This window comes from Phaeodactylibacter sp. (genome assembly GCF_040219495.1).
Classification (GTDB): domain Bacteria; phylum Bacteroidota; class Bacteroidia; order Chitinophagales; family Saprospiraceae; genus Phaeodactylibacter.
In genome coordinates, this window is record NZ_JAVJSK010000154.1 from 1 (window position 1) to 55,827 (window position 55,827).

The window sequence follows — 55,827 nt, forward strand, 5'->3', positions numbered from 1 at the left end:
TAACCTGCCATGCTTGGTATTTACAGAAAACCTGGGGCGCAAAGCACAAAATGCCGCTGCGTTTTTACGCATGGTATCTTATCGTCATACTAACCCAAAATGTGTTTTCGGTCAGCCTGTAAGGCTAAACTCCGGTTTTCGTGCCTCGTCTAACCAAAAAATTGTTAGTTTTCGACTAGAAGACAAAAGTCCCAACACGCTCTAAGTGTGCGAATCAGGCAGGGGCACAAAATCACCCTACCTGAGCCAGCTTCAGCGTCATACCCAAATGCTCGCCCCTTGAAAATCAACATTTGGAAATATTTTGACCATTTTGCTAGAGCATATTTCCGGAATAATTCGTATGTTGCGCCTTAGTATTAGATACAAAGTAGCTCAAAATAGAAATACCTGTCCTCTAATGACAGCGGTTATTCCCGCTGTGGTTTGGGCTTTACCTCAATTATCGCGAGTATTGGAATGAGTACCTCATTGAGGCTCATTTGTCATGCACCTTGGTAGGGCAACTGCCCCCTAAGAGCATGTTTGGAGTGGTTTCGTTATGAAAATCAAGGATTTATGGTTCTGGCAAAGTCACTAAATTTGAGTTTAGCGGGCTAAATGAAAAATTAGTGAGGAAGTCAGAGCTTGCCCCGCATTTCTGCGGGGTTCATAAAGCGTTGATTTGTAATAGCAACATGCTCTAAACCTCTTTAGAGTGGTTTTGTTAGGTTGCGCGGCTCAATCACGGGGCTTTACCTGCAAGGTGTAGCCTGACGGGTTGTATGTTCTTAATTTACAAACATGAGCAACCGCTGAACCTATTTTCCTGTCTATGCATTTTCTGACTTAAGCCTATGACAAAAACGGCATAGGCTACTATCAACTTTCTATCAATAAAACTTTGAGAAATTATGAAATCAATTTTTACAAGCATTGCACTCTTCCTTTTTTCAATGCCACTCCTGACCGCGCAGAACAACGTCACTGTTGATGCTAACGCCCCTTGGATTGCTTTTATGAATGTGTTTTTCCTGGATGGCAATTATGATTTTGGCAATGCCTGGGGAATCCCTGACGTAAAAACGGTCTTGGACACGGATGCCAATACTATAATTTTGCAGCCCAATTTCAATACCTATGCCGATAATCCGAATGATCCAAACTGGGTCAATCAGACCACGGGAGAAGGCAACAAAGTCATGGAAGCTTCTTCTTTCATAGAGCCGGGTGCGACCTTCAATGGTAATGATCTTACTTTTTCGGGCACGGTGCAGTCTTACACCTTAGATGAAGGCTACGAAGTTAAGTACTTCATTAAAGCCCTTGATCCTGACAATGGCTTCGCAAACGCCCTGGGAGATGCCTTTATTTTAGACCTCCCCGAGAGTGGTCCGTTTTCAGTGACGGTAACGGCAGACCAACTCCCTGCCGGCCTGCTTATTCAGTACGGCTTTAGTGTTACCGGCAGAAATGCCAACCCTGCTAATGAAGCGGCACTTGGAAGTGTGGTCATAGGAGCACAAATGGTATCAGTAAATGACCTGAATACCCTGCAGGCTCCGGTTAGTGTTTACCCCAACCCTACTGATGACATGTTATTCATCAAGACCGACGCTCAGGTAGAGTCCTTTGAGATTACAACTCTTTTGGGACAGACTGTACTAAACGGTAATGCGGATAACCGGGTAGATGTATCAAGCTTAACAACAGGCACCTACTTCATTACCATCCACGCAGTGGAAGGTAGCAAGGTGCTGAAGTTCATCAAGAACTAATCAAAGCTTTCCCTTAGAGCTTGTTTGGAGCGGTTTCGTCATGAAAATCAAGGATTTATGGTTCTGGCGAAGTCACTAAATTTGAGTTTAGCGGGCTAAACGAAAATTTAGTGAGGAAGTCAGAGCTTGCCCCGCATTTCTGCGGGGTTCATAAAGCGTTGATTTGCAACAGGAACGAGCTCCAAACATGTTCTTAGCAATCTGCGATTAAGAGCACATTGCTCGGCACACAAAAATGCCGTTTCCGATTTCCTTCGGAAGCGGCGTTTTTATTTGCCTATACTCCGGGCAATATCAGATATTCCTTTTAGAGCGTGTATTAGGGCCAAAATAATTCTCCTCTTTTGTCAAAGATTGAGCAATCAATCGTTATTACCCGCGCTGCAAAAACCAAAGAATCTTTTGTTCGTTTTCTCAGCATCAGTGCAGCTCGCCTGACCTGTCTCATGGGTTTTGCTAACCTCAAATGGCTGTAAGCCTGAAAGTTGTGCAAACCCATAAGCTTAACAGTTGAAAAGCGTGCCACCTTATTTCGAACCAGTCGCGATAGTGTGGCTCTTAAAAAAACCGAAACACCTTTTAATGGAATTTATTAAACAAACCCTGGCATGAAAAATTTCTTTCTATTCCTCGCAATGTCATTCTCCCTGACATTATCTGCACAAACCACTTACAATGCACCTGAATTCGGAGACTTGGAAATCAATGATTGTAATGGCATTCTCTACGACTCCGGTGGCCCCAATGCGCCTTACACCGATGATAATGAAGCCTACATTTACATCAATGGAACCTCCGGTGAGGCGCTGTCCCTTACTTTTACTCAATTTGATGTAGAGGATCACTTTGACTTTCTTACCATCTACGATGGCCCTTCGACGAACAGCCCTTTGGTGGGCACCTATACCGGTTTGAATCTACCCAACAACGGTAACCCTATATTGCTTTCGGGCACCAGCTGCCTGCTGGTATTCACCAGTGATTTCACCATTACCGGCGCAGGGTTTGCTATGAATTTCGACTGCATCGACTTTACGGAGCCTCCTGTGGCAGCGGCGGCCTTCCCTGCCCTGAGTTGTACAGGCACCGTCGCCTTTGCGGATGCCTCTACCTTTTTCCCGACCAGTTGGACATGGGACTTTGGGGATGGCAACACCTCCACCGAGCAGAACCCCATCCATACTTACGATGAGCCCGGCACCTATGATGTGCAGCTGGAGGTTTGTAATGAAAACGGCTGCGATACCTTCTCTGCCAGTCAGGCGATCACCTTTGACCCGGAAAGCTTTGCCTGCACCAATGGTATCAATATGCCCAACCACGGACTGGAAACTACTACGCTTTGTAATGGCGTTTTGTACGACGATGGCGGCCCCGATGGCAACTACACCGAAGGCAGCAGCGGGCAGTTCCTGATTGCACCTCCGGGAGCAACGAGCATAACAGTTACCTTTACGGCCTTTGACCTGGGCACTGCAGCTACCAATAATGATCAGTTGTCTTTGTTTGCAGTGAATAACGGCACCTACACGCCCCTTGCTACCTACTTAGGCGACAACCTGCCCAACAACGGGCAGCCCATTACTTTTCAGACCCAGGCGCTGGCGCTGTTCTTTTTTGCCGATCACCAAGGTAACTTCCCGGGATTTGAAATGATCTGGGAAGCCAATGGCATTGCCAATCCGCCTGTGGCTTCCTTTACAGCGGATGCCACAGATGTACCGTTTGGCACAGCCATTCAGTTTACCGACAGCAGTACCGAAAACCCCGGTGCCTGGTCCTGGGATTTTGGAGATGGTAATACCTCGAACGAGCAAAACCCCAGCTACACTTACACCGAAGCGGGTACCTACAGCGTCGTCCTAACCGTAACCAACTGCAACGGCTCCGACACAAGCGTGCCCCTGGAAATCACTGTACAGGAGCCGCCCGCCCTGACCTTTGACCCGGATAGCTTCCTCATTGAGTTGGAGGCGGGCAGCAGTACCACCGAAATGCTCAACCTCTGTAATGTGGGGCAAGGTGACTTGGTTGCCGCATTGAGCAGTCAGAGTGAGGACAACCAAACGGGCTACGTCTTGGATTTTACCACCTCTGCGACGGGGGGAGGATTCAGCTGGCAGCTATTTGATGAAAATAACGTCGTGGTCGCCGAAAACAGCCAGACCTACGCGGCTAATTCCACCTACAGCGAAACCATCAGTGGTCTAGATGCTGGTGTTTTTTATTATTTCGGGATTACGGGAGTACCCGAAGACGTGATCGCTTTCCAATCATTTACGCTTAGCGATTTGGGAACGGGTACTGTTTGGTTCTCTGGTTTTATAGAGTTTGTCCCCGACCAATTGTACTACTTCCCCTCGCTTACTACAGGTACTGGTGGTAGTCCGGAATGGCTGTCACTTGGCGAAATCAGCAATCCGCTCGCGGCAACTGCCTGCGAAGAGGTAATGATCACCTTCGATGCGACGGAACTGACGGAAGGCACCTACGAAGGTTCGATTACTATTACGACCAATGATCCTAATAACCCTACCGTAACGATCCCGGTGACGCTGATTGTAAACGGGACGCCGGAGCTGAGCATTTCCACCAATGACCTCGACTTCGGGGAAGTACAAATAGGTGCTACTGCTACCCTTAGCTTTTCTTTAGAGAATACAGGTACCGCCCCCACTGAAGTAAGTGGGTTAGAGGCTACCCTGGCTGGCTTTGAAGTAGAGAGCCCTGGCAGTCTTACCCTGGCCCCGTTTGCGGCACAAACCATTAGCGTTTCCTTCACCCCAGGCGATCTGGGGGCATTCGCCGAAACCCTGACACTCGTCAATAACGCTGGTGATGACCTTTTGGTCAACCTTACGGGTACGGGTATTGCCGCACCCAGCCTCACGGTTAATCCGACGGAGTTTATCGTTGAACTCATCGAGGGGCAGGATACCATCCTGACAGTGGATGTTGGCAATATTGGGGAAGCACCGCTTGATTTCACGGTGAATTCGCTCTCCAACAGCACTGGTTTTGTCTTCAATTTCACGACCGACGACTGGGGCGAGGAGTTCTCCTGGGATCTGCTCAACAGCAACAACACAGTCGTGCAAAGCTCACAGGGGACCACTTACCAATCGAATACCGACTATAGCATCGAGCTTTTGGGGCTATCGACAGATGAGGCCTACACACTGCAGTTGTTTGATAGCTGGGGGGATGGTGCCCTGCCCAATTATACGGTGGTGGATGTATCATCCGGTACGGTTGTGGCTGAAGGGGCCTTTGTTGGCAATATTTTCGAGGATGCGGTTGCGCTTGGCAGCCCCGGTGAGACGGCATTTGCCGACATTTCGCCGGCAAACGGCACGGTGGGCCTCAACGACAGCACCCCGCTTCTGATCAACCTGGACGCTACCGGCTTGGCGACCGGTGTCTACAATCTGGTTTATGAGCTGGAGACCAATGACCCATTGCAGCCGCTGGTTCCCATAAATGTGACGCTCTTTGTCATTGCCCCGGTGATTGCGGGGGTGGAAGCCCCTGATTTTATCTGTGGCACCCTACCTGTTCAATTCACGGACGTCAGTACAAATGTGCCCACTAGCTGGAACTGGGACTTTGGTGACGGCACCACTTCCACTGAGCAAAACCCGGTGCACACCTATAGCGAAAGCGGTACCTACACCATTACCCTCGAAGCCTGCAATGTACTCGGCTGTGATGTGATAAACCTGCCTAATTTCCTTGAAGTAGACCTCGACTGCTACACCCAAAACATCCCACAGCATGGGAATGAAGTGGTCACCGTTTGCTCCGGCAACCTCTACGACTCAGGCGGCCCCAATGCACCTTATCTGGAAGGCAGCTTTGGCAGTGTAACCATTGCTCCGCCGGGAGCCACCTCGGTCAGTATTACCTTTAGCGAATTCAACTATCAGGAACATGCCGATTTTGTTTCTGTATATGATGGGCCACTCAACGGAGGGACTCTTCTGGGTACCTTTTCCGGCAATGAGCTGGCAGGCCAAACCCTGACCGCTGCGTCCGGCGTGCTTACGGTACAGGAACACACCGATCATTTTGTCAACCTAAGTGGTTTTTCAGCTACTTTCTCTTGCTCAGCGGCTCCACCTCAGCGGCCCAAGCCTCAGTTTTCCATTGCAGACACTCTTCTTTGTGCCAATGAGCCGGTGGTGTTTATTGATGAGAGCCTTCAGTTCCCCACTTCCTGGTTCTGGGAGTTTGGTGATGGCGGCACTTCCAACGAACAAAACCCTATCTACTTCTACCCTGCAGGAGGTACTTATACGGTGACCCTCACCGCCTGCAACGCTGAAGGCTGCAACACTATCGTTCAGAACATCACCCTTACGGTAGACCCCGACTGTATTATCGAAAACATGCCCGTGAATGGACAGCAGGTCATCACCGGTTGTTTCGGAAGCCTGTACGACTCTGGCGGAGCAGATGGCAACTATGTAAACGACAATACCAGTGTGACGACCATCTACAGCCCGGTCGGGCCGATTACCCTCGAATTTGAATCCTTCAATTTTGAGAATGATTTTGACGGGGTGGCGATTTTTGATGGTGCTACTTTAGAGGCGCCTATTTTAGATTTCTTCACCGGCAATGAAATACCAGCGCCCATTACCTCTACAGGTTCCGTGATCACCATAGTTGAGATTAGCGACTTCATCAACAATGAAAGCGGCTTTCAGATCAACTACAGTTGCCAGGGCAGCTTAAACCTGTCGGGTTCCCGGATTACAGTGGCTAATGCAGAAATGTGTGACGGTATTCGCTCGTTTGGGGTCAATACCAATACCGATGTAAATAGCTGGAGCTGGGACTTTGGAGATGGGCACACCTCTACAGCGGCCAATCCGGAACATACGCTGGACCATAATGGCATCCACAACATCGAGGTGACAATTTGTAATGACGAGGGCTGCGAAACACTGGAGACCATGATCTACTCCAACAAGCTCACACCAGAAATATCGGCACCAGATACAGTAGCGATGGGCCAGGAAGTGCACCTACATGGGCTTACTGAAGAAGCTACCCATTGGTCCTGGGATTTCGGGAATGGCGAAACCGCCGATCACGCTACGCCGGTAACCACTTACACCACAGCTGGCTGGCACGATATTCATGTGCACCTGATCAATATGGATGTACATGAGACTTGTGATGCCAACCATACCCATTCCATTTATGTAGATGAAAATCTGACCAACACCAGAAATGCCACGGTACAAGATTTCACGGTATTCCCTAACCCTACCACCGGGCAGCTCAATATTCGTGGCCTGGAGGCGCTGGGAGATGGCTATGAAATCCGTATCCACTCTGCAATCGGGCAATTGGTGAAAGCGCAGCCTTTAACACCGGCGCTATCCATAGCGGAGCTTCCTTCCGGCATCTATGTCCTGGAAGTCGTCAGCGGTCAGGAAGTGATTGGCCGGCAGAAGGTGATCAAGGAATAAAAGGGAAGAGATCAAAACAGGCTTGAGAAGAGACAGCATCCTTGTTGGATGCTGTCTTTTTTTAGCTCCTCTTTTAAAGCTCTTACCAGTACCTCCCTGATGACAATCAGCATAAATGGCGAGGCGATTGTGGCTCACCCCTATACGCTCTATTCATTGAACAAATCCAAATATGCTTTAAAGGCGTACATTTTGGCCCGCCTGCCATGCGGCAGCTGGACAAGTATACCTGCTTCTTCCAGGTCCGATATCAGCTTATAAGCACTTACTTTTGACTTGCCGATAATCTCTGCAATTTGGTCTGCATCGGTGACAGGACGTTTAAAGAGCTGCTCCAGGACCTGCTTCGCGCCCTTCGAACGCCCTCCCAGGCTCTCGAGGCGTTCGTCCATTGCTCTTTGCAACCGAAGGATGCCATCGAAGGTTTTTATACCACGCTTGGCAGTTTCGATCACACCGGTCAGGAAAAACTTGTACCACTGATTGATGTCATTGTGTGTCCGGACCCGTGTGAGGTTATCGTAGTACAACAAGCGATGCCGTTCGAAGAAGTCTGACAGGTATAGGATAGGTTTATGTAATATCCCCTTACTTACAAGATAAAGCGTAATCAACAGGCGGCCAACTCTGCCATTCCCATCGAGAAACGGATGAATCGTTTCGAACTGATAGTGAATGAGTGCAATTTTAATAAGATCAGGGATCGGAGCTAGTTCATCATTGGCAAACTTTTCAAGATCACTCATTAGTTCAGGAATGTAAGTATGGGGAGGTGGCACGAAGGTGGCATCATCCAAGGTTGCCCCACCAATCCAGTTTTGACTGGTACGAAAGGTACCGGGCATTTTTTTACTTCCTCTGACACCTTGCATAAGCGTTCTGTGGACCTCTCTTATTAATCGGCTGGAAAAAGGCAGCTCTTGAAGCAAGTCGACCGCAAGATTCATCGCCTTTATGTAATTTTGAACTTCTTCCCAGTCATCTTTAAGACCGGGAGAAACATCCGATTTTTTCATAAAAGCCTCCTCAATGTTCGTTTGCGTGCCCTCTATGCGCGAAGACTGAGTGGCTTCCTTGGCAATGTGCATGCTTATGTAAAGGTCAATATCAACATAAGCTGAATACATGTCCAGTCTGCCGAGGTGGCGGTCAGCTTTACTCAGCAGCTGTATCACCTCCATATCTGCTATCTCCCAATTTGTGAATATAGGCTTGGGGATGAAGGCTTTGTAGTACCCCTGATTGACATAGTGCCCTGCTTGGAAATCTTTCATGTAGCTTAAAACGTCAAACTCTTTAATTAAGTTTCCAGGCCAAAAACTTAACTCGACAAGATTTCAGTTAATAAAAATGCCCTAAAGCTTAACTTAACGAGGGTTTAATTAAGGAAAATACCTCAAAACTTAACTAAAGTCCTTTTTAGTTAAGCTCTGGGCGGGCAGCTCTCTCCTGCCTATACCGCTCGAGACAGGAAAGACACCCCAGTCAGTTCCTCCGAAGCCACCCACAGAGCAGACCAGTCGGCCGGCTGCCCAATGGAAGGAGGAAGGTCGACGAGTTTGGGCGGGCCAGCGATTTCCCCCCACTTGCCGGGACCGTAGTAATGATCGGGCTCTACGGTCTCTCCGACAGCAGCGTAGAGTTGAGGGCGGGCATTTTGATCGGGGGTGGGCAGCAGAGGCAGGAGTACCTTTTCGGCGATGAACTGGAACACGGCGTTGCTCTCCACATTGCGCCCCAGATTAGTGGAAGCACCGCCCGGATGGGCTGCCACGGCGATGGTCTGACCTTCCGGAAGGCGGCGGTTGAGCTCCAGGGTGAACATCAGGTTCGCCAGCTTGCTTTGCCCGTAGGCTTTCCAGGGCTGATAGTTGCTTGGATCCTTGAAAGAAGAGATATCCATCTGACCATTACGGGCCGCCAAACTAGAGACATTGACGATGCGGCTGCCAGGAGTGTCTAGCAAAACTGGTAGCAGGTGGCCCGTCAGCGCAAAATGCCCCAGGTGGTTAACACCAATTTGCTTTTCAAAGCCATCCTCAGTAGTGCCGTAGGGCGTGGCCATGATGCCGGCATTATTCATTAGGACATCCAGCTGCTCGTATTTTGCTTTGAAGTTTTCGGCGAAAGCCTGTACCGACGCTAGGCTGCCCAGGTCCAGCACCATGAGGCGGGCAGGTGTAGTTTGTACTGCTTCCACCTCCTTCAGGGCGGCAGTGCCCCGCTCTTCCGACCGGCAGCCCAGAATAACTTCTGCACCATTTTGAGCCAGGGCTTTAGCAGAAGCCAGACCCAGGCCACTGTTGGCTCCGGTAATGATGATGACTTTGCCTTTAAGGCTGGGTATGTCGTCGGGTGTCCAGTTCTTTTTCATAGCTTAAGATTTACTGCTTAAAGCGCCGTATCAGATTTTTGTTGACTGGTACGGGTAATTAATTGCTCCGCCAGTAGTCTTCCCGTTTTTATTCGTATTTTTTCGTTCAAAAAATGCCACCCTGCCTTAACTGCCAGCAGCCGGTTATAGAAACCGGGCACTTTTGCCACCACTGTGGTGCCAGAATTGTCCGGAGAAGACTAACCCTTTGGGGGTTTTTCGCCCAGCTCAGCCAAACGGTTTTCAATACAGATTCTAGTATATGGCGAACACTAGCGCACCTGTGCTATGTGCCGGGAAGGGTGTGCCGGAGCTACATTGAAGGCGTCCGGAAGCGCTACCTCAGGCCGATGGCTTATCTGTTTTTTGTTGCCAGCCTTTATGGTGTGATGATCCTACTGTCAGATGGAGAAGTCCGCTATTTCCATGAGGATTTTGCGCTGGGATTTACCTCCTACAACGAAGCCTCCGAACTGTCAGAAGAAGAGCGGACCCGGCAACTACGGCCTCTGGCACTAACGTTCATCCTACTATCCATCCCGATTTTGTCCCTCATCAGCCGCCTGATCTACCGGCGGGCGGGATTCAATTTTGCAGAGCATCTGGTCATCTATGCCTACTACATGGGGCAATTGTTACTACTCAATTTGATGTTTTACCTGGTCATATTGCTCTTCCCACTCCTTGAAGGCAGCAGCATTTTCAATAATATATTCGGCCTGTTTTTCCTGGGCTATGCCTGGGTATTGCAAATACAGACTTTCCAGTTGCAGGGCGTATGGAAAGGGCTTAGCCCGCTGTTTTTCGTTTTGATCATGGTTTTCGTTACAGGCCTTATGTACGGGCTGAGCGCTGAGTTTCTAATCGAACAAGGTATAGAAGTACAGTAGTTTATAGTCATTTCAAACGAGCAAGGTCAAGCCCCCCGGGTACCATCTGGCAACTCTTCGGTTTTTTTGCGGATTTGGTTATCAGCAGAAGTGCTCCTCCAAACATGCTCTTAGATTATGATCACTTATGATGCTAACCCTATACAACTTTCACCACAAACATCACCCCTCCACCGGGCGGATCAGCCCCTCCTGAACGGTAGATGCCACTAGCACGCCTTCCTGATTAAAAATGCTCCCCCGCGTGAAGCCCCGCGCATTAGAACCGCTCGGGCTGTCGATGGCATAGAGCAGCCACTCATCGGCACGGAAAGGGCGATGGAACCACATCGCATGGTCGAGGCTCGCCATCTGAATCTTGGTTTTAGCTATCTGATCACCGTGGGGCAAAAGCGCGGTAGTGAGCAGGTTGTAATCGGAGGCATAGGCCAGTACCGCCTGATGAGCCGTGACCTGATCAGGCATAGCCCCTTTCGACTTCATCCACACGTGGCGGATAGGCTGCTGCTTGCCGCTCAGCATCGGGTGCACCCGTTCCACCGGGCGAAACTCTATCGGGTGGGCAATTTCAAGGAATTTGCGGATACCCTCCGGCAGGCGGTCGCCCATCTGCTCCAGCAAATCATCCCAGTTCATCAGCGCGTCCGGTGGTTGAACATTGGGCATACTGATCTGATGGTCGAACCCTTCCTGCTGCTTTTGGAAGGAAGCCGACATATTGAAGATCGCGCGCCCCTTCTGTATGGCTTTGACACGGCGGGTGGTAAAGCTCCCTCCATCCCGGATGCGGTCCACTTCAAAGATAATTGGCTGGGCTACATCACCGGGCAGGATGAAGTACGCGTGCAGGGAGTGCACAAAGCGGTCTTCCGGTACGGTACGCATGGCCGACTGTAGGGCCTGCGCGAGTACCTGCCCGCCAAACACCCGCTTGCTGCCGATACTGGCACTTTGGCCACGAAAGATATGCTCTTCGATAGGTTCCAGGTCGAGTAGTTGGAGGAGGGCTTGGATGTCTTTCATAGAGTGGTTCCTTTTTTGCAAAGATAAAAGGCTAATCTTTTTTGTCCTTACTTATGCTTCGCATAGCACTTCAAATTCTTCCCCCGGATAATTCCCCACCTAGGAAAAAAGCTCTATTTTACCTCGGACAACAAACTGCAGACACCACTGACCATGGGAAAAAGGACGCCAAAGCGCCAAACCAAAAGCCAGCCTGCCGCTGCCCTGAAAGGGTATCCGGCCTGGTTTACCAATCCAAAACTCCACCTTTGGGGCTTGTTTGCCCTGAGCTTTTTGCTGTATGCCAATACCCTTGGGCACGATTATGCCCTGGACGATGCTATCGTTATTTACGATAATATGTTCGTCAAGGAGGGCATCAGCGGCATACCGGGCATACTGAGCAAAGATACTTTCTTTGGCTTCTTCAAGGAGGAAGGCAAAGCGGCGCTAGTGGCAGGTGGTCGCTACCGGCCGCTATCGCTAATCCTCTTTGCGATTGAGGTGCAGTTTTTTGGCGAGAACCCTCTCATCGGGCACCTGTTCAACGGGCTCTACTACGGCGCGACTACTGTGCTGTTGTATTTGGTGCTCCTGCAGCTGTTCCGCCCGCAGCAGGCTCAGGTGAAGGCTTATTTTATAGCCATTGCCGGCAGTTTACTGTTTGCCGCCCACCCCATACATACCGAGGTGGTGGCGAATGTCAAAGGCCGGGACGAGATCCTCACGCTCCTGGGTAGCCTGGTCGCACTCTACCTGTCGTTGCGGGCTTTTCAAGACAAAAAACCGCTCTACAACCTACTGGCAGGGCTAGCGTTTTTCCTGGCACTGATGGCCAAGGAGAATGCCATTATGTTCCTGTTCGTTGCCCCCCTGGCGTACTACTTTTTCACTTCGGCGAAGACTGGCAACATCGTTAAACAAGCATTGCCCTTTGCGCTTGCCGCCGGGGCATTTCTTGCCATCCGCTTTTCCGTGCTGGGCTTTGGGCTGAGCGATCCGCCCATGGAGATGATGAACAATCCTTTTGTGAAGGTACAGGGCAATGGCTATGTGGCTTTCACCGCGCAGGAGCGCTTCGCTACCGTGATGTACTCCCTTGGCAGGTACCTGCAGCTGTTGTTTGTGCCGGTCACGCTCACCCACGATTATTACCCCCGGGCCATCGGTGTGATGACCTTCTCAGACTGGAGAGCGGTACTCAGCCTCGTGCTCTACCTGGCGCTGGGCGCTTATGCTGTATGGCGGCTGCCCAAACGCGACCCGATGAGCTTCGCCATCCTCTTTTACCTGATTACGCTGGCCATCGTCTCCAACCTGTTTTTCCCGGTAGGTACGCATATGGCGGAGCGCCTGTTGTTCATGCCTTCGGTGGGCTTCAGTCTGGCACTGGCGCTGCTGGGCTACCGTTGGGCCGTGCGGGGTGCGCCTGCCGGCAAAATCCCTGCCTACCGCCGGTTCAAGCCGGTACTTGGAGTGGTGGTGGCCCTTGCTTTGCTATTCAGCGTAAGGACTATCGTACGCAACCCGGCATGGGCGGACAACTACACCTTATTCACTACTGATATTGAGCACTCTCCCAATAGCGCCAAACTCCGGAATGCAGTAGGGGGCGAACTCGTCACACAATCCGTAAAGCCGGAAAATGCCACCCGAAAAGAAGCGATGCTGCGCGAAGCTATCGGCCATCTGGAAGAGGCGGTGCGCATCCATCCGAACTACAAAAATGCGTACCTCCTCATGGCCAATGCCTACAATTATCTGCAGGCCTATGACCAATCGATTGCGGCTTACCAAAACGCCCTGTCCATTGACCCCAACTACCAGGATGCCCGCCGCAACCTGGGCATCACCTACAAAGATGCCGGCAAATACTACGGTGAGCAGCTGGGGCAGGTAGACAAAGCCATCAGTTACCTGAATAAAGCCTACGAAATCATGCCAGAGGAGTACGAAGTCATCCGCCTGTTGGGCGTGGCGTACGGCATACGGGGCAACACCCCCAAAGCCATTGAATACTTCACAAAAGCGACCGAAGTAGCCCCCCAAAACCCTAGTGCCTGGTTTGACCTGGGCACCGCCTATTACAACGCCGGCAATCAACAGCTCGGGCAGCAATACCGGAACAAAGCACTTGAACTTGACCCCAGCTTCCTCGAAAAAATGCAGTCAAATAATTAATACAATGACCCGACAACTGACCTTATTCTGCCTGCTTTTGCTAGCTGGCCAGTTCCATGCACAAACCAACCCGGCTAGTGCCTGGGCCGACTCTGTCTACAACAATATGACCGAAACCGAGCGGCTGGGGCAGCTCTTTATGATACGCGCTCACTCCGACCTGGGGCCAGAGCACATACAATCCGTGGAAGCCCAAATCAAAAAATACAAAGTCGGGGGCTTGTGCTTCTTTCAGGGCACACCGGAACGGCAGGTGGAGCTCATCAATCAGTACCAGAAGATCGCCTCCCCAGTACCCTTAATGATTGCTATAGACGGCGAATGGGGCCTGGGCATGCGTATGAAATCCAGCACTATCAGCTTCCCCCGGCAGCTTACGTTGGGAGCCATTCAGGACAACAGCCTCATTTATCAGATGGGTACTGAAATTGCCCGGCAAATGAAACTCGCCGGAATCAATGTCAATTTCGCACCGGTAGCCGACGTCAACAACAACGCCGCCAACCCCGTGATCAACAACCGCTCCTTTGGAGAAGACAGGATGAATGTGGCAGCCAAAAGCTGGCGCTATGCACAGGGCATGGAGGACCATGGGGTCATGGCCTGCGCCAAACACTTTCCCGGGCACGGAGATACAGATGTGGACTCCCACTACGACCTCCCGGTCATCCGGCATGATTTCAGCCGGCTGGACAGCATCGAGCTCTTCCCTTTCCGCCAACTGGCGAAGCAGGGTATCGGCAGCATGATGGTCGCCCATCTGAATGTGCCCGCTCTGGACGAACGTAAAAACCGACCTACCACCCTCTCCTACAATACCATTACCAACCTGCTGATCGAAGGGCTGGAGTACGACGGGCTGATCTTCACCGATGCCCTGGAAATGAAGGGGGTGACCAAGCACTTTGAAAGCGGGGAAGTGGAAGCCGAAGCTCTTGTGGCAGGCAACGATATACTTCTGCTGCCGGAAGATATGGGCGCGGCTTTCCGGGAAATCCGCAACTACATTGAGTCCGGAAAGCTGAGCTGGGAAACGCTGGAGCCCCGGGTAAAAAAAGTGCTGCGCGCCAAATACAAATTAGGCCTGCGGAAGTTCGAGCCCCTGCGCACCGACAGCCTGCGGGAACGCCTGAACACTGACGATGCCTTGTTGCTCAAGCGCAAGCTGCTTGCCAATGCGATGACCCTGGTCCGCAACCCGAATGACCTGATCCCCTTCCGGCAACTGGAGGGCATCAAAATGGCGAGCCTGAGCATCAATGCCAGTAAAGCCACCCCGTTTCAAGACCGGCTGCAGGAGTACAAAAGGATGCCCGCTCTGCAATGCGGTCAGTCGCCATCAGAGCGCGAGCAAGACCGGATTATCGCTGAGTTGAGTAAGGCGGATGTGGCCATCGTCGGCCTGCACGGTATGAGCAGCAGTGCCTCCAAAAGCTTTGGTATTTCCGTAGCAGCCCGAAAAATGCTGCAGCAATTGCAGCAAAAGACCAAAGTCGTACTCGTTGTCTTCGGCAATCCCTACAGCCTCAAGTTTTTTGATGAGCAGGAATGGGTGCTGGAAGCCTACGAAGACAGCCCAATGATGCAAGACCTGGCTGCTGAAGCTCTATTCGGCGCACAGGCCATTAAAGGGCGGCTGCCCATTACAGCTTCGCCCAAAAGCCAGTTTGGCGATGGTGTCATTACGGGCAGACTGGCACGTTTTGGGTTTGCGCCCCCGGAAGCTGTAGGTATGGATGCTGCCACCCTCGCCAAAATTGACGGGATTGCCAACGATGCTATCGAAGCAGGCGCCACACCGGGCTGTGTCATTCTCGTCGCTAAAGACCAGCAAATCATCTACAAAAAAGCATTCGGCCACCACACGTACTCAGAAGCGCAGCCTGTACATCCGGACGACCTCTACGACCTTGCTTCGGTCACAAAAGTAGCCGCTTCCACCCTGGCCGTCATGTGGCTGCAGGAACATGGGCAAATCCACCTGGACACGCCCATAGTCCGCTACCTGCCGGAATTGGAAGGCACCAACAAAGCCCCCCTTTGCCTAAGAGATATCATGGCGCACCGGGCGGGGCTCAAAGACTGGATTCCTTTCTACAAACAAACCCTGGTACACACCCGTAAGCGGCTCCTGCACAGCAAAGACTATTACCGCAAAAGCCCTGCTCCCGGATACGAGGTAGAGGTAGCGCCGGACCTGTACCTGCGTGATGATTTCAGTACAGCGCTCTTCCAGCAAATCTACGATTCAGAAGTACAGGAAAACCCTGGGTATAAATACAGTGATTTGGGGTTTTACCTAATCGCTAGAATAGTAGACCGCCTCACCGGTATGCCGATGAATGAATTCACTCGCCGCCTGTTCTATAAGCCAATGGGGCTGCAGACGGCGACCTACCGCCCTCTCGAATATTTTGTACCGATGGATATTGCGCCTACAGAGATTGACAATTACTTCCGTAAGCAAGCGCTGAGGGGCTATGTGCATGACATGGGGGCTGCGATGCTGGGCGGGGTCAGTGGGCATGCCGGGCTTTTTTCCAACGCTCAGGACCTTGGCGCAATCATGCAGATGCTGCTCAATGGCGGGCTTTACAGCGATCAGCAACTCCTGGAGCCTGCAACCATACAGGCTTTTACCCAACGGCATCCGGAGTCTACCCGGCGGGGTATTGGTTTTGACATGCGGCAACTCGACCCCAGCAAATGGATCAACCTACCTGCTGATGCCTCTGATGCCGCTTTCGGCCATACCGGATTCACCGGCACCTGTGCGTGGGCTGACCCTGAAGAAAACCTGGTATTCGTCTTCCTATCCAACCGTAGCTTCCCCGATATGAACAACTACCGGCTCAATAAAATGCGGGTGCGGCACCGGATCCTCAGCACCGTTTACGAAGCCATTGAGCAGTACCAATACGTTACTGATGCAAGCCCGAGACCTGCATCAGGCATAGTGTTGCGGTAGAGCAGCAGCACTACCCTACCGCGACATATCTTACTGCCTAATCAAACGGCGGACAAGAGCCTGTTTGCCATTACTCACTCTGACCAGGTAGAGCCCACCGGGCTGAGCGGAGAGGTCTAAGGGCAAGCGCACGGCAGCGCCACTCAACTGTACCGATTGTGCATACAGCAGCTGTCCCTGAGCGGATATCACTTCCACCTGATAGGTGCCTGCCGTGGCTTCGCTAATCTGTAACGTAGCCTCCTCCTTCGCCGGGTTGGGAAAGACCTGTACTTCTGCATTGAGCACTGACGGGCCGGCTGTGCTGCTCGTCATATCCTCCGTAAGGACAACCGGAGTATCCAGGGAAGCCACGCCATCACCAGAAGAACCACCCGCACTATTCGAAGCCAACACAGAGCTGTAGAACCGCACATCACCGGTACCCGCTTCCGGAGCGATCCACTCCACTTCGAAGGCGCTGTTTGGGCTGCGCTGACTGTGCTCGGGGTACTCCCGTCCGTTGACGATTGTAATCTGAGTACCGGAAGGCGGGTTCTGAAAATCCCCTCCCTGTGCGTTATTTTCGCCGGTCAGGGCCACAGCTTGAAAGCCGAAGGCTGCGGGGTTTCCGGAAAAGCCAGCGGAAACGCGCATGGTGTAGACTTCGCCCGGGGTATAGGCCGCAACGGCTTCCCCGTCTTTCAGCACCTGCAGCTCTATGGTAGGCGAGAAATTATTGCCCCCGTGGCAAGCCCCGCAGGTCGCACTGCTCAACGGTGAACCGGTCCGGTCCTGCCCTTGTGCAGCGCCTGCGCCGGAGCTGTTGTTTAGAAACAGGAATGCGCCGCCGGCCAGCGCAAAAAGAGTGTAGAGTAACCTTAACTTCATCTTTGTTGGTTTTGAGTCTAACAGATGCAAGTTAAGACAGGGGTAGTTCAAAAAGGTTTAGAGTTGCATTTGCTTCGAGCGTGTTATTCGTTGTAGAGGTCGGGTTGACGACGGTAGCCATAGCTTTGTTCGGGATTTTTGCCCAGGGTGCCGATGAAAAAGCTATCGATTTCCTCAAAATCAAGCGTTGGGTTGCCCGTAGGGTAAAAGGGGGCACTAATGGTGATCCGTTTATTCGCCCAGTCAAAGCGGGCCATGATGATGGGCACTTTGGCGCCAAGCGCGATGTAATAAAAGCCGGTTTTTAGTTTTTCCACCCGCCGCCGCGTCCCTTCAGGAGCAATACAAATGGCGAATGTTTCTTTTTGGTTGAAGAGATCAGTTACGGCATCCACGTAGCCTGTACTCCGGCTCCGGTCTACCGGATAACCGCCAAGCCAGCGAAACAGGCAGCCGAGCGGCGAGCGGAACAGGCTTGCCTTGCCTACATACCGGATGTCTAAACCCAAAGCTGCCCGTGCTAACAGGCCTACCGGGAAGTCCCAGTTGGAAGTATGCGGAACGGCGATAAGCAAATACTTGGCTGGCAGGGCCTCATACTCGGTGATGATGCGCCAGCCCAGGCAGCGCAGCAGAGTTTTACTGATATACCTTCCCATGTTTTTTAGTCGCTGTTGCAGCAACTAAAATAATCAAATTTGGAAAATGCAACTTCCCCGCTTTGCTTTGCGTAAGAAGAACGGGGCTAAGAATGACTTGCGCTGGCTGAAACTGACCTTTTGACTATCGCAATGCTACGAAATAGACGTGAAGCGAAATTTTCAGAGAAGTTTGAAGATAAAAACAATGCCAACGGCAACACTTGGCAAAAAAACGTAATTTGCAGCCATTCCACCCGGAACCGATTAGCGTTTATGAATATAGGTTTTGTATAGGCAATGGATCAAGACTTTTCGCCAGATTAAAGAGCGCCCGGAACCTCGACTTCAGAAAGGGAGCCCTTTAATTCCCTTTCTTCGTGTAACTACGAAGGTGAGGACGTGATACAAAGCTGGCGAAAAAGATGATTCAGGGACATACAAAATTGGTGTTCATAAACGCTATTAAACACACGAACACCTTGAAGCGACTGATATCAACTTTTTTTTTCCTGGGCCTGACGTTGTGCCTAACTGCTCAGGAGCCTGCAGCCCCTCCCCCGGCGGAGCTCATCCTGTCCGTACCTGCCGGATTTTACCCACATGTGGTCACCGTGGATATCCAATGCCCCGGGGGGCAAGTTTACTTTACGCTTGATGGCACCGAGCCGACACCACAGTCCGAGCCGTACCAAAAACCGGTCACCATTCGGGAGACCACCGTGCTCAGGTTGCTCGCCACTTATCAGGATGAGCGGGCGGACCTGCGGGAAGGTCACACCTACTTCATTGGAGAACCGGAAACGGATTTTGCGGTGATCTCTATTGGCATTAACCCCACAACGCTTTTCCACCCTTTTCACGGGCTATTCATGCTGGGCGCGAATGCCGTAGATACGCTTTGGAAAAAGCCCGGTGCTAACTTTTGGAGCAAACGGGAGGTAACCTGCAACCTGGAGATTTTCGAAAGCGACGGGCAGTGTGTTTACCGCAGCCCTTCCGGCTTCCGGCTGTTTGGAGGTATGAGCCGGCTGTTCCCACAGAAATCCATTGCCCTGGTGGCACGCGATGAGTACGGAGAGCACCGTATCGACCATGAGATTTTTGGAAAGCCCGGCAAAAAAAAGTTTAAGTTCCTGGTCTTGCGCAATTCGGGTAGCGATTTTGGCAAAAGCCATTTTCGGGATGCCTTGATGACCAGTCTGGTGGAAGACTGGGACCTGGAGACACAGGACAACCGGCCTGCTCATGTCTACATCAACGGGCGATATTGGGGCATCTACAACATCCGGGAAAAAATCAACCGCTATTTTATTGACAGCCACTTTGAGGAAGTTGAAAACGACAGCGTAGACATCATGGAGCACCGCTATACGGTGAAAAAAGGCAGTGTCCGCCACTACCGTTCTCTGTTGCGCTACCTGGAACGCCACGATCTCAGCGAGCCGGAGCATTTTGGGCATGTCGCTGCTCAGATGGAAATAGACAACTTCCTGGACTACCAAATTGCCCAGATTTACTTTGACAATCAGGATGCAGGCGGCAATATCCGGTACTGGCGCCCACAGACGGAGCGCGGCCGTTGGCGGTGGATCCTTTACGATACCGACTGGGGTTTTGGTTTGCACGAGCCCAGTGCCTATGAACACAACAGCCTGGCTTTCCATACCGCCCCCAATGGCCCTGCCTGGCCCAATCCGCCCTGGAGCACCTTCATTTTGCGCAAGCTGCTGGAAAATGAGGACTGCCGCCGCCGTTTCGTCAACCGGTTTGCCGACCGCCTGAATACGTCCTTCCAACCCAAGCAGGTACTGGATAAAATCAACGTATTCCATGAGCGGCTGAAACCGGAAATACCAAGGCACCTGGAGCGCTGGAAACTCAGCCGGACCGACTGGAACTTTCATGTCAATGTGATGCGGACGTTTGCTCAGGAGCGGTCCCGGTTTGTCCGTATGCACCTGATGGAGCAATTCCAAACCGGCGCACAGCGACAGCTCACGATCGGGAGCACTAAAGGCGGCCAGGTCATCCTGAACGACAACCTGACGCTTACATCGGATACCCTTCAAGGTACCTACTTTGAGCGCTATCCGATAACGATGCGGGTCGTGGCGCACCATGGGTACCGGTTTTCGCATTGGGCAGGCGCACTGCAAGGAGAAGACCGCCGGGAACTCACCTTGCCGCTAACCCAGGAACATACGGAGCTCTATGCGGTCTTTGAGCCCTATCTGCACCCATTGGAAAGCAAACTGGTAATCAATGAAATTTCGCCTAAGAGCGGTGATGCCGGCGACTGGCTCGAGCTGTACAATGGCTCCGATGAGCGCCTCAACCTGGCCAAGTGGACGTTGAGCGACCTTAAGCACAACACCTTTACCTTTCCTGCCGTCACCATAGAGCCTAATGACTATCTGGTGATCGCGGAGGACTCTGCCAGCTTCCGGGCCAAGCACCCGAAAGCTTATAATGTGATAGGCGGCATGAATTTCGGATTAAACAAACGGCAGGAGTCGATTGCACTGTACTCCATCCTGGGGGCTATGGTCGATAGCATCAGCTACGAGGCACCACCCGTCGATTCTGCATTTGTGCTGAGCCTGCTCCTGCCCGACCTCAATAACGCAGACCCTCAGAACTGGGCTTTCCGCCCGGGCACCGGCACACCAAACGGAGCCAACCCTTACTACGTGGAAAGCAGGGTACGCGCCCAACAAACCCGGTGGATGCAGATTGGGCTGGCCAGTGGAGTATTAATCTTAAGCTTGTTGTTGCTGATCTTAAGACAACGAAAAACCCTCTAAAGCCACCATAGCAGCAGGAGCCCGATAAGCTTGCGCAAGGCGTTAAGGCCCGCCGAAGCTACATTCCGAACCGACTGATAGTTGATGCCCATCACCTCAGCAATGGTTTGGTAATCCATACCCTGGAAGTATTTGAGGTAGAGCACCTCCCGCTGCCGTTTACTAAGCTTATCCATAGCTTTCTGAAGCTGAGCACTCCGCAATTCCTGATTTTCCTCCCGGATCATCTCCATATCAATTGCGGTCACCGTTTTTTCCTCCATAATGCTTTCATCCAGCTCGCCGGTGATGCGGCGCAAGCGGGCATGCCGGCGGATGAGGTCCCGCCGCAACGCAACAAACAGGTAACGGCGAATGGAATCCGTAGGCCCTATCCCATCCCGACGGCGCCACAGCCCGATAAAGAGATCCTGTATCACGTCCTCTACTAACGCCTCATCATCAATAATGCGGCGGCCGTAGCGGAACAAATCCGCTACCTCCTGACGGTAGATGGTCTCCAATGCTGACTTGTTGCCCCTGCGCAGGGCATCCCAAAGCTGGATATCGCTCATGTGGGCTGTTATTTCTGCCTTAAAGATAGGTCTTAGACTGCAGAAGTTGAAGGAGGATTAATGTCGTAGTATAAATCCTTCACGCACAGGCCTAAATCCAACGAACGTTATTAGAGTATGTTTGGAGTAAACAATAGTTAGTTTTCGACTAGAAGACAAAAGTCCCACACGCTCTTAGTTTGCAATAGGAGCAAGCTCCAAACATGCTCTAAGATTAGCGCTAGTCGCACTAGCTGTGGCGGCAGCTCCATGAATTTGCGATTTGCAAACCCTGTAGGCTTTTCGGAATAATGGTACAAATGAACAGTTTTAACAATTATCGACTATTTTCGTTAACTGAAACATCAACGCTTCTTATCATGATCCGAATCGCTACTCACTACTGCTTTGGGCTGTTGCTGCTATCCGCCCTGCTTCCTTCCTGTCAGCCGGCTACCGCTTCTGAGCCAATCAAGGGTAATGCTCTTAACCTGGAGGAGATCACCATTCCCGAACTGCAATCAAAATATGAAGCCAGTGCTCTTTCCGCAGCAACGGTCGTACAGTACTACCTGGATCGTATTGCAGCCATCGACCAGTCTGGGCCCGGCCTGAAGTCCGTACTTACGGTCAATCCGGAGGCGCTGGACATCGCCCGGGGGCTGGATGAAGAACGAGCCAACAGTCAGGTACGTGGCCCCCTGCACGGCATTCCGGTACTCCTCAAAGACAATATCGATACGGGCGACCAAATGCCGACCACTGCAGGCAGCCGGGCGCTAGCGGGCTCCATTGCACCGGATGATGCAACAGTCGTGGCTAAACTACGGGAGGCGGGTGCCATCATTCTGGGCAAGACCAACCTGAGCGAGTGGGCCAACTTTCGGAGCACCCATTCCAGCAGTGGCTGGAGCGGCCTGGGCGGTCAAACCCACAACCCCTACCAGCTGGATTGCAACCCCTGCGGATCTAGCTCGGGTTCCGGCGTAGCAGTTGCGGCCAACCTGTGCATGCTGGCCCTGGGTACAGAGACCAACGGCTCCATCGTTTGCCCTTCTTCCGCCAATGGGATTGTGGGCATTAAGCCTACGGTCGGGCTGCTGAGCCGCGATGGTATCATCCCCATTTCCTTTACACAGGATACCCCCGGACCTATGGCTCGCACAGTAACCGATGCGGCTATTGCGCTGGGTATGATGACGGGCGTAGACGAAACGGATGCCAAAACAAGCGCCAGTGAAGGGTATTTCAAAACCGACTACACGCCCTACCTCGACAGTACAGCCCTGCAGGGCAAGCGGATTGGCTACTACACCGCCCCCAAAGGCACCCACTATAAAGTGGACACCCTGATGGAAAGCGCCATGCAGACCCTGCGCGCAAGGGGAGCCGAAGTGATAGAGATTGAGGACCGCCTGCCTCGTGAGACCGGCAGCCTGAGCTATCAGGTGATGCTGTATGAGTTTAAAGACGGGCTGAATCAGTATTTTGCCAGCCTTGGTGCGGACGCACCGGTAAAAAACATTGAAGACCTGATTGCCTTCAATAAAGCGGATGAGGTGGAACTAAGGCATTTTCATCAGGACATCCTGGAGCAAGCCGCTAAAATGGGTCCGCTGGAAACCGACGACTACCGGAGTACGGTATCAGAAATGCAGCGCCTGGCCCGAGCCGAAGGCATTGACAAAATTATGGCGAAATACGAATTGGATGCCCTCATCGCCCCCACCGGTGCCCCGGCCTGGAAAACCGATCATGTTAATGGCGACCACTACACCTTGGGCAGTTCATCTCCGGCAGCATGGGCAGGCTACCCCAATATCAGCGTACCCATGGGCTTTATCGAAGGACTGCCGGTAGGCTTGTCTTTTTATGGGAGCGCATGGAGCGAACCGGTGCTGATCGGGCTGGCGTATGATTTTGAGCAGGCGCGGGGGGCGCGGGGGGCGCCGGAGTTGTAGTATTTTGAGCTACTTTTATCCCACACTATCCTCACTAAAACGATCCGAGATGCGAAACTCGCTGCTACTGCCTTTGTTGCTGGCCCTAATCCCATTAGCGAAGTTGTCTGCCCAACAGCCGCAGGCCCTTACCGCTCCCTTCGAACTGGACAGCAATACCACTGCGACCTACCAACAAACGATTGCATTTTACGAGACGCTAAGCCTGGCTTATCCACAGCTGCACCTGCAGGCACATGGGCACACTGACGCAGGCTTCCCCCTGCATACGGCCGTGCTCGCCACCGGCGGAGCCTGGCAACCGGAAGCGGCAAAAGCGCAGGGCAAAACGATCATCTTTATCAATAATGCCATTCATCCCGGAGAGCCCTGCGGTGTGGATGCCACGATGCTGCTCCTCCGCAACTGGCTGCAAAGCCCGGAGAAAATGGCGCTGCTCGACCGCCTTGTGGTGGTGGCTATCCCGTTTTACAATATCGGTGGAGGGCTCAACCGCGGGCCGCACAGCCGCGCTAATCAGGACGGGCCCGAGGCACATGGCTTCCGGGGCAATGCCCGCAACCTCGACCTCAACCGGGACTTCATCAAAGCCGATTCCCGCAATGCGCAGACGTTTAATCAAATTTTCGCTGACTGGCAGCCGGACCTGTTCGTTGATAATCATACGTCAAATGGGGCCGACTATCAATATACCATCACCCTCATTCCCTCCCAAAGCGACAAGCTCGATCCCCACCTGTCTGATTACCTGGACAACCGCCTGCTCCCCCGCCTTTACGACGACATGGAAGCCGATGGGTGGGAAATGACGCCCTACGTTTACGCCCGCAGTACACCGGATGAGGGCATTGCGGCTTTTCTCGACCTGCCCCGCTATTCTACCGGCTATGCGGCATTGCACAATACCATCGGATTCATGCCCGAGACGCATATGCTGAAGCCCTTCAAAGACCGGGTACAAAGCACGTACACGTTTATGGACAACCTGCTACAGGCCGCCTGGGACGACCATGAAGCCATTCAGGAAGCCCGGAGCAAAGCCCGAAAGCATACAGCCCAAAAAGACACCTTTGCCCTGAACTGGGAACTCGATATGGAGCGTCAGGTACCTCAAATCTTCAAAGGCTATACGGCCAAATACAAGCCAAGCGAAGTCTCCGGGCTGCAACGGCTCTACTACGACCGGGAGGCGCCCTACACCAGGGAAATTCCCTACTTTAAGTTTTACAATACCACGGTAGCCGTCCAAAAGCCCATCGCCTATATCATTCCGCAGGCTTATCAGGAGGTTATCGAACGGTTGCGGTGGAATAATGTCACGCTGCACCGCCTTACGGAAGACCAAACGCTGAGGGTGGAACAATACCGCATCGAAGATTACAAAGACCGCGCTGCCTACGAAGGGCACTACCTCCACTACGGCACAACCGTAACCACCGAAGACCGCCAACAGCGCTACCAAAAAGGCGACCTTATGGTCCTGACCAATCAGCCCCTCAACCGGTACATTTTGGAAACCCTGGAACCTCAGGCGCCGGACGCCTTCTTCTCCTGGAACTTTTTCGACGGCATACTGATGCAGAAAGAGTATTTCTCAGCCTACGTATTTGAAGATAAGGCAGCCGCTATGCTGGCAGCAGATCCCGAACTAAAGGCAGCGCTTGAAGCCAAAAGGGCGGAAGACCCGGAGTTTGCAAAGTCAGCCCGGGCTCAGCTCAACTTCATTTACGAGCGATCCCCGCACTATGAGCCTACCTACCGGCTTTATCCCGTGGGCCGGCTGATGGATCTGCAGGATATTCGCTTCCAACCCGAAACGAAGTAGGCCATGCTGTTGCTTTTCATCGGTGGCTATTTGCTGATGACCCTCGGTATAGGCTGGTGGGCTTCCCGCCGGGTGCACTCCACAAAAGACTTTGTTATTGCCGGGCGTAATCTACCTATGGTGGTGGCAGCTTCCGCTCTTTTTGCGACCTGGTTTGGTTCAGAGACCATTATGGGCGCCAGCTCAGAATTCGTGGAGCATGGGCTGATTGGGGTAATCGAAGACCCTTTTGGTGCCGCGCTTTGCCTGGTGCTTGTAGGGGCGTTTTTTGCCCGCCCGCTGTACAAACTGAACATCATCACCTTCAATGATTTCTTCCGTATCCGCTTCAGCCGGCAGGCTGAGGTTATCTCCGCCCTGTTCATGATCCCCTCCTACTTCGGGTGGATTGCGGCGCAGCTCGTGGCTATGGCGATCATTCTTAATACTATAGCCGGGCTCACCCTGCTGCAGGGCATCCTGCTCTGTGCGCTGATCGTGGTCTTTTACACTTACATCGGCGGGATGTGGGCGGTTTCCATCACAGATTTTTTACAGACCATCATGATCATCATTGGGCTGCTGATCATTGCGTGGCAATTGTCTGAGCAGGTGGGAGGCGTACAAAAGGTGGCCGCTTCGGTACCGGAGGGCTTTTTCCGGTTTTGGCCGGAGGGCGACTTCCACAGCATCGTGCACTATATCGCGGCCTGGATCACGATCGGGCTGGGGTCTATCCCGCAGCAGGATGTCTTTCAGCGAGTCATGTCGGCACGGTCGGCAAAAACGGCGGTAACGGCCTCCTATCTTTCGGGCTTCATGTACCTGACCATTGGGTCAATTCCACTCTTCATCGGCCTTTGCGGCAAAATGCTCTACCCTGAGCTGCAAATGGTGGACGACACGCAGATGGTCCTGCCCTTTATGGTGCTGGAACACAGTAGCATGTGGGTGCAAATCCTCTTTTTCGGAGCGTTGCTGTCGGCAATCCTCAGTACGACCTCCGGCGCTATGCTTGCCCCGGCTACCGTCATTGGGGAAAACCTGGTACGCCCCTACTTTCCCGACATGTCCGATCAGCGGTTGCTGTTGGTGATGCGGCTGTCTGTGGTAGGGGTTGCCATTTGTTCTGCACTCCTTGCCGCAAGCACTCAAAATATCTACGAGCTCGTTGGGCAGTCTTCCGCCCTCAGCCTCGTGAGCCTGTTTGTGCCACTAACGGCAGGGCTGTACTGGAAGCGCGCTTCGAACATTGGCGCCCTTGCGGCCATTATCATCGGTATGGCGGTCTGGCTAATTTGTGAATGGCAGTCCACTGCAATCCCAAGCCTGATCTACGGCGGGCTGAGCAGTTTGCTGGGCATGCTGTTGGGCAGTTGGCTATGGCCAAACAATCCGAAAAAAGTACTATCCAATGAAAACACGATTTAACATCCTGATTTTAAGCCTGCTCCTGTGGGGGTGCGCCACCAAGCCTTCGGGCACCTTTTCCACCACGACCAAGCCGATGGCACCGGACTACAGTCAGGCAGACACCTGGGCGGCCCTGCCTACCAAAACCGATCCTGCCGACCGGGCACCTGACGGGCTGGAAGATCAACAGAATAGTGCAGCCGCCGATGTGTTTTTCCTCCATCCCACCACCTACACCGGTAAGCGGGGCGACCGGCTCTGGAACGGGCCGGTTGGGAAAGCCGATTTGCAGGAGCGTACCCTCGAAGGGCCTATCTTATTCCAGGCGAGCGCCTTCAATGCCGCGGGCAAGGTGTATGCGCCATTTTACCGGCAGGCGCACCTCGAAGCTTACTTCACCAAAGATACCACAAGCGCCAAACAGGCGTTTGACCTGGCGTATAGCGATATCCGGCGGGCATTTGAATACTACCTGGAGCACTACAATGACGGGCGGCCGATCATCATCGCTGCTCATAGTCAGGGGACTACCCATGCCAAACAATTGCTGCGGGAGTTTTTTGATGGAAAGCCGCTGCAATCACAACTCGTAGCCGCTTACATCATTGGTATTCCGGTACGCCAAACAGATTTTGAAAATATACCGCCCTGCACCGACAACCTTGACACCGGCTGCTATGTTTCCTGGCGAACCTTCCGGCGGGGTACCAAAAAGAAGCCTGAACTGGCTGTCATTGTGACCAACCCCCTGCTTTGGGATACCACCAAGGCTTTTGCGCCCCGCACGCTCAATGATGGTGCTGTCCTGACTCCCTTCGAGAAGGTACGCCCCAATAACGTCAGTGCGGAAGTACGCGGGCCCGTACTGTGGAGTAGCAAACCTCAGTTTCCGGGCAGCTTCCTCATGCTGCGCCGCAATTATCATGTAGGCGACCTTAATTTATTTTATGTGGATATCCGGAATAATGCGGTGCAGCGGGTGGAGCGGTTTAGGGAGTGAGATGGTAGAACAAGGTTAATAGTTCCAAGGATCACTTTTTACCGCCAGCGCTCAAACAGCGTCACCACGCCAAACATCAGCAGGAAGCCATAGACGGAATCATCCAGTGGGACAGAAGTGATACGGATGCCCAGGTATTCTTCCGGATTGTAAATGACTACCGGCTGCTCAGTATAGCCACCAGTCAGCACGCCATTCACAATCAAAAACGGGATAAGGGCAACCAGGTAGGACAGGTAGAAACGGCTGCGGTAGGTGCCGTCCAGAAAGAGCCAGTGGTAGAGGATAAAGCCGCCGGTGAGCAGAAAAGTAGTCGTGGTGTACAAATGCCCCCAGTACAGCAGCCCTGTGAGCAGGAAACCGAAGCCCATAAGTGGCGTCAACCAGGGTTCTGCGCGCGCGAGCAGGTCTTTTTTGAGGTAAAAATTCAGGCATTCATAGATGAATACACAGGCGAAAGGCACTGTAAAGAAAAACAGCCACTCTTCCACAGGCAGGTGGAAGAGGCGGATATTTGCAAAGTAGCGCTCATTGAAATTCCAAACGCCCTGAGCGGTAAAGAATACATCCCAGGCAATAAACAGCCCACCGAAAATCAATATGGCAGGCAAGAGCGGCTTCCATTTTCGGTAGTAGTGGACGTTTTTGTCAAAACTCAACAGAAATACCGGAATAAAAGTGAAGAGGTGGAGGTAAAAGTAAGCCCACTTCGTTTCCAGCCAGGGCAGGCGGGTAACTTCCGGCACCTCCATCAGGTAATTGCCCGGCAATACGGAGTCAGTCGCCCACTGCCAGCCCACGAGCAGCAGTGGCACTAATGCAACCACGGCTTGTAAAAAAGGGCGTATTCGAGCTTTGACCCGGGCCGGCTGTGAAACAACGGAGTCCATAGGCTATAGTAAATTCAGGCTGTTGCGCAGCGCGGAGCTAAACAGCAGCACTGCCTTGCGGCGGTTCGGGACCCTAATCCGCTCTTGGGTAACCCGGTCAGCCGGAGCAGAACGGATTTTCTTAAACAGATTGGTGTAGTAGATGTAAGCCAGGTATACGCCAAAGCGTGCACCTTCCGGTAATTGCACAATACCTTTATAGGCATCATCAAAATCCTTCTTGATGTCAGCCTCTATCTCCAGCTTGTCTGCCTGACAAAACTGCGTATAGTCTACCCCGGGAAAATAAACCCGCCCACGCTCGTCGAAGTCGCTTTTCATATCGCGCAGGAAGTTGATCTTTTGGAAAGCGGAGCCCAAGCTGCAAGCCGGTGCCTTGAGGCGCTCGTATTGTTCGTCATCGCCCTCCACGAATACGCGCAGGCACATCAGCCCTACGACTTCCGCCGAACCATAAATATACTTTTTGTACAGGCTATCGTGGTAGCGGTCGAAGTGCAGGTCCATCTCCATGCTGTCGAGGAAAGCATCAATGAGCTCCCGCTCAATCTGATACTGATGAACGGTTTCCTGAAAAGCGTGCAGCACCGGATTGAGGCTGATGCCCTCGTCAATTGCCCGGTAGGTATCCTCCCGAAAACGGTCGAGCAGTGCCTTCTTGGGGTAATCATGGAAGGTATCCACGATCTCATCCGCGAAGCGCACAAAGCCGTAGACAGCATAGATAGGTGGCCGGAAGCGTTTGTCGAAAACGCGGATCCCCATGGAAAAGGAGGTGCTGTAGCGGTTTGTGATGTGCTTGCTGCACTCTCGGCAAACGTTGTTATACAATTCCATCATAATGTTATCAGTTTTGCAGCGGATTTTGCGCCAGGTCAACTGAACGCTCTGTTTGCCAGCAGAAATGCGCAAAGCCTGCGCAAAAACCTGACGCCGCTAGGGTTTCACAGCTTTATAAATCTCATTGGCGACCACGCTGCCTGAAATCAGGGAAGGTGGCACGCCAGGGCCCGGCGTCGTCAACTGACCGGTATAATAAAGGTTGCTTACCTTTTTGCTTTTGAGTTTTGGCTTAAGAAAGGCGGTCTGCAACAGCGTATTCGCCAAACCATAAGCATTGCCTTTGTAGGCGTGATAATCTTTTTCGAAGTCCCGGTGGGCAAAAGCCCGCTTGTAGACAATATGCTTACGAACTTCCTGCCCGGTCAGATCTTCCAGGCGGTCCATTACGATGTTAAAATATTCCTCCCGTTTCTCGTCGGTATCCTCCAGGTTGGGCGCCAGAGGGATCAGGACAAACAAGTTTTCTTTACCCGCAGGGGCTACACTTGGGTCTGTTACCGATGGGGCGCACACATAAAACAGCGGATCGCTCGGCCATTGCGGCTGATCGTAGATTTCTACTGCGTGTTTCTTGAAGTCTGCATCGAAGAAGAGGTTGTGGTGGTGCAAGCCTTCGATCTTTTTATCAATCCCCAGGTAGAACAACAAAGAAGAAGGCGCCATCGTGCGCTTATCCCAGTATTTCTCGTTGTACATGCGGTGCTCAGGCTGCAGCAGCTGCTGCTCTACATGGTGGTAATCTGCTCCACCCACTACGATATCGGCTTCATACTCGCCGTTTTGGGTAATGACCTTGGTGGCATGCCCGTTCGGGACGTATATCTGTTGGACTTCCTCGTTGAGCTTGATTTCCACGCCCAGTTCCTCCGCCACGCTAACCATACCCTCCACAATCTTGTGCATGCCGCCCATTGGGTACCAGGTGCCCAGCGCCATGTCGGCGTAGTTCATCATGCTGTACAAGGCAGGGGTGTTTTCAGGCGTTGCCCCCAGAAAAAGTACCGGGAACTCCAGCAATTGAATCAATTGCTCGTGCTTGAACAACTTGCGGATATGTTTGGAAATCGAAGTGAACATCTGCAGGCGGAAAAGGCTCATCAGAATACGCGTGTCCGCAAATTCCATGATGGAGTGCGAGGGTTTGTGCACGAACTCATTCATCCCCACCTCATACTTGTACTGTGCTTCCTTGAGAAACTGCCGCAACTTTTGGCTGCTGCCCGGCTCGTAGTGCTCGAACATAGCTTCCAGCGCTTCCATTTTGGCCGGTATCTCCATGCTGTCCCCTTTTCCAAAGACCACTTCATAGGACGGGTCCAGGCGCACCAGCTCGTAGTAATCAGACGGCTTTTTGCCAAACTGCGCAAAGTATTGCTCGAACACATCCGGCATCCAGTACCAGCTCGGACCCATATCGAAAACGAACCCCTCATGCTCGAACTTACGCGCCCGGCCACCCGGAATACTATTCTTTTCTAAAATAGTGACTTTGTACCCTTTTTGGGCAAGATGGGATGCGGCAGAGAGCCCTGCGAATCCAGACCCGATAACGATGACTTGCTTTGCCAAGGCTGCTTATTGTTTGGTGACAAGAGGGAAACAGTAACCCCGTTTTTTTGTTTAGCTATTTTTGACAGAAAGCTTACTTTGCTTCAACAAAGCAGTCGGTTGATGCCTCTTCCTGTGCGACTAGCGCCGCCGGCCTTCCAAGACTTGCAAATCGCGCCGGCCCAGCAATGCCTGATGCAAATGGCTCTTCATGACCAACCGGCCGCCTTCAAACTGAAAAGTATAAGTGATACGGGCAGGGGAATGAAAGAGGTAGACCCTTGCTTCATAGATATTTGGACTGGCCCACCCCCCGTTAGCTGCGACTTCGGGCTCCAGGTTTTCGGTATAAGGCAGGGCGTGGATCACTTCCCCTTTACGGTACGTCTTTTGCCCAAGCCACAGGGTGTCTGTACCGGCTGTGCGCTCAAATATAATATGGGGCGTTTCTTCCTGCAGATGAAAGCCCACGGATTCCAGGCTGGCGTTATTGGGTTTCATTTGGAAAACGCCATCGGTTATTCTCGCCTCAGCGGTACTTACTTCCTGCACCAATGGCAGCTTAAGATTGCTGAGCCGCTCCCGGAGCTTAGCTTCCTTTTCCGGTTGAGGGAACAAAGGCTCGGCCCGCATAGCAGGCAGAAGCACCTCCCACACAACCTGTAGTAGCCGATGCATGTCCGGTGTGCCGGAAGTAATGGCAATGATGGCATCCTGCTCCGGCATCACAATACAAAATTGCCCGCAGGCTCCATCACCCCGATAAGCGCCGTGCCGGCATTGCCAAAACTGAAACCCATACCCTTGCGCCCAGTCACTCTCCGGGTCGCTACCATTAGACACTTGCTTAGAGGTGGCTTGTTCCACCCACTCTCTGGCGAGCAGTTGCCGGCCTTCCCATTCGCCCTTTTGCAGATAAAACTGCCCGAGCCTGGCAATATCTTCGGTACGTATCTGTAGCCCCCATCCTCCGGTATTGACCCCATCGGGGCAGGTTTTCCAGTCTGGCTTTGGGATCCTCAAAGGCTGGAATAAGCGCTTGTCCAGGTAATCCACCAGCTTTTCACCCGTTGCCCGCTGTAAGATGGCTGAAAGCATGTAGGTGGCCATGCTATTGTACTTAAAGTGCGTACCGGGCAGAAAATCCAGGTCTGAGCCTAAAAACAACTGTGCCCAATCTTCCGTATTGGCATCAGGCCAGCGCTCTTCTGCATGGCCGGTATTCATGGTGAGGAGGTCGCGGATACGCATTTGATTCCAGTACCGGTCTGGCTCGCCAATCTTTTTATCAGGGAAAAAGGAGACCACCAGATCATCCAGGGACAGCAGCCCTTCCTGCACCGCAAAGCCAATAGCGGTAGAGGTAAAGCTTTTGCTCAATGAATGCATAATGTGGGGTGCTTCCCGCTCATAGGGTGCCCACCAGCCTTCCGCCACGGAGTAGCCGTGCCGTACCACCATAATGCTATGCACCACATCAAACTCCGCTTCCACCCGATCAATGAAGGACAGGATAGAATCCGTTACCACCCCTTGTGCTTCCGGCGCACTGCGGGGGAAGTAGGCCCGGGACTGCGCTGTAAGGGGTGCGTTGTATGTCCACAATAACAGAAAATAACAGCAAGCAAACCGAATCGCCATAGTCAGCAGGTTAAAACAGGTTATTTTAAAAAACACCATCTACCGTACAATCAGCAGGGGTTGCCCCTCCACGCCCTGCGCGATACGCTCGGTGACCGAACCAAACAGGAAGGTTTCAAACGGCGTATGCCCTTTGGCTCCCATTACCAATAGTACTTCTTTGTGGTCGCTGGCATAGCGCAGCACGTGCGCAGCCAGATTGTTGCGGCTGTTCTCCTGATAGACGTCCACGATATCATCATCCGCAATTCCATGCGCTTCGCGGAACTTGCCCGCTGCGAGGTGTGCCGATTCCTTCAGCATGCCCAGGTAGCCTCGGTCGGGAGCAGAGCGGTTGTAATACTGTCCGGGCGGCAGGTCTACAATATGCAAGCTGTGCACCGGTTGCCCTTTCATGGCCCGGCTGAGCTTAAGTGCTACCTTCAAAGCACGGGCTGCATTTTCAGAAAAATCATTAGGCACCACGAGGTTGGTGATTTCAGTACCTGCCCCATCTGGCACGAACAAGACAGCAGCGTGCACATTGCGGGCTACACGCTTGGCCGTAATACCGCTGCCCTCACTCAGGCGTTTTTTGCCCATAATGAGCAGGTCGACTTCTTTTATTTTGGTCCAGTGCAACAGTTTTTCATAAGGCTTGCCCTCCCGGACTTCTATCTCAATTTCCAGCTCCGGCGCTTCCCCAAACACTTCGCCTACCCGGGCCTGAATGGCAGATTTCACCCGTTCGTCTACCGGAGACTCCGGAGCAAACCGCTTTTGAAAATCTACCTCAGGGTGGGCGGGGTCTGTAAAGTCGGGCATGATGTGGAGGGCATATAGCTTTTGGATGCCCAAAGCCCGGTGGTGCCGCTTAATAAAGTGGAGCAACTGCAAATCCAGCTCGGACAAGTCGATCGCCATCAGGGCGCGTTTGAATGCTAGCATGATGTTGGTTTTTGATCAAGGTTGGTCTCCTAAAGATAAGGTGATACGCCTCAATTTCATAATGCCCTTTTCATTTTGCTGCCCACCATCTGAATGACATCGGCAGCAACCGGCTACTGCACACGCCTGCCCCCAAACGGAAAATGCCCGGCGTGGGCAAAGCCAGCCAGGCACTTCCGGGTTTAGCGTCTTAGGTATCCCATTGATATGGGGAAAAAGTGTTTGTTCTAGCTAACAGAGGCACCTGCCTCTTCGTATAAGGAGAATTGAGCCATAAAGGTATTGACTTCCTGCCGGATTTCCGCAATCAGGCTGTCGTTTTCCGAATGGGTGATGACGGTATCAATCCAACCCACCACCTTTTCGCAGTCGGCTTCCCTGAGTCCACGGGTGGTCACAGCTGCTGTACCTACTCTTATACCGGAAGTGACAAATGGCGACTGCGTGTCGAAAGGCACCATATTTTTATTAACGGTGATGTCTGCCGCTCCCAGTTTCTGCTCTGCCACCTTACCGGTCACGCCTTTAGAGCGCAGGTCAATCAGCATAAGGTGGTTATCGGTCCCGCCGGAGATCAGCTTATAGCCTTTCTCAACAAAGACCCGGGCCATAGCCTGTGCATTCTTCACGACCTGCTCCGTGTATGCTTTAAAGCCGGGCTGTAGCGCTTCGCCGAAAGCCACTGCTTTGGCAGCAATGATGTGCTCCAGTGGGCCGCCCTGCATGCCAGGAAAAACCCCACTGTTCAGGATGGCCGACATTTTGATCGGATTGCCCTTTTTCGTTGTACGGCCCCAGGGGTTGTCAAAGTTTTCGCCCATCATGATGATGCCACCGCGTGGCCCGCGCAGGGTTTTGTGGGTGGTAGAAGTCACAATGTGACAGTGGGGCATGGGATTATTGAGCAAACCAGTCGCAATCAGGCCAGCCGGGTGGGCAATATCAGCCAGCAGCAAGGCGCCTACATTATCCGCAATGGCACGGAAGCGTGCATAGTCCCAGTCGCGGCTGTAAGCCGAAGCACCACAGATGATCAGCTTAGGCTTTATTTCCAGGGCTTTGGCTTCTACTTTATCCATATCAATCAGGCCCGTGTCTTCTTCCACACCGTAGAAATGCGGGCGGTATACCTTACCGGAAAAGTTGACGGGAGAGCCGTGGGACAAATGGCCACCGTGCGCCAGGTCGAAACCCAGAATCGCATCACCGGGCTGTAGTATAGCCAGGAAGACTGCGGCATTGGCCTGCGCGCCGGAGTGGGGCTGCACGTTGGCATAAGCTGCTCCGAAGAGTTCCTTCAGCCGGTCGATAGCCAGTTGCTCGATCTCATCTACCACTTCGCAACCACCATAGTAGCGCTTGCCGGGATAGCCTTCCGCGTACTTATTGGTCAGTACGCTACCTGCCGCTTCCATCACCTGCGGGCTCGTAAAGTTTTCAGAGGCGATCAGCTCAATACCGTGCTGCTGACGGCGCAGCTCTTTGTCGATGAGGTTAAAAACGGTTGTATCTTTCATGATGTCGCTATACGGTTTTGAAAAACAGCGGGACGCCCGCTCTAGGATTCAGGTGCAAAGGTAAGCGCTTTGTAAATAAGATTAAAACAGGAGCCCGTTTTTGACCCTCTGCTGTTTTTCCAAGTCTTACGATGTCTAATCCTGGCAGAACACCTGTTCTTCGGGCGCATCAGCATTGCCCTTTTGAAAAATCAGGTGGTTCTGGAAGTGGGCACCGCTCAGGACCCGTTGGATAAAGTCTGAGACCCGCTCCTGCTCCTGGTAAAAAAAAGCGCCGGCAAACCCATGGCCCCCTCCGCAGAACGAGTGCAATTCAACATCAGCACCAATATCGCTGTAGCGCTCATAGATGGAATGAGAGCCAAAGAGCATAAGCCATCCGGTGGCATCTGTTTTACAGTAATGGTGGGCAGCGGTACCATATGGCACAAGCGGATCGACAGTGCCATGAAAAAGCATAGCCGGAATTGCCGTCTTTGGCGTTATCCCACTCATATCCATGATCGCACCGGCACCGCCAATCAAACCAGCATATTGAAAACGCCCGGGCAAAGGGTCACCATAAAGCTGCATAACCGACCGGTCCCAAAAGGCTGCATGAAGTACGGTCTCAGCCCCGGCACTGCTCCCGGCAATAAAAATTTTGGACGGATCGATACCATACTTATCCGCCTGCCCGGTCAAAAAAGCAGTGGCCTGCCAAAGCTGATTGGCCGCCAGGCGTATCGCCTGAATTTTTTCCGAAAGGATGCCGTCGCAGCTAAAGCTTTTGTCTTTCATGTAGAGGGTGTAGGTAATCGTTGCCGCTGCAATGCCCTTTTCCGAAAGGTAGGTACACAGCTTGTGCCCGCCGGCCCGGTCTCCACCTGAAAAGCCACCGCCGTGCACATAAATCAGTAAGGGTTTTAGCGCGGGCGAGGGGGTTTCCGGCAGGAACAGGTCAAGCTCCAGCGAAAAAGAATCCGTCTCAAAATAAGTAAGCGTGGAGTAACGCTGCTGGGCTTGTACCAGTAGCACCAGGCAAGTCAAAAGTAAGGTAAGTGGGTATCTCATGGCTGAATTTTAAATTACGATCCCGAAATGTAAGCCTTTAGTACCAGCCCTGCGAATGAATTCCGGTATGATTTACTTGCTGAACGGGCGGCAAGAGGGGCGGCAAAACTAACTTTTCGTGCCTCAACTGGCTTTTTTCATCGTCTCTCATCATTTTTTGCAACTGAAAACCGTTACAGCAGTATAAACAATAACGGTGCTGGCCGGATTTATTTCCGGGATTAGCCCAATGCCTATACCTTTGGCACATAATATACTGTTCCAGAGCGACTGAAAAAATCAACCATAGATGCGTGTACCCCATCATCTGCCTTACTTATTGCTACTGACTTTGGCGTTGTTCACGGCTACCGAGCTGATGGGGCTGACCGCCCGCTACCGTTGTATGTGGCGCGATGACCCTGCCACCACGATGGTTATTGGCTGGGATCAGGTCTCCGGCTCTAATCCGGTCCTTCATTTTGACGAAATCGACTACGGTGGGCAAGCCAATGCCTACCGTTACCGCAAAGCCCCGGACCGCTTCATCAGAGCAAAGGGCATGCAAAACCAATTTGTACGCCTGACTGGGCTGAAGCCGAATACGGTGTACTATTTTGTCATTCAGGACAGCGAAGGGATGAGCAAGCGTATGTCTTTTAAGACCGCGCCCAGCAGCCCGAATCAGCCTTTGTCCATCATCGCAGGGGGGGACTCCCGGAACAACCGGCAGGCGAGGGTGACCGCCAACCGCCTCGTCAGCAAACTGCGCCCTCACTTCGTTATTTTCAATGGGGACATGACCGGCGGGGACACCAACGAAAACTGGCGCGACTGGTTTGATGACTGGCAGGAAACCATCGGCAGTGATGGCCGGTTATTCCCAATCGTGGCCTCCCGGGGTAATCATGAGCGGGAAAATGCATCGATTACAGAGCTTTTCGACGTTCCGAGTATTGACGTGTATTATGCGCTTACCTTCGGTGGAGACCTTTTCCGCCTCTATACCCTCAACTCCATGATCGCACCCGCCGGCAGTCAGGCCATCTGGCTGGAAGGGGATTTGGATGCCAATCAGCAGGTGACCTGGAAAATGGCGCAGTACCACCACGGTATGCGGCCCCATACGCAGCGAAAGCCCGAAAAAGATGAGCTCTACAACAACTGGGCCCGACTTTTCTACAGCTATGAAGTAGATTTGGTCCTGGAGTCTGATGCACACGTAGTCAAAACCACCTACCCTATCCGGCCATTCCGTGGGGCAGGCAGCGATCAGGGCTTCATCAGGGACGATGAACGTGGAACCGTATACATTGGGGAAGGCTGCTGGGGCGCACCACTCAGGGATGCCGATGATGCTAAGCAATGGACACGTGCACATGGGAAATTCAATCAATTCAAGTGGATATTCGTTATGCCGGACCGGATAGAGGTCCGAACGGTGAAAACAGATGAATCTCTAAATGTGGCGGAGGTGAGCCATAACAACCTCTTCGAAATCCCTCTCGGGCTGAACATCTGGACGCCCCCCACAGGAGATGTAGTCTACATTCAAAATGACAAGATGGCTCAAACTTCCCGTCAACCGGTACGGGATGCCGTACGCGAACGTATTCAGGACCGGCAGGAAGAGCGGCTGGCAGACAATAACCCTACTCCGCCCGAAACCGTTGCTCCACCACCACCTGCCCAAACAGAGCCTTCTGACCCCAATGACTGGTCGCCCTACACCAAGGTGATGCCCGATGCGCAAAACTTTATTACTGTAAAGTTTACCATGCCCAGGCCCGGTCCGGTTGCTGCACAGCTTATCGATAGAGAATACGCTATCCGTGACCGCTTCAATATTCCTGCGGAGAAGCCTGGTGAACGCGTTAAGAAATTTCCGATTAATGCCACTCTGCCGAAAGGAGAGTATTTACTCATCATTAGGAGCGGTAAGGAGGTACTCCGGAAATATCAGGTGGTCAAACGATGAAGTTTTGTAGTTTTGGGCAGTAAAACCAAGTCCATGGCCACATCCTTAGAAGCGATAAAACAACCGATTGAAGAAGAGCTGAACCACTTTGAAGTGCGCTTCCGGGAAGCCATGCGCAGCCCGGTTTCCCTACTCGACAAAATCACCTACTACATCGTTCGCCGAAAGGGTAAGCAGGTCAGGCCTATGTTTGTCTTCCTATCCGCCAAAGTGTGCGGCATAGTGGGCGACTCCACCTATCACGCGGCGTCTCTCGTAGAACTGCTGCATACCGCAACGCTTGTCCACGATGATGTGGTGGACGACTCCTTTGAACGCCGGGGCTTCTTTTCCGTCAATGCACTTTGGAAAAACAAAATCGCCGTCCTCGTCGGGGACTATTTTCTTTCTCAGGGGCTGCTGCTTGCCCTGAAGAACAAAGAATACCGCCTGCTGGAAATCGTCTCCAACGCCGTCAAAGCCATGAGCGAGGGCGAGCTGCTGCAGATTGAGAAAGCCCGCCGACTGGATATCAAAGAAGAGATTTACTACGATATCATCCGGCAAAAGACTGCTTCCCTCATCGCGGCAGCCTGTAGCGCAGGAGCCTCATCCACCACTCAGGATGACGAACAGATCGAAACCATGCGCCTCTTTGGCGAAAAAATTGGTATTGCTTTCCAAATCCGCGACGATCTCTTCGATTATGGCACCGATGATGTGGGCAAACCCCTGGGCATTGACATCAAGGAAAAGAAGATGACGCTGCCCCTTATTTATGCGCTGGACCAGGCGCCCAAAAAGGACCGCAAGCACATCATTAGTACCATTAAACGCTACAGTGACCAACCGGAAAAGGTAAAAGAGGTCGTCGACTTCGTGCGCCAAAGTGGTGGCCTGGATTATGCAAAAGAAGCTATGCTACAATACAGGAAGGAGGCGTTCCAACTGCTACATGCCTTCCCGGAAACGCCCTCCCGCCAATCCCTGGAAGACCTGGTCACCTTTGTCACAGAGCGCAAACGATAAAAAGGCACGAGCCTTTCCAACAAAGGTCAGCGGCCCTACAACGGGCAATTCGCATCAAATTGCTAATTTGTCTTCACATATTCCCTGATGGACAATACCAAACGGTCTAGGTCCTCAGTGAGCGTGTACACATTAGGAGTAATGCGCAAGCCGTTGATACCTTCCCATTTTATGGCCACGGTGTGAATTTTGTGTTCCCGAAACAGGTAATCATGAAAATCTAAAGCATCCTTACCTTCAAAACCTACATTTGCAATCGCACCTGCCAGATCAGGGTTCTCAGGGGTGTAGCTGCGAAAGCCCGGCAGATCGCGAACCTGGTCTAACCAATACGTACGCAGATACTTCAGCCGGCTCTCTTTACGGGCGCTACCGATTAGTTTATGAAATTGCACCGCCTGGCCTATAGCTTGCTCAATGGCAAAAGACCGGGTCCCCAGGTGCTCAAACTTCCGGATGTCGCCACTATCGGGCTCCGGAGCAGCAAACAGTGGGTAAATACCGGCGATTTTGGATTTGCGCACGTACAGCAGGCCGCTACCGAAGGGGGCACACAACCACTTATGCAAACTGGTGCCCAGGTAATCGCACTGCAATTCTTCTACCTTGAAATCCAGATGCACAAAGGAATGAGCCGCATCCACGATCACTTCAATGCCTTGTGCATGGGCCTGCTCTGCAATAAGCCGTACGGGTAATACCTGACCGTTCCAATTGATCATATGCGTTAGGTGGACCACCCGGGTCTTATCGGAAAACTGTTCAATGTAACGCTGGGCTATAGCCGCTTCTTCCTCCATCGGTAGATCCAGGTCTACCCATTTAAGCACAATACCGTCCCGGCGGGCCCGCTGTTTCCAGGCATTCATCATATTCGGATAATCGTACCTGCTGAGCACGACTTCATCACCCGGCTTCAACTGCAGCCCGAAAATCACCGTTTCCAGCGCTTCAGAAGCATTACGGTTGATGGCAACTTCTTCCGGGCTGCTGCCCAGCAGGTCTGCGAGTTGGGCACGCAGAGGCTCCCGGCCATTGTCCAGTATCCGCCACATGTAGTAAGAAGGCGCTTCATTACTCAGGCGGTTGTAACGCTCTACAGCCTCCTGCACCACTCTTGGGGAGGGGCTCACGCCGCCGTTATTGAGGTTCAAAATTGTAGGTGAAACGGTATAGGCCTGCTGGATCAGCCGCCAAAAGTCTTCACTTTGGGTAGTTGGCTGATGGGCAATGGCCCGGAGCAGTGCTTTCCCGGTATCCGTTTGAAAAAAAGGCAGGGTAACCAAAGTGCCTGCTACTGTGCCCATGTGGGAAAAGAACCGTCTTCTGGATTGCATAGCCTACCGGAGTTTGCCAGTAAGATAGAAAAAAAGCAGGATTCATGAATTCTGACCTGGCAGACCATAAATCCACGCACTCTAAACATCTTCTATGGCAGGAGTGGCGAATATCTCTATCTTTGTAAGCAAAGCTAATTTATGAAGTCTTCACCAATTGATACGGTCATTTTCGACCTTGGCGGCGTTCTTATTGACTGGAACCCCCGGCATTTGTTCAGAAAGCTCTTTGATGAAGCGGATGAGATGGAATACTTTCTCGAATCCGTTTGCACAGGCGACTGGAATGAACAGCAGGATGCGGGCCGGCCGTTCGCAGAAGCGGTTGCAGAAAAAGTGGCTGAACACCCGAAGTACGAACCCCAGATCAGGGCCTTTTTTGACCGTTGGGCAGAAATGCTGGGCGGGCCGATAGAAGGGACGGTCTCTATCCTGGAGGAAATCCATCAGGCGCAGCAATTCCGGCTTTTGGCGCTGACCAACTGGAGCCATGAAACCTGGCCTATTGCCTGGGAACGCTACGGTTTTCTTCGCCATTTTGAAGACATTCTCGTTTCCGGCCGGGAGCAACTAAAAAAGCCCGACCCCAGGATCTACCACCTGCTTCTGGAACGCAACGCAATCAAGCCTGACCAAGCACTTTTCATTGACGACAGCCACCGGAATGTGAAAGCCGCACGCGGGGAAGGCATACACAGCATACACTTCACCAACCCCACTGCACTGCGCACCACCCTGCGCCATTTTGAGGTTATCCGGTAAGTTAGTGCAACATTTTCAGGTACTTATACGTAATAGGTAGTCATAGCGGCAAGCTTTAAAGTGGAAAACACATTATTAATGACTTCTATGCTTATATTTAGCCGCAAACACTAGGAAAAGCTGTATACCCTCAGCCTTCCAGACAACACAACATACTTTGAGCCGGTAGTACTCAATACACGGGAGAAAAACTGCGTACTACCGAAAAAACACATACGGTGAGAAAACGATCTACGGGAAAGCGTGCCCTTACCCCCCATAGTCCTTTCATAACTAAAGGTATAGGTATGAAACAATACTTGGTATGGGCAGCACTGATTTTCCTAACCACACCAATCTTCGCACAGCCCCAGCAGCTCGTACAGCAAAAGCTTTTGGAGGGCTTATCCTGGCGCAACATTGGCCCCTACAGAGGAGGGCGCTGTGTTGCTGTAGCCGGCGTGCCCAGTTATCCTTTGCGGTTCTACATGGGCACCACAGGAGGCGGTGTCTGGAAAACAGAGGACGCCGGACAGAGCTGGGACAATTGCTCGGATGGCTTCTTCCAGACAGGCTCAATCGGCGCTATTGCCGTTGCGCCTTCCGACCATAATACCCTTTATGTAGGTACCGGTGAGCATCCGGTCAGGGGTGTCATGACAAGTGCCGGAGACGGCGTCTATAAATCACAGGACGGCGGACGCACCTGGCAGTACCTTGGCCTGAAATACGCCCGCCATATTTCTGCAATCTCGGTTCATCCGCGTTACCCCAATATCGTTTATGTTGCCGTACAGGGAGCCGTGCATGGGCCTTCTGACACCCGGGGGGTTTACCGGAGTATGGATGGAGGTATGTCCTGGCAAAAAACACTATTCATCAACGAAACAACGGGAGCTTCCAGCCTGAGTATAGACCCTTCCAACCCACGGATTCTTTACGCCGGCATGTGGGACCACCTGCGCTCGCCCTGGAACATCCGCAGCGGAGGGGAAGGCTCCGGCCTTTACCGGTCAACCGACGGCGGACTGAATTGGGAAAAACTTGGCGAAGGCCTGCCCGCTGAAATGGGCAAGGTGGGCGTTTGTGTCGCGCCGTCCAACCCGGCTAAAGTCTACGCCGTAATCGAAGCGCAGAACGGTGGCGTGTACCGCTCGGAAGACCGGGGAGAAAGCTGGAAGCTGGTCAACAATCAGCGGGTCACTGTAGCCCGGGCGTGGTATTATACCAAAATTGAAGTGGACCCCTCAGACGAAGAAACGGTATATGTCCTTAATGCGCCGCTGCTGAAGTCCAATAACGGCGGTAAAGATTTCACCAATATTGCTAATCCGCATACTGACCAACATTCGCTATGGATCAACCCGCGCAATCCGGAGATCATGGTGTTGGGCAACGATGGCGGGGCGACCGTCACACTGAACGGCGGAAAAACCTGGTCCGCACAAAGCAATCAGCCTACCGCACAGCTTTACCGCATTGCAACAGACAACCGCTTCCCCTACTACATCTATGGCGGGCAACAAGACAATTCCACTCTTGCCATTCCCAGTCAGACGGCAGATGCGGGCATTTCGGCGCGGCACTGGTATCCGGTAGCAGGCGGAGAGAGCGCTTTTATTGCCCTGGACCCCGACAACCCAAGAAGGGTCTACGGAGGTAGCTATCAGGGCAACCTCTCAGTTTACGATCAGGAAACAAAGCTAACCAACGACATCATGGCCTACCCGGCCCTGCGCCTTGGCAAAGCGCCCAAAGACATGAAATACCGGTTTAACTGGAATGCCCCACTACTGATACAGCCTCAAAACCCAAATGTGCTACTGCACGGTGCCCATGTAGTATTGCGCAGCGAGGATGGCGGGTTTTCCTGGGAAGAAATCAGCCCCGACCTCACGCGCAATGAACCGGAAAAACAAGGGCAGGGCGGTGGCCCCTACACCAACGAGGGAGCAGGAGGAGAAAACTACAACACCATCAGCTATCTGGCTGGCTCTCCGCATCAGTCCGGAACCATCTGGGCCGGCAGCGATGACGGCTTAGTGCACCTGACCACCAATGATGGCAAATCCTGGAAAAATGTAACGCCCCCCAACCTGGGCGAAGCTTACATCAACTGTATTGAAGTTTCCCCCCATGCCCCTTCGAGGGTCTATGTGGTGGCGATGAAGTATAAGTTCAACAACTTTGAGCCTCTGGTCTACCGTTCTGAAGACCAGGGAGAAAACTGGGTCAAAATCACAAGAGGTATTGACGCAGAGCACTTTTTCCGGGTCGTACGTGAAGACCCTGTAAGCCCCGGGCTCCTTTATGGCGGCAGCGAGCGGGGCTTTTATATTTCCTTCAACGACGGGCAGCGGTGGCAGCCGTTTCAGCTGAACCTGCCCGTTTGCCCAATCACCGATTTAAAGGTGCAGGGCGATGATCTAATCGCGGCCACCTCCGGGCGTTCCTTTTGGATACTCGACGGGCTCTCGCCCCTGCGGCAACTTGATGAGAATATTATTCAGCAGGCCTATTTGTTTGAACCGGAGCCGGCAGTCCGTTACCTGGCTGATCTTCCGGATGAGCCCGTATATGGCTTGGGGGAAAACCCTCCCAACGGCTTACAGATTGCCTACTACCTGCCGGAAGCGCTGGACAGCTTTAGGCTACAGTTGGAGATACTCGATGCTTTTGGGAATACACTCCGTACTTTTGTCAACGAAAAAGAAGAAGACACCTCCACCTACGAGGGTGGGCCTAAACCAGCACCCTATCTCCCTGCCTGTCGGGGCCTGAATGCTTTTTACTGGGATCTTCGCCGGGAACCTATGCCGGGTGTGCCCAATGTTTTCATCCTTGGAGACTACAAGGGCAGCCTTGTCCTACCCGGACAATACAAAATTCATCTGACTACACCCTATGGCGTACTGAAAACAGAAGCCGTACTCCTGGCAGACCCCCGTTTGGAAGCCCCTCCGGAAGCTTACCTGGCACAACAGGAACTCCTGCTCAATATCGAATCCGCTGTTCGCGAAATTCACCAGTCGGTCCAACACATGCGTAATGTAAAACGACAGGTGGAGCAACTTTATGCCAACCTGAAACAAATTGACTGCACGCAGGAAATCCTGGATGCCGGTGAAAATATCATTCAATGTATCACCGCCTGGGAGGGCAACCTGATTCAGCCCCAGCAGGAAACACAGCAGGATGTCATCAATTACCCCAATCGCCTGAGCGCAGAACTGATGGACCTCAAAGCACGTATCGATCACCCCAACCCGATAGTGACCAAGGGCGCTTTGCTCCGGCTGGAGCACCTCTTACAGCAATGGGCAGGTATAAAAAAGGAAATGCGGAAAATCACCAAAGAGGATATTTCCGCATTCAATCAACTTTACAAAACTTATCAGATACCAGCTATAATGCTCCCTTTAGGGGTGGAATAAAGCCCCGTCGTACCGGGCACTGACCGCCCAGTGTAGCGGCAATTGACCTCAATGCTAAAAAGGCTTGCTGAAATCAGCGTATCCTTTTTGACGCAGATTAAGCTTTGATGCCGCAACCCACAGCCTTAGTTACTGGCGGATGAGGCGTCTCATTGTTCATCAGAGCATTAATGGCATTTTCCAGAAACTTTTCCTCTACACCTTCTGGATCGCGCACACTGTCATCGATGGCACCGTGGTACTTGACGTAGCGGTCGCTATCCAACAGAAACACCTCAGGCGTTTTAGTAGCACCATAAACGGGGTATACTTCCTGCCCTTCGTCAAAGAGATAAACGAAAGGGTAGTCCATTTCCTCTGCCCGTTCCTGCATCGCCTCAAAGCTATCTCCCGGCTGAATGACCGGGTCGTTGGGCTGAATGGCCACCACCGGGTACCCCTGTGGGGCATACTTATTGTGCAGGTCAATAATACGCTGCTCGCTCGCTACGGCAAAAGGGCAGGTATTGCAGGTGAAGATGACGGCATAGCCTTTGGGGGCATTTCCATTTGCATCCTTGATATCAGCGAGGCTGTAGGTTTTACCGTCTACATTCTTTAGTTCAAAATCCGGCGCTTGTTCGCCTACTGCAATGCCCTCGGCACGCTGAGCTACAGTTTTGACCTTAGCTTTGGGCTCCGTCGTTTCGGCTTTGGCTATTTGCTCTTGGGCTTCTTCAGCAGTATTGCTGCAGCCTACCAGAATAAGCCCCAAAAAAAGGGCGGTTAACAGGTGTTTCATAGTCGATGTGTTATGGTTGATAAATGGTGTTCAATGCTTGTTCCAGTTCTTCCAGGCTGTGCACCGCCTCCCCTACGAAGTGGCGGTTGGTGCCTTTATAAATCAATGTAGCCGGTATGGCGCCGGTCCATTCCGGGGATACGCGGTCAATCCAGTCATTGTATTTCCCGTCCAGTAGCACGGCCACCAATGGCTTGATATTCCTTTCCTCAACGAAAGGGACGAGGCGGGATTGCAGCTGTGCCGGAAAATCCAGGCTAACCAGCAATATCCGAACGGGCTGACGGGCATACTTCTCACTCATTTCAATAAAATAAGGGAGCTCCTGTACACAAGGCTTGCACCAAGTAGCCCAAAAATTGACCACATAGGTCGTATCGTTGTTTTGGGCCAGCAACGGCGCTATATTATCAAACTTCGGATAGACCGGAATACCAGACAAGGTACTGTCTGCCACCGGGTAGCTTACTGAAAAGGCTGCTGTCTGCTGACCTGAGTGGCGGTCTCCCGCCCCCTGATCTTCTGCAGCACCACATCCTGCAATCAACATAAAAGCTGCAAAAAGCATGGAGATTTTCATGGTATAGGCACTTTCGTACTTGATCATAAGCAGAACTATTTAGAACGGAAAGGGTTGAGTCCTCTGCATAACGAAAAAAGGGTGCTGACTAATACAGCACCCTCTCTAAATAGTAATTAGTATGAAATCGCTTGGTTCTCTTATGCTTAAAATGTGCGCTTGACGCCGACTGCTCCTTATCTTATTACCGTACAGCTACCGGTCAGAGCCGACAGCGCCAAGCACATTATTAACAACAGGAAAATTTTTCATAGCCATTAATTCGGGGTGATCAATAAACCATAACATTGATGATTTAGTACCACAGGACGCGTTTCGTGAGCCCAAACGAAAGCCACCTTTTCAGCAAAACTAGCTTTTTTGATAGCTTTACTATAAAGACAAAGCAAACCGAGCTTAGTTCGCAGAAAAGCTACTTTTTTTGATGGCAATAAAATGGCTGACCATTCTTCCGGGAGATGCTTTGAAAAAAGAGATATAGTATTACTATCAGGGAAAGAGGAGGCAAAAAAAGCGGGCAGCAGGATTCCGGGGGGAAGCGCTACTGCCCTTGTGTTTCAACGTGCACGGCTAAAGTAAGGATAAATGTAGTACAGCGCAAGTGCAGGCTTTATTTATTCGCTCCTGCCAAAGTCAAGGAAAAGGTAGAAAAATACCGTTTCTCCCGTTTTAGCGATCAACTATTTGAGATTCTGTCGTATTTTTCAGGCCTTAAACCAAACACAATAAACAATGCTAAAAGAATTCAAGGCCTTCATCATGAAAGGCAACGTACTGGAACTGGCCGTAGCCGTAATTATTGCGGGTGCATTCGGAGCCATTGTCAAGTCGCTCACGGCTGATGTCATTATGCCACCGATTGGCCTCGCGCTGGGCGGGGTAGACTTCTCCAGCCTCGCTATCGTGCTTCAGGAGGGCGTGTCCAATGACGCAGGCGAGCTCGTGCAGGAGGAGGTTGCCATCCGCTATGGTATTTTTATACAGCGGATTCTGGACTTTGTAATTATCGCCTTCATTGTTTTCATGATCATCCGGTCTTACAACCGCCTGACGGAAAAGAAAGAGGCAGAGGAAGCTCCGCCCGCGCCTAAGGGGCCTTCGCAGGAAGAACTGTTGGCTGAAATCCGGGACTTGCTTAAGAAGTAAAGAGGGCGGGTAGGCGGGTAGGAGGAAGGCACTTCAGAAGTGCTTTCCTCCTCCTTCTCATATACCGTTCCAAAATTATTGAAATATACATTAGCTACCTCAATAGCATCACACCTCCGGAGACCTTTTTTACCAGACCATCGCGAACATCACGGTACAACAACTGATAAGTATAAAGCCCTGCAGTGGCTGGCTCCCCTCCGGAAATGCCATCCCAACGTGCAGCAATACCTTCACCTTTATATAGCAAACCGCCCCAGCGGTCATAAACTTCTAACCTAAGGGTTTCATGATAAGGCCCCAGCGGCTCAAAAAAGTCATTGCGCCCGTCATCATTGGGGGAGAAAGCCGTAGGCAAATAGATGTTATCCGGGACTTCAACTTCCACGAAATAGCGGCAAGTCACCGCACAATTGCCGCCATTGCTTACCAAAAGCTGCAAAGTATCGTTGCCAATCGCCTCCAGCTCCGGGTCAGGGCAATTGCGGCAGGAAAGCGGGTAGCTGGACTGCCAGGCGTAGAATTGCCCATCGGCGCAGGGCGACAAGCGCAGACGCTCTCCAAACTGCAAGCGGTAGGGCACTGGAGCAGTAGTGGAAGCTTCCGGCTGAGGCAAGACCACGATGGTGTCCACAGCTGTGAGGGTATCAAGTGCAGTGCCTACCTGCAGGCTGATTTCGTATTGGCCAGGCTCGTCAAAACAAACTTCCTGCGGCTCCAGCCCGCTTGCCTGCGCAGGCGCCGCCGACTCGAATGACCAGAATGCCAGCCCGATATCCAAGTTCGTGCCGGTGTATTCTACAGTGGCGCACTGTCCGCTACAAATGGTATCCTGAGATAAAGAAAAACTTGGGTCCGGCTGCTCGAAAACTTCCACCTCGTAGGTGCAGCTTTGGGCGCACTGCCCCGCGTTCAAAACTTGCACCGTATACGCCACATCCTCCTGCGGCGTAGCCAGGGGGTTGGGGCAATCGGTGCAGCTCAGCCCCTGAGTAGGTTGCCATTGGTAGGTATCGCCCTCGGCGCAAGCCTCCAGTTGTACGGTGGTGCCCGTAGTAAGCTGTAGTTGCTGCAAAGTATCAGCGGTGAGCGTGGGCTGCGGCACTACCGTCACAGCCCCTTCCAGCAACAGGGTGTCTTGGCCGGCGCAGTGGGCCATGACTACCTCTATGTCGAATACGCCGGGCTCGTCGTAGCAGATTTGCTGGGGCGCGATCTCCTGAGAAACACTTGGGGAAGCGCCGGCAAACTGCCAGTTGTAGTCTCCGCCTATACGGTTGGCGATGTTGATGCAGCTCCCCGCGCATATCGTGGCATCAAAATTGAGTAGGTGCTCGAAGCTGAACTTAAACACCCCAACATCGTCAAAGTAGGAATAATTGGATTTCTCAATGGCAGTATTGGGGTCCCAAATAAAATCGGTCTCCTGATCGGCATTGAAATTGCCCAGGGTGATGTAGCGCTCGCCCCCCTGCGCCGTGAAGCAGCCTGAAATTTTGGTATACTGCGTCGTATCGGTGATGATGTCTCCCACGTACTCGATAGTCGGCTCCATGTTAAGTACGCCATCTGCGGGCAGCATAGAATCGATAGGCTCAAGAGTTACGATCATTTCATATTTATTGATGAAGCCTCGATCAGAATCAGGCAGGATATGAAATTCAGCGTAATAAAAACTGTCTTTTTCAAGAGGCTCTGATAACTGACCGTGCAAATAATCGTGAGCCGAAAAATTATTGGTAACGATGTTGTAAAGATAGGCCGCCGTAAACCCATTCCCGGTTCTTGGGAATGCTCCTAGGTCGGTGTATCCACACTCGTTCAGGTATTCCGGGCTGCCAAAGTAAAAAGTCCAATCCAACAAGTACCCCGAGAAAAAATCTGCTCCTGTTGGGCAATTTTCATATTCTTCAAAGCCCGGATTAATAACCAGATTCTGTTGGGCGTTTGTCAATATCGGTGTTAGAAGAAATAAGTAATGTAGGCACCTTTTCATAGCTGGACTGGTACAATGGGCAGGGCGACAGATAACTTACCGCCACCCTGCAATTTAATTATTCTATAATCACCTTACGGCTGATCCGCTGCTGTCCATTGGAAATGGATAGCAAGTATAATCCGGGGGGATAAGCTGATACATCAATCTCGTAACGGTTGAAGCCTTCAACCGCTTGGACATCTTCAATATTTTGCAGCACCTGCCCGGTACTGTTCAATAACGTAAGCTCTATTTGGGCATCTTCTGTCTGGCTGACTTGTACATTCAAGGTAGAAGCGGCAGGGACCGGAAAGGCTTCCGCATGTAAAGCAATAGGATAATCTGTGCTCGATGGCCCATTTCCAGTTTGAAGGCAAAAGCTACAGTTCTGATAGATGTTGAAGTAACTGAACTGTTCAAGAGGGCCACATTCGGAATCAGCGATTAGCGTCACTTTGTAGCATTTTCCCGCAGTGTTACCCGCATCTGTATTATCGTCAAAATAGCCGAATGTTTCCTGACCGGGAGGACCAATGAGCAAACTATTGAACCTTAGACCTGTCTCAACAAAATCGCCATCAAAGATTTCGTCGTAGAGTAAAACTATAGTAGTTCCATCATCGCAGTTCACTTCCTCTATGATAAGCCGATACTCATCTATTTTGTCAACTTCAGTATCATCCGTAATCGTAATCTCTACACTAGACTGTCCGGCAGCGACACCGGGCAATTCTTCAAATCTCGGCACTTCACCGTCAAAGAGATCGTCATTGCCCGGAACAGAGGAATTCTGATTATCAATTATTGAAGTATTGGGTCCGTTCGGAGGAGCAGTAAATACAAAATCAAAATCCAGCCCCTCCTGCACACGGACAAAAAACGCTTGAGTATTGGTTAAGGATTCTGGGCCAGGTTGGCAAGCACGATTGCAACAAAACTGTTCCACTTCAATTAGTACAAGTAAACCTTCACCCGGAATATCTTCAATTTGACCCAGGACTTGGCTGAGGTCAACGCCAGTGCCGCAGGGTGGAATCCCTACCCCAAATCGGCCCCCTATGGTTATGCATGGAGACTCGGCAAGCAGGCCAAGTTTTTCACCGGCCAGGTTAGTCTGGTAAGCTCTCCCCCGGAAACAGTAGGTTATATTTCCGTTGCCATCATATTTCTCCTTAAAGGCTTCATTTATATCAATACAACTTTCCTGATTTGTACAAACGACTAATGGGGTTGAACTGGAGTTAAACACAGAAACCGGAGCTCCATTTACTTCTACCTCCCAATCTCCAGGCAGGAGCTCAAAATCGATATTTGATTGATTGCCTTGAGCTGCCCGAAAAAAGTAAGAGCCGGGTACTGTAGGCCCCTCTGGGTCGCTGACGGTTACAATCCATCTGTCGTAGCCGAAAAGAAAGGCCGAAAAGTTTCCATTTGCATCTGTTGTTTCATAAAAGGCACCAGGAGGCACTCCAAATGATCTACCTAAGAAACGAACTTCAACCCCCTCTAATGGGGTCGCCTGAACAATAATCAACAACTTGCCCCTGGTAAAAGACCGATTGTCCGAATAGGGGGGCAATAAAAGCCCCCATCGTAAAGTAGAATAAAACGCCTACACTTACGCTTTGAATGTTTCGCTTAAATTGCATAATTTAAACTTTTGATATTAATAATGTGGCTGATGCGTCAATAGAAGCACTACCGATGCTCGACGCATCAGCCTTTTAGTACCAGACTAAATGTACATTCGAACAGCCTTTTTACACCCGAGATAAAAGAGATAAAAGAGGCGCTTCGAAAATTTCACAACATTAAGTTAAGGCTTTTTTTTGAAACCAGCAATGTTGGGCACAAAAAATCATTCCTCTGCCAAATATTTACATTAAAATGCTCGAAAACAATGCAGTTGTCTGCCTCCACTCTACTGCCGGATAAACCGCTCTACCTCCAAACAGACACCATTCTGGCTCAATACCACAAAATAGAGCCCCGGCGGAAAATCCTCCAGCGGTAGGCGCAGGTGATCAGCCTGAACGACCTGCTCCTGGATGACTTGCCCTACGCCATTGACCAGCGTCACCGTTTTCTCCCCTTCCAATACTATGTCCAGCGTAATATATTGATGGGCAGGGTTGGGATATAGTTTTAATAAATCGGGCTGTAGCCCGGTTGGCCCACTTTCTCCGGATCTTCGTAAATATTGATGCCCAGGGTATCAACCCGGTGCAGGTGCACGCCGCTGCTGTCTACCCGATAAGTATGATAGATATTGGACTGATGCTGGCCAAAAACCAGCCACCAACCAGCATTATCGGCGGTTTTGGTTATTCCAAAGCCCGCATTGTAGGCATCCGTTAGCACGGTCCCTTTGGATGTGACAGCACCCAACCCTTCATTCGCGGACATATCAATAACAGAATAATAAATATCCCTTGGAAAAAGGCAGCAAACGGGCGGCGTACGCAGAGAATCATACCGCTGATGGAAGTATAAATACTCATTCTCCCTGCCCGGATAGCGTATTGACAAACCCTGACATTGGAGATATATACGGACCAGGGTGACTAATGTCCCACCAATAACCAGGGTTAATATTATCCCCACCTTCCATTACCTGACCTTCCACATTGAAGATATGCCGGCCCTGAGAATAGTAGAGTACGTTTTCGCCTGTACTATCGGACATGATATGGCCATAGAGTTCCATATTTACACTTCGTAAATCCGGAGTCGCCAGGGGTGGAGCGTAGTTAAAGTCTATTCGTCCACCGTGAAAATCTGGCTGATCAGGTGAATTGCTCCAGCCATAAAACCAAATATGGTCATGCTTTTGGCCTGCCCCCTCGCTAGGGAGGAAGCAGATCAAAAGCATTGACCATAGTAAGAGGTTATTGAAGGATAACCTTCTGTACATAGCGTTCGTTGTTTTGGTTGATTAGTTCAACAAAGTAGATCCCAGGTGCCTCACCGTTTAGGTTGATTGTCTGTTGAGGGCTTTCAGGACTACTTTTGTCTTGAAATCAGCGTTGAAATTTCTTCTGCTCATGATAGCTAATTTAAGGGTTTTTATAAATCAAGCTACCTGTCTAGTTTTTGGGGAAACTCCACCTATTGCTTCTCCCGCAACTTCTCAATAATATACGCTTCATGCTGATTAAAATAAAGCATCCGGTAATCCCTGCCGATGTAGATATCCTCTACCCGCTCCTCTTCATCGAAGAAAAAGACCAGACCTGGGTAGTTCAGCCCGGTGATCTGATAGGTTTTATAACAATCTTCCTCCATGCAGTAATTGAAAAGGTTTACGCCTTTGCTCCGCAATACCGTTTCGTAATTAGGAGAACCGAATAAGTCCCGAATAAACTGCTTACTTGCTCCTAAAAGACAACCGCCGCCGAAGGGGTACAGGAAATCTCCCTGACGGTACCGCTCAAATATCCGCTCCTCCTCTCTAAACTGATACCAGCCACCTTCCGTGCGCTGCCACTCCGCCTTGATAAAATCGTAATACGGCTGGCAGGCATCGCTGACAGGTTGCCTCTGTTCCGGAAAGGAGGAGCAAGCTGACACTACAAAAAAACCGATCAAGAAAACAAGGTTTTTGCTCTGCATACTACCGTTTTTGTTTTCCTTGCTTTCGCTGAGGCAAAATTTGCTCATAGTAATAATTTCTATAAGAACCCGCCAGAGCCTTTTTATACCGATCATTTTCATCAAAAATCATCCACAAAGGAGATAATCCATAGACGTCTTCTTCCTTTAAACAGTAATCTGTCCTGCAATACACAAAAGAATTAATCCCCAGGCTCTCCACAACAACTTCCCTACTCGGTTGTCCAAACAGTTTCCTGATAAAATCTTTATGTTTCTCCATAAGACAGGAGGATAAATGAGGATAGCGGAAATCGCCTTCATCGTACTTCTCGTAAATCTTATCCAAATCCCGGTAATCGTAGAAACCTCCCTCCGTCTGGTACCACTGCATACGAATAAAGTCATAAAACTCCTCACACTCATCGCTTACAGCGGTTTCTGAAGCCGGGACCGGCTTGCTGGCGCAGGCGGCTACAAAGAGAAAAAGAAACAGGACACCAACTTGGTTTGTAATCCACTGCATTGCCGTTTGATTAAAATTTAAATTTTGAAATCCTGTAAGCATTACCATTGCGTATAAACAAATTTGCCGGTTAGGTATTCCGAGCTTGAAAGATTGGTTAAACTAAAGAAATAGATGCCGCTGCTCTTCAACGGATCTAAAGAAACCCTTATTTGTTCCCGGCTATCATACCAATCAAAAGTGGATGAAAAAACCTGCTGGCCAGTGGCCGTGTAAACCGTTAGCAGGTATGAGCCACTTTTATTGTGGGCTATTTGCTTGAAAACTATTTCTTTACCGTCTATGTAATGCTCAAATTCTAAATCGGAGGCTTCTGCTTCTTTTTGCTGATTGATTACATTTCCGCACAAACCCATTATATCCACAGGCACCACACCGTTTGGACAAATAGAATTATCAGTAACTTCTTTGGTAGCTTTTAAAATAAATTCCGCTCCTGCTTTATCTTCAGGCGCAAAGCTGGTTTGGACAGCTCCCAAAGCCGAGCCGCTACCTCTGTACATCATTTTGTTGTTTTCTCTCGTATGCCTCAGCAGATGAGCGTGCCCCAATTCGTGCAGTAGAGTAGAGTAAAAATCGAGTTGATTTGGTGACGGACTAGGTGGAGAGGATAAATTGGCATAATGCCATCCTCCGGTAGCATTGGGGTTGGCATTGATCAAATTGGCACTTTGCCGGAAAACGATGTCGGTTTCAAGCTGAAGGGTTGGATTAGAGACAAGTTGGCAGTTTTCACGCCTATCAGTATTATTTGTTATCTCCAAAATTGTTCTAGCACTCAAATCTGTAAATTCTCCCTGGAATTCCGATTCTGAACCAAAATATATCAGATTTACACCATCATTATTGCCAACAGTATTTGGGGTACTAGCAGCTGCCGGAGCTAAAACCCAATTAATGCCTGCTTGAGCATTCCAATCACATAAACTTTGCTCGATAATTAGACGGATGTCGGCTGCCGGAGTCATATTGCTAGACATGGTAAAGACGAGTTGTCCGTTTGCATTACCATCTCCTCTCGTACCATCTCCCAAATAAACAGGAAATGATTCAATAGCACTTGTTCTGAAATTTTCTACTGAGTAATCAACTCGAACAGGATCACTGCTGGTAACCATCATGGGAGATGTGCCTGCCAACACAACGGAAAAGGTGCCTGTGCCGGCTGTATGTTCATCTCCGGAAGCCTCCGCAGATGGCACAGTGGTTTCTATTTTTTGTTCAGACCATGATATTATATCCGTAGCGCTGGTTTCCACTTTATTATTGCTTAACAGGCTACCGTCTGCATCAAAAAATTCTATTCTCCCTTTAACAGTTCCAAAGTCAGTACCTTCGATGGTCAATACTTCCCCGGTTCCGGCGGTTATATGTTCAGGCTTACTGGGGTCCTCCCCAAAAAAACCAGTAATCATAGGAGGGTTAAATAAATTGACCGGGTCGCTGGTATCTATCCGGTCGAAATTTACATATCTCTTCGTTTTACCATCGTAGTAACTACTCTTCTGCGCCATAGAAAAGTCATCGAAAGAAAAGCTTATTAACTCCTGCAAGTTCTCTATGTCTATTTGAACATTTACAAATTCTTCCCATAGAGGCGAGATAGCGTATAGTGATAAAGGCTGTGGAGAAGAGCTGACGGAGAGCCTTATTGTATTAGCGGTATAATCCTCAAGAGACAGCGCGTAGACTGAATCCATAAGCACAGCGCCCTTCGTGACCTGAATATGCTCTTGCTGAGCAATATTCGTCCCAAAAACAGCAGTGTCATACTGAAGGAATACCTCCGATGATGCTAGCCTAACGCCGGTTGTATTTGTACGTGTGAAAACATCAAAAGCTATTTTTGACGAGCCTACTGTATGAATGTTTTCAAAACTAAATTCAATGATAACGCTATTTTGAAAAGACATCGTCAAATTACTCTCCAGCCAATCTTCAATCTGCTGTTCAAATCCATTGCCGTGATAATGTACTGTAGGGTCATTGCTAGTTTCTTCTATAACTTTTATTATGTCTCTGCTGTAGTTAGAATACACGGTTTTATTATCATATGCTTGATACCCATTTTTACCAAACTCGTAGTAAACGACCCCACTTTGACCGTTGAGCATCAATAAATCATTAGTGGCGTTCTCTGAGCTGCTAAAATATTTGCAAAAAAACAGACCTTCTTCTCCGATAGAAAATTTAATGCCGTGTGGCAAGTAATGCATTATACTATCTACTGATCCACCATGAGTAACTACTTCAATTACTTCCGGCGCTCCGCCTTTAAATGATTTGGATACGAAAATCTTATTGGCTGTATAAATCCTGGTGCCACTGGAATTCCAAAAACTGTGTTTTTCTATAACCTTTCCTTCAAAGACCATATCTGCATTTTCAACTCTTGTTGCAATATCCTGACTCAGGAGTTGACTAAAAAAACTACAGCATAATATTATGAAGAGCGAAGAGCGAAGAGCGAAATTTTCATAACTTATACTTTTGAATAAAGATATAACAATCAATAGTCCGTGGGGAAAATGACGCATAGCCATAAAAAAAGGGGAAAGTTGTAATTTGGGAGTTCCTACACACTCAAACCAACTTTGCCCCTATGAGCGTCAAAGCACTCACGGAACAAATATTACGAAAAATTTTTACAA

The 55,827-nt window shown here is 51.1% G+C and carries 40 protein-coding genes and 1 pseudogene; 16 read left to right on the forward strand and 25 right to left on the reverse strand.

The annotated features are described in order from the left end of the window. The 3 genes from RIC19_RS24175 to RIC19_RS24185 all read left to right on the forward strand — a co-directional run. The coding region (locus RIC19_RS24175; RefSeq protein WP_350180964.1) for a hypothetical protein at window positions 1–205 on the forward strand (205 nt) is incomplete at its 5' end. A 688-nt stretch (window positions 206–893) separates the two neighbouring features. Next, on the forward strand, window positions 894–1,757 hold the full coding sequence (locus RIC19_RS24180) for a T9SS type A sorting domain-containing protein (RefSeq protein WP_350180965.1): 864 nt from the start codon (window positions 894–896) through the stop codon (window positions 1,755–1,757). A gap of 608 nt (window positions 1,758–2,365) precedes the next feature. Beyond that, entirely contained in the window at window positions 2,366–7,237 is a 4,872-nt protein-coding gene (locus RIC19_RS24185) for a PKD domain-containing protein (RefSeq protein ID WP_350180966.1), read from the forward strand. Window positions 7,238–7,386: 149 nt separating this feature from the next. Here the strand turns inward: RIC19_RS24185 and RIC19_RS24190 are convergent, their stop codons facing one another. Both RIC19_RS24190 and RIC19_RS24195 read right to left on the reverse strand, forming a co-directional pair. Beyond that, on the reverse strand, window positions 7,387–8,511 hold the full coding sequence (locus RIC19_RS24190; RefSeq protein WP_350180967.1) for a Fic family protein: 1,125 nt from the start codon (window positions 8,509–8,511) through the stop codon (window positions 7,387–7,389). 179 nt (window positions 8,512–8,690) lie between these two features. Beyond that, a complete protein-coding gene (locus RIC19_RS24195; RefSeq protein WP_350180968.1) occupies window positions 8,691–9,611 on the reverse strand; it encodes an oxidoreductase in 921 nt (306 codons plus the stop codon). 113 nt (window positions 9,612–9,724) lie between these two features. Here RIC19_RS24195 and RIC19_RS24200 point away from each other — a divergent pair, with 113 nt between their 5' ends. Next, window positions 9,725–10,501, forward strand: coding sequence for a DUF3667 domain-containing protein (locus RIC19_RS24200; protein WP_350180969.1), 777 nt, complete (start codon window positions 9,725–9,727; stop codon window positions 10,499–10,501). 162 nt (window positions 10,502–10,663) lie between these two features. On the opposite strand, the gene tesB is transcribed toward RIC19_RS24200, so the two are convergent. After that, window positions 10,664–11,524: an acyl-CoA thioesterase II gene (gene tesB / locus RIC19_RS24205; RefSeq protein WP_350180970.1), complete on the reverse strand. Its 861-nt coding sequence runs from the start codon at window positions 11,522–11,524 to the stop codon at window positions 10,664–10,666. Between the two features lie 153 nt (window positions 11,525–11,677). Between tesB and RIC19_RS24210 the strand changes: the two genes are divergently transcribed. After that, the gene (locus RIC19_RS24210) at window positions 11,678–13,684 is read left to right on the forward strand and encodes a tetratricopeptide repeat protein (RefSeq protein ID WP_350180971.1); all 2,007 of its coding nucleotides are present in this window, start codon (window positions 11,678–11,680) and stop codon (window positions 13,682–13,684) included. A gap of 4 nt (window positions 13,685–13,688) precedes the next feature. Continuing rightward, window positions 13,689–16,652: a serine hydrolase domain-containing protein gene (locus RIC19_RS24215; protein WP_350180972.1), complete on the forward strand. Its 2,964-nt coding sequence runs from the start codon at window positions 13,689–13,691 to the stop codon at window positions 16,650–16,652. A gap of 30 nt (window positions 16,653–16,682) precedes the next feature. Here the strand turns inward: RIC19_RS24215 and RIC19_RS24220 are convergent, their stop codons facing one another. Together RIC19_RS24220 and RIC19_RS24225 are read right to left on the reverse strand one after the other, a co-directional pair. Next, window positions 16,683–17,522: a T9SS type A sorting domain-containing protein gene (locus RIC19_RS24220; protein WP_350180973.1), complete on the reverse strand. Its 840-nt coding sequence runs from the start codon at window positions 17,520–17,522 to the stop codon at window positions 16,683–16,685. 83 nt (window positions 17,523–17,605) lie between these two features. Next, window positions 17,606–18,181, reverse strand: coding sequence for a 1-acyl-sn-glycerol-3-phosphate acyltransferase (locus RIC19_RS24225; RefSeq protein WP_350180974.1), 576 nt, complete (start codon window positions 18,179–18,181; stop codon window positions 17,606–17,608). A 461-nt stretch (window positions 18,182–18,642) separates the two neighbouring features. On the opposite strand from RIC19_RS24225, the gene RIC19_RS24230 reads away from it, so the two are divergent. After that, window positions 18,643–20,967: a CotH kinase family protein gene (locus RIC19_RS24230; RefSeq protein ID WP_350180975.1), complete on the forward strand. Its 2,325-nt coding sequence runs from the start codon at window positions 18,643–18,645 to the stop codon at window positions 20,965–20,967. Here the strand turns inward: RIC19_RS24230 and RIC19_RS24235 are convergent. Next, window positions 20,964–21,521 carry an RNA polymerase sigma factor gene (locus RIC19_RS24235; protein ID WP_350180976.1) on the reverse strand — a complete coding sequence of 186 codons (558 nt, stop codon included), beginning with the start codon at window positions 21,519–21,521 and terminating at the stop codon, window positions 20,964–20,966. The two genes, RIC19_RS24230 and RIC19_RS24235, sit on opposite strands and share 4 nt — an antisense overlap. A gap of 359 nt (window positions 21,522–21,880) precedes the next feature. Between RIC19_RS24235 and RIC19_RS24240 the strand changes: the two genes are divergently transcribed. Genes RIC19_RS24240 through RIC19_RS24255 form a run of 4 tightly spaced genes read left to right on the forward strand, consistent with a single transcriptional unit; the run spans window position 21,881 to window position 27,678 of the window. Beyond that, window positions 21,881–23,461: an amidase gene (locus RIC19_RS24240; protein ID WP_350180977.1), complete on the forward strand. Its 1,581-nt coding sequence runs from the start codon at window positions 21,881–21,883 to the stop codon at window positions 23,459–23,461. A 49-nt stretch (window positions 23,462–23,510) separates the two neighbouring features. Next, on the forward strand, window positions 23,511–25,286 hold the full coding sequence (locus RIC19_RS24245) for a M14 family metallopeptidase (RefSeq protein WP_350180978.1): 1,776 nt from the start codon (window positions 23,511–23,513) through the stop codon (window positions 25,284–25,286). Window positions 25,287–25,289: 3 nt separating this feature from the next. Then, window positions 25,290–26,696 (forward strand): high affinity choline transporter 1, encoded by a 1,407-nt coding sequence (locus RIC19_RS24250; protein ID WP_350180979.1) that lies wholly within the window; start codon window positions 25,290–25,292, stop codon window positions 26,694–26,696. Further along, window positions 26,680–27,678: a DUF3089 domain-containing protein gene (locus RIC19_RS24255; RefSeq protein ID WP_350180980.1), complete on the forward strand. Its 999-nt coding sequence runs from the start codon at window positions 26,680–26,682 to the stop codon at window positions 27,676–27,678. The genes RIC19_RS24250 and RIC19_RS24255 overlap by 17 nt, the downstream gene beginning before the upstream one ends. Before the next feature lie 38 nt (window positions 27,679–27,716). Here RIC19_RS24255 and RIC19_RS24260 read toward each other — a convergent pair whose 3' ends face one another. From RIC19_RS24260 to RIC19_RS24290, 7 genes are all read right to left on the reverse strand, one after another. Then, window positions 27,717–28,505: a lycopene cyclase domain-containing protein gene (locus tag RIC19_RS24260; RefSeq protein WP_350180981.1), complete on the reverse strand. Its 789-nt coding sequence runs from the start codon at window positions 28,503–28,505 to the stop codon at window positions 27,717–27,719. A gap of 66 nt (window positions 28,506–28,571) precedes the next feature. Beyond that, entirely contained in the window at window positions 28,572–29,408 is an 837-nt protein-coding gene (locus RIC19_RS24265; RefSeq protein WP_350180982.1) for a phytoene/squalene synthase family protein, read from the reverse strand. A 96-nt stretch (window positions 29,409–29,504) separates the two neighbouring features. Beyond that, window positions 29,505–30,980: a bifunctional phytoene desaturase/3,4-desaturase gene (gene crtID, locus RIC19_RS24270; RefSeq protein WP_350180983.1), complete on the reverse strand. Its 1,476-nt coding sequence runs from the start codon at window positions 30,978–30,980 to the stop codon at window positions 29,505–29,507. Between the two features lie 120 nt (window positions 30,981–31,100). After that, window positions 31,101–32,600: a serine hydrolase domain-containing protein gene (locus RIC19_RS24275; protein WP_350180984.1), complete on the reverse strand. Its 1,500-nt coding sequence runs from the start codon at window positions 32,598–32,600 to the stop codon at window positions 31,101–31,103. 39 nt (window positions 32,601–32,639) lie between these two features. After that, complete coding sequence (locus RIC19_RS24280) at window positions 32,640–33,527, reverse strand: universal stress protein (RefSeq protein WP_350180985.1); 888 nt, start codon at window positions 33,525–33,527, stop codon at window positions 32,640–32,642. 227 nt (window positions 33,528–33,754) lie between these two features. Continuing rightward, entirely contained in the window at window positions 33,755–35,044 is a 1,290-nt protein-coding gene (gene glyA / locus RIC19_RS24285) for a serine hydroxymethyltransferase (RefSeq protein WP_502930856.1), read from the reverse strand. 135 nt (window positions 35,045–35,179) lie between these two features. Further along, window positions 35,180–36,097, reverse strand: coding sequence for an alpha/beta hydrolase (locus RIC19_RS24290; protein WP_350180986.1), 918 nt, complete (start codon window positions 36,095–36,097; stop codon window positions 35,180–35,182). A gap of 289 nt (window positions 36,098–36,386) precedes the next feature. On the opposite strand from RIC19_RS24290, the gene RIC19_RS24295 reads away from it, so the two are divergent. Then, window positions 36,387–38,054 carry a fibronectin type III domain-containing protein gene (locus RIC19_RS24295; RefSeq protein WP_350180987.1) on the forward strand — a complete coding sequence of 556 codons (1,668 nt, stop codon included), beginning with the start codon at window positions 36,387–36,389 and terminating at the stop codon, window positions 38,052–38,054. A gap of 33 nt (window positions 38,055–38,087) precedes the next feature. Beyond that, entirely contained in the window at window positions 38,088–39,062 is a 975-nt protein-coding gene (locus RIC19_RS24300; protein WP_350180988.1) for a polyprenyl synthetase family protein, read from the forward strand. Window positions 39,063–39,124: 62 nt separating this feature from the next. Here the strand turns inward: RIC19_RS24300 and RIC19_RS24305 are convergent, their stop codons facing one another. Next, window positions 39,125–40,399 carry an aminotransferase class V-fold PLP-dependent enzyme gene (locus tag RIC19_RS24305; protein WP_350180989.1) on the reverse strand — a complete coding sequence of 425 codons (1,275 nt, stop codon included), beginning with the start codon at window positions 40,397–40,399 and terminating at the stop codon, window positions 39,125–39,127. A 141-nt stretch (window positions 40,400–40,540) separates the two neighbouring features. On the opposite strand from RIC19_RS24305, the gene RIC19_RS24310 reads away from it, so the two are divergent. Further along, a complete protein-coding gene (locus RIC19_RS24310; RefSeq protein ID WP_350180990.1) occupies window positions 40,541–41,161 on the forward strand; it encodes an HAD family hydrolase in 621 nt (206 codons plus the stop codon). A 287-nt stretch (window positions 41,162–41,448) separates the two neighbouring features. After that, window positions 41,449–44,574, forward strand: coding sequence for a WD40/YVTN/BNR-like repeat-containing protein (locus RIC19_RS24315; RefSeq protein WP_350180991.1), 3,126 nt, complete (start codon window positions 41,449–41,451; stop codon window positions 44,572–44,574). A 97-nt stretch (window positions 44,575–44,671) separates the two neighbouring features. Here RIC19_RS24315 and RIC19_RS24320 read toward each other — a convergent pair whose 3' ends face one another. Next, window positions 44,672–45,355, reverse strand: coding sequence for a thioredoxin family protein (locus RIC19_RS24320; RefSeq protein WP_350180992.1), 684 nt, complete (start codon window positions 45,353–45,355; stop codon window positions 44,672–44,674). Between the two features lie 10 nt (window positions 45,356–45,365). Then, complete coding sequence (locus tag RIC19_RS24325) at window positions 45,366–45,962, reverse strand: TlpA disulfide reductase family protein (protein ID WP_350180993.1); 597 nt, start codon at window positions 45,960–45,962, stop codon at window positions 45,366–45,368. A 705-nt stretch (window positions 45,963–46,667) separates the two neighbouring features. Between RIC19_RS24325 and mscL the strand changes: the two genes are divergently transcribed. Next, a complete protein-coding gene (gene mscL, locus RIC19_RS24330) occupies window positions 46,668–47,081 on the forward strand; it encodes a large-conductance mechanosensitive channel protein MscL (protein ID WP_282784439.1) in 414 nt (137 codons plus the stop codon). Between the two features lie 94 nt (window positions 47,082–47,175). Here the strand turns inward: mscL and RIC19_RS24335 are convergent, their stop codons facing one another. The 9 genes and pseudogenes from RIC19_RS24335 to RIC19_RS24375 form a co-directional block, all read right to left on the reverse strand. Then, entirely contained in the window at window positions 47,176–49,035 is a 1,860-nt protein-coding gene (locus RIC19_RS24335) for a T9SS type B sorting domain-containing protein (RefSeq protein WP_350180994.1), read from the reverse strand. Between the two features lie 100 nt (window positions 49,036–49,135). After that, complete coding sequence (locus tag RIC19_RS24340) at window positions 49,136–50,596, reverse strand: T9SS type A sorting domain-containing protein (RefSeq protein ID WP_350180995.1); 1,461 nt, start codon at window positions 50,594–50,596, stop codon at window positions 49,136–49,138. Between the two features lie 384 nt (window positions 50,597–50,980). Then, window positions 50,981–51,193: pseudogene (locus tag RIC19_RS24345) on the reverse strand (T9SS type A sorting domain-containing protein); the annotation flags it as partial. Between the two features lie 11 nt (window positions 51,194–51,204). Next, window positions 51,205–51,588, reverse strand: a complete 384-nt coding sequence (locus RIC19_RS24350) for a hypothetical protein (protein ID WP_350180996.1) — start codon at window positions 51,586–51,588, stop codon at window positions 51,205–51,207. Next, a complete protein-coding gene (locus RIC19_RS24355; RefSeq protein WP_350180997.1) occupies window positions 51,557–51,973 on the reverse strand; it encodes a hypothetical protein in 417 nt (138 codons plus the stop codon). The genes RIC19_RS24350 and RIC19_RS24355 overlap by 32 nt, the downstream gene beginning before the upstream one ends. After that, window positions 51,948–52,040: a hypothetical protein gene (locus RIC19_RS24360; protein WP_350181002.1), complete on the reverse strand. Its 93-nt coding sequence runs from the start codon at window positions 52,038–52,040 to the stop codon at window positions 51,948–51,950. The genes RIC19_RS24355 and RIC19_RS24360 overlap by 26 nt, the downstream gene beginning before the upstream one ends. Before the next feature lie 127 nt (window positions 52,041–52,167). Continuing rightward, the gene (locus RIC19_RS24365; RefSeq protein ID WP_350180998.1) at window positions 52,168–52,671 is read right to left on the reverse strand and encodes a hypothetical protein; all 504 of its coding nucleotides are present in this window, start codon (window positions 52,669–52,671) and stop codon (window positions 52,168–52,170) included. A 1-nt stretch (window position 52,672) separates the two neighbouring features. Beyond that, window positions 52,673–53,224 carry a hypothetical protein gene (locus tag RIC19_RS24370; protein ID WP_350180999.1) on the reverse strand — a complete coding sequence of 184 codons (552 nt, stop codon included), beginning with the start codon at window positions 53,222–53,224 and terminating at the stop codon, window positions 52,673–52,675. Then, complete coding sequence (locus RIC19_RS24375; protein WP_350181000.1) at window positions 53,218–55,719, reverse strand: hypothetical protein; 2,502 nt, start codon at window positions 55,717–55,719, stop codon at window positions 53,218–53,220. The genes RIC19_RS24370 and RIC19_RS24375 overlap by 7 nt, the downstream gene beginning before the upstream one ends. Window positions 55,720–55,827 lie beyond the last annotated feature (108 nt).

Coding starts and splice junctions, on each gene's coding strand:
- RIC19_RS24190 (WP_350180967.1), bottom strand. CDS start 8,511: ATGAAAGATTTCCAAGCAGGGCACTATGTCAATCAGGGGTACTACAAA.
- RIC19_RS24210 (WP_350180971.1), top strand. CDS start 11,678: ATGGGAAAAAGGACGCCAAAGCGCCAAACCAAAAGCCAGCCTGCCGCT.
- RIC19_RS24290 (WP_350180986.1), bottom strand. CDS start 36,097: ATGAGATACCCACTTACCTTACTTTTGACTTGCCTGGTGCTACTGGTA.
- RIC19_RS24305 (WP_350180989.1), bottom strand. CDS start 40,399: ATGCAATCCAGAAGACGGTTCTTTTCCCACATGGGCACAGTAGCAGGC.
- RIC19_RS24220 (WP_350180973.1), bottom strand. CDS start 17,522: ATGAAGTTAAGGTTACTCTACACTCTTTTTGCGCTGGCCGGCGGCGCA.
- RIC19_RS24280 (WP_350180985.1), bottom strand. CDS start 33,527: ATGCTAGCATTCAAACGCGCCCTGATGGCGATCGACTTGTCCGAGCTG.
- RIC19_RS24375 (WP_350181000.1), bottom strand. CDS start 55,719: ATGGCTATGCGTCATTTTCCCCACGGACTATTGATTGTTATATCTTTA.
- mscL (WP_282784439.1), top strand. CDS start 46,668: ATGCTAAAAGAATTCAAGGCCTTCATCATGAAAGGCAACGTACTGGAA.
- RIC19_RS24235 (WP_350180976.1), bottom strand. CDS start 21,521: ATGAGCGATATCCAGCTTTGGGATGCCCTGCGCAGGGGCAACAAGTCA.
- RIC19_RS24355 (WP_350180997.1), bottom strand. CDS start 51,973: ATGTACAGAAGGTTATCCTTCAATAACCTCTTACTATGGTCAATGCTT.
- RIC19_RS24320 (WP_350180992.1), bottom strand. CDS start 45,355: ATGAAACACCTGTTAACCGCCCTTTTTTTGGGGCTTATTCTGGTAGGC.
- RIC19_RS24245 (WP_350180978.1), top strand. CDS start 23,511: ATGCGAAACTCGCTGCTACTGCCTTTGTTGCTGGCCCTAATCCCATTA.
- RIC19_RS24310 (WP_350180990.1), top strand. CDS start 40,541: ATGAAGTCTTCACCAATTGATACGGTCATTTTCGACCTTGGCGGCGTT.
- RIC19_RS24255 (WP_350180980.1), top strand. CDS start 26,680: ATGAAAACACGATTTAACATCCTGATTTTAAGCCTGCTCCTGTGGGGG.
- RIC19_RS24365 (WP_350180998.1), bottom strand. CDS start 52,671: ATGCAGAGCAAAAACCTTGTTTTCTTGATCGGTTTTTTTGTAGTGTCA.
- glyA (WP_502930856.1), bottom strand. CDS start 35,044: ATGAAAGATACAACCGTTTTTAACCTCATCGACAAAGAGCTGCGCCGT.
- RIC19_RS24200 (WP_350180969.1), top strand. CDS start 9,725: ATGCCACCCTGCCTTAACTGCCAGCAGCCGGTTATAGAAACCGGGCAC.
- RIC19_RS24225 (WP_350180974.1), bottom strand. CDS start 18,181: ATGGGAAGGTATATCAGTAAAACTCTGCTGCGCTGCCTGGGCTGGCGC.
- RIC19_RS24325 (WP_350180993.1), bottom strand. CDS start 45,962: ATGATCAAGTACGAAAGTGCCTATACCATGAAAATCTCCATGCTTTTT.
- RIC19_RS24265 (WP_350180982.1), bottom strand. CDS start 29,408: ATGATGGAATTGTATAACAACGTTTGCCGAGAGTGCAGCAAGCACATC.
- RIC19_RS24180 (WP_350180965.1), top strand. CDS start 894: ATGAAATCAATTTTTACAAGCATTGCACTCTTCCTTTTTTCAATGCCA.
- RIC19_RS24240 (WP_350180977.1), top strand. CDS start 21,881: ATGATCCGAATCGCTACTCACTACTGCTTTGGGCTGTTGCTGCTATCC.
- RIC19_RS24275 (WP_350180984.1), bottom strand. CDS start 32,600: ATGGCGATTCGGTTTGCTTGCTGTTATTTTCTGTTATTGTGGACATAC.
- tesB (WP_350180970.1), bottom strand. CDS start 11,524: ATGAAAGACATCCAAGCCCTCCTCCAACTACTCGACCTGGAACCTATC.
- RIC19_RS24195 (WP_350180968.1), bottom strand. CDS start 9,611: ATGAAAAAGAACTGGACACCCGACGACATACCCAGCCTTAAAGGCAAA.
- RIC19_RS24250 (WP_350180979.1), top strand. CDS start 25,290: ATGCTGTTGCTTTTCATCGGTGGCTATTTGCTGATGACCCTCGGTATA.
- RIC19_RS24370 (WP_350180999.1), bottom strand. CDS start 53,224: ATGGTAATGCTTACAGGATTTCAAAATTTAAATTTTAATCAAACGGCA.
- RIC19_RS24315 (WP_350180991.1), top strand. CDS start 41,449: ATGAAACAATACTTGGTATGGGCAGCACTGATTTTCCTAACCACACCA.
- RIC19_RS24295 (WP_350180987.1), top strand. CDS start 36,387: ATGCGTGTACCCCATCATCTGCCTTACTTATTGCTACTGACTTTGGCG.
- RIC19_RS24185 (WP_350180966.1), top strand. CDS start 2,366: ATGAAAAATTTCTTTCTATTCCTCGCAATGTCATTCTCCCTGACATTA.
- RIC19_RS24215 (WP_350180972.1), top strand. CDS start 13,689: ATGACCCGACAACTGACCTTATTCTGCCTGCTTTTGCTAGCTGGCCAG.
- RIC19_RS24300 (WP_350180988.1), top strand. CDS start 38,088: ATGGCCACATCCTTAGAAGCGATAAAACAACCGATTGAAGAAGAGCTG.